A 57,192-nucleotide genomic window follows, 5' to 3' on the forward strand; every position below is an offset into this window, starting at 1 on the left:
TTAGCTGCAGTCTCGTGGGCTCGGAGATGTGTATAAGAGACACCCCACTCGACCGTCTGGTGGCCTACGGACGGGACCGATTGGCGTTCGTCCACAAACATCACGCGCTGCTGTCGGACGCCAACAGGGACCCGCAGACACGGTTCAACGCGCCGGCCCGGCTGCACCATCGCCACGTGCGGGTGCTGTTGGAGGCCGCGGATACGACGGGTGACCTCGACGCGCAGGCCGCCGCGCTGCTGGCGCTGCTCGACGCTGACTACGTGCAGCACCAACTCACCGAGCGTGGGGCGACGCTGGAATCGCTCGGCGATGCATGGGAAACGGTGGCCCGCAAGCTGTGTGGGCACTAGCGAAGAGCACACGGATCCGATGACACGCTGGATCCTGCACGTGGATCTCGACCAGTTCCAGGCCGCCGTCGAGATCCGTCGCCACCCGGGACTCGCCGGCCTGCCGATCATCGTCGGCGGCAACGGCGACCCGAACGAACCCCGCAAGGTCGTCACGTGCGCGTCGTATCCGGCCCGCGCCTACGGCGTGCGAGCCGGCATGCCGTTGCGCACCGCAGCGCGCAAGTGTCCGGATGCGATGTTCCTGCCGCTGGACACCGACGCCTACGACGAGGCCTCCGCGGAGGTCATGGGCCTGCTGCGGGACTTCGGGCATCCCGTGGAAGTGTGGGGCTGGGACGAGGCTTACGTCGGGGCCGGGCTCGACGACTCGCAGAGCCCGTTCGAGTTCGCCCAGCGGATCCGCGAGGTGATCGCCGCCGAGACGAGTCTGTCGTGTTCGGTCGGCATCAGCGACAACAAGCAGCGGGCCAAGGTCGCGACCGGCTTCGGCAAGCCGAGCCGCGAATCCGGCTCGGGCGTGTACCAACTCACCGACGAGAACTGGATGACGGTGATGGGTGACCGCGACGTCGACGCCCTGTGGGGAATCGGCCCGAAGACGACGAAAAAGCTTGCGGCCATGGGCATCGCCACCGTCGCCGATCTCGCCCGTACCGACGCGACCGTGCTCACCGAAGCCTTCGGCCCGACGACGGGGCTGTGGATTCTGCTGCTCGCCAAGGGCGGCGGCGACACGACCGTCAGCGCAGAACCCTGGGTACCTCGGTCACGCAGTCACGTCACGACCTTTTCGCGCGACCTCACCGAACGCGACGAGATGAACTCCGCCGTCATCGATCTGGCGCACCAGACGCTCGCCGACGTCGTCGCACAAAACCGTGTCGCCACCCGCGTCGCGGTGACGGTCCGCACGAAGACCTTCTACACCAGGACCAAGATCCGCAAGCTGCCCGAACCGACCGTCGAGGCCGATCTCATCACCCGGACGGCCCTTGAGATACTCGGCCAGTTCGAACTCGATCGCCCGGTCCGGCTGCTGGGCGTGCGGCTCGAACTCGCCCCACCGGAAGGCGGGTACTGAGGTGTTGCACACCGTCGCCATCCGCGGATACCGCTCGCTGCGCCAGATCGTGCTGCCGCTGGCCCAACTCACCGTCGTGACCGGCGCCAACGGGACGGGTAAGTCGTCGCTGTACCGGGCACTGCGGCTGCTGGCCGATTGCGGGCGCGGTGAGGTGATCGGGTCGCTGGCCCGCGAGGGCGGACTCGAGTCGGTGCTGTGGGCGGGTCCCGAGCAGCTCGCCGGGGCGCGCCGCACCGGGCGGGTGGAGGGCACGACGCGCACCGGGCCGGTGTCGCTCGAAATGGGTTTCACCGCCGATGATTTCGGCTACCTCGTCGATCTGGGCCTGCCCCAGATGGCGGGCCACGGTTCGCTGTTCGCCCTCGATCCGGAGATCAAGCGCGAGGCCGTCTTCGTCGGCCCGGTCATGCGCAACAGCTCGACCCTGGTGCGCCGGACCCGTGATTACGTCGAAGCCAGCGCCGAGTCCGGACGGGGATTCGACAAGGTGACACAGGCGCTTCCGGCCTACCGCAGCGTGCTCGCCGAATTCGCCCATCCCGGTGCGCACCCGGAGCTTGCGGCGGTTCGGGACCGGTTGCGCAACTGGCGGTTCTACGACGGCTTCCGCGTCGACGCGGCCGCACCTTCGCGGCAGCGCACTGTCGGCACGCGCACGCCCGTGCTCTCCGACGACGGCAGCGACCTGGCCGCCGCGATTCAGACCATCATCGAGGCCGGTCACGACGATCTCCAGCGGGCCATCGCCGACGCCTTCGACGGTGCGACGGTCTCGGTTACAGTGCACGACGGCCTGTTCGACCTCCAACTGCATCAGCCCGGCATGCTGCGCCCGCTGCGGGCCGCCGAATTATCGGACGGCACACTGCGATTCCTGCTGTGGGCCGCCGCGCTGCTGAGCCCGCGTCCGCCGTCTCTGATGGTGCTCAACGAACCGGAGACATCGCTGCACCCGGACTTGGTGGGCCCGCTGGCGTCGTTGATCCGCGCGGCGGCAGACACCACCCAGGTCGTCGTCGTCACCCACTCCAAGGCGCTGCTCGAGCATCTCGACACCGTTACCGTCGAAAATGCCGCCGAGGCGGAAGCCACCGCGGTGGAGATCCCGCTGTACAAGGACCTCGGCGAGACGCGGGTCGAGGGCATTGGCATGCTCACCGCGCCGCCGTGGGACTGGGGTAAGCGCTAGCCGCGTTGCGCCGCAGGCCGCAGCGCCTTGGTGAAGAGCACGTTCGCCTGGCGCATCGCGACGCTGTAGGGCCACCACAAGGTGCGCTTGAACAAGTACAGCGCCCGGATGTCGGGCGAGGTGTAGATGAGGAAGCGGTTGCGCCGCACGCCCTTGAGGATGCATTCGGCGACATGTTCGGGGGAGACCGCGTGACCGCTGAAACGGTCGGTCCACTTCTTCACCCGCGGGTCCTCACGGTCGACTCCGGCGATCTGAACCGTCTGCACCAGAGGCGTTTTCACCGCACCCGGAACCACCACGGAGACCCCGATCCGGTGGCGTGCGAGATCGAAGCGCAACACCTCCGACATGCCGCGCAGCCCGAACTTGCTCGCGCTGTATGCCGAATGCCAGGGCAGTGCGACGAGCCCGGCCGCCGACGACACGTTGACGATGTGCCCGCCGGTGCCGGCCGCGACCATCCGGGGCACGAACGCCTCGATGACGTGGATCGGTCCCATCAGGTTGATGTCGACCATCGACTTCCAGTGCTGGTGGGTCAGCGTCGAGACGGTGCCCCACGCCGACACGCCCGCGATGTTCATCACGATGTCCATCGCCGGGTGGCGGGAGTGAATGTCGTCGGCGAACGCGACCACCGCGTCGTAGTCGGAGACGTCGAGCGCTCGGTACTCGGCGACTTCGGCGCCCAGTGAACGCGCGTCGGCGACCGTCTTCTCCAGTCCCTCGGCGTCGCGGTCGGTCAGATAGAGTTCGGCGCCCTCGGCAGCCAGTTTCAGCGCGGTCGCGCGGCCGATGCCGCTGGCGGCCCCGGTCAGAAAGCAACGCTTGTTCGCAAACCCGGTGTGCGCCATGGCGGTCAGGATACTGACCCTAGGCGTCGCGCTGTCGGGACGGCTTCATGTGGCCCCAGAACGCCGCCACCCACAGGCGCTCGAGGGTGTCGACGGCGCGGCCGGGGTCGATGCCGCGGCCGATGAAGGTGCTGTCGTGGGTCAGCGTCATCGTTGTTGTCGCTGCCAGCGTGCGAACCAGCGCGGGAAGATCGTCGGAGATCGGGCGCGCGTCGGCGTCGCTCTCGAGCAGCGCGATCAGCTTGTCGATGATGCCGTCATAGAAGTCGTCCATCATCTCGCGGATCTTCGCGTCGGTGTTGCGCGCCACCGCGCAGGCCGTGAGCACCGGGTCGTCGTTGGCGTACACCGCCGCGGCACTGCCCACCATCCGTTTGGCGAACGCCTCCGGCGTCTCCCCCGGCTCGCGGGGCGCGAAATGGTGGGTGAGGCTGTCGAGCATCTCGCCGGCGCCGGCGAGGATCTCCGCGAGGACGGCGTATTTGGAGTCGAAGTAGAAGTAGAAGCCCGAGCGTGCGACGCCGGCGCGTTCGCTGATGGCGCTGACGGACAGGTCGGCGAACGGCTGTTCCTGCACCAGGTCGCGCACCGCGTTGATGATCGCGTCGCGCTGCCGGTCACCGCGGCTGCGACGCGTTTGCGATGCTGGTTGGGCGCTCATCGCCCTAGACCTTCGCACCGCGACGCGCCAGAACAAAACTTGACATGCGTCAAGTCTGCCATCCAGGATGGGGATGAGAGTGACAACGGCCACATTCCTTTGCACCAGGAGCGTGTGAATGACCGCGACCATCAGTACCACCGACTACCTGCTGGATCAGGCGAAGCGGCGGTTCACCCCGTCGTTCAACAACTTCCCCGGCATGGGAATTGTGGAACGCAAGCTGCTCGACACCGACTTTCCGCAGAAGCCGATGGCGACGCCGCCCGCAGGCAGCGGCCTCAAGCCGGTGATCGGCGACGCGGGTTTGCCGGTTCTGGGCCACATGATCGAGATGTTCCGCGGCGGGCCCGACTACCTGCTGCACGTCTACCGCAAGTACGGCCCGCTCTACTACGCAGACTCCCCGGCGCTGCCCGCCGTCGCGGCACTCGGGCCCGACGCCGCACAGGCCGTCTACTCGAACCGCAACAAGGACTTCTCCCAGCAGGGCTGGGTGCCGGTGATCGGCCCGTTCTTCCACCGCGGCCTGATGCTCCTGGACTTCGAGGAGCACATGTTCCACCGCCGGATCATGCAGGAGGCGTTCGTCCGCTCCCGGCTGGTCGGCTACACCGAGCAGGTCGACAAGGTGGTCTCGCAGGTCATCGCCAACGACTGGGTCCCCAACGACGGCCGTTTCCTGATGTATCCGGCGATGAAAGAGCTGACCCTCGACATCGCGTCCATGGTGTTCATGGGTCACGAGCCCGGCTCCGACAAGGAGCTGGTCACCAAGGTGAACAAGGCCTTCACCACGACGACCCGCGCCGGCAACGCGATCATCCGCACGCCGGTGCCGCCGTTCACCTGGTGGCGCGGCATGCAGGCCCGCAAGTTGCTGGAGAACTACTTCGAGGAGCGGGTCCGGGAACGCCGCACCAAAGAGGGCAACGACCTGCTGACCGTGCTGTGCCACACCGAGGACGAGGACGGCAACAAGTTCTCCGATGCGGACATCGTCAACCACATGATCTTCTTGATGATGGCCGCGCACGACACGTCGACCTCGACGGCGACGACCATGATCTACCACCTGGCCAAGCATCCCGAGTGGCAGGACCGCTGCCGCGACGAGTCCGACCGCCTCGGCGACGGGCCGGTCGACATCGAGTCGCTGGAGAAGCTGGAGTCGCTGGATCTGGTGATGAACGAGTCGATTCGCCTCGTCACGCCGGTGCAGTGGGCCATGCGCCAGACCGTCCGCGACACCGAGCTGCTCGGTTACTACCTGCCGAAGGGCACCAACGTCATCGCCTACCCGGGGATGAACCACCGCCTCGAGGAGCTCTACCCCGAGCCGATGAAGTTCGACCCGCTGCGGTTCACGGAGCCGCGCAACGAGCACAAGCAGCACCGCTACGCGTTCAGCCCGTTCGGCGGCGGCGCGCACAAGTGCATCGGCATGACCTTCGGCCAGCTGGAGGTCAAGACGATCCTGCACCGGCTGCTGCGCAAGTACCGGCTCGAACTGCCCCGCCCGGACTACACCACCGAGTGGGACTACGGCGGCATGCCGGTGCCCAAGGACGGCATGCACATCGTGCTGCGCCCGCTGCACTGACGGCTGGGTTTCAGGACGCGGCCAGCAGCCGGTTCGCGCATGCGATGACCGCGCTCAACGCCGACTGCGTCGCGTCCTCGGACAGCCCCATCGCCCACTCCGAGCGCAGGCCGTCGGAGCCCTGGATGAAGGTTGCGGTGCGTTGCCCCGCGCGCATCTGGTGAAAAGCGGTCATCTCCAACGAGATCCCGCGGTCGTAGAGCATCGAGGTCAACGCGGCCACCGGACCCGGCGCCGCGGCCGACGTCGTGCAGATGCGGTCGCCGATCGCGAGCGTCGCCTGATAGTTGCGCGCCTGGGGGCCCAGCCGGGTCGCCGGGCGGTCGCCGTCCACGCAGCTCCAGTTCCCGAGGCGCAACGGTCCCGAACTGGGCGCGTACTCAGCGAGGAACGTTTCGAAGGACATCGCGTCGGCCTCCTCGCGCAGATCACGGGGCGGCGGAGCGTCGAGATGGGCCGCGAACGCCGACGGTGCTGCGCTGGTCGCGGATTCTGGTGCGAACGAGATGGTCATGTGCCGGTCTTTTCTTCGGAAGAGAAGTGACCGACTACGTAGCGACGACCCACAGCGAGGGGTCGGTCAGGATCAGACCCCGCTGCGGGTTGCTACTACGAGTCGCCTCGGCACGCGTTCGATCGTAGACAACCGCCGACCGGGCCGCAAAGGAAAAACGCTTCGCAAACTGTCCACGGGCCGTTCGCGTTCCGGCTGTTTTTCGGACCGACGTTTTGAAAAGGTGTGTTCCTACTTCTGGAGTCCCGATGACCTGGGGAGATGACTTGCGAAACGAAGTCGGAGGCAACAGTAGGAGGGTGACGTCGGCCGCCACGCTGGCGTCGGTCGGCGAACGGGTTGGCTCGTTCCGCTATTTCCGCGCGCAGGACCGCTGGGAGTGGTCGGACACGGTCGCCCAGATGCACGGCTACCCGCCCGGGGAGGCGCAGCCCAGCACGTCGCTGGTGATGTCGCACAAGCACCCTGATGATGCGGCCAGCGTCGCGCTGCTGATCGAGACGGTGACCGGCCAGGGCCGGCCGTTCAGCAGCCGCCACCGCATCATCGACACCCACGGCAACGTCCACCCCGTTCTCGTCATCGGCGAACGGATGCGTGACGACGACGGCGAGATCATCGGCACCCAGGGCCTCTACGTGGACCTGAGCAACGTCGACGACAGCGGCACCGTCGAGGCCGCCGTCGCCGACTTCACCGAGCACCGCGCGATCATCGAGCAGGCCAAGGGCGTGCTGATGATGATCTACGGCATCTCCGCCGAGCGGGCCTTCGACATCCTGGTGTGGCGATCGCAGGAGACCAACACGAAACTGCGCCTGCTGGCGTCGCAACTCGTCGACGACGCCACCGGCGATCTGAAGGTTCCCGAGGAGGTTCGCGAGCGGGCCGACCACCTGCTGCTCACGGCCCATCGGCGCATCGGGCGTCCGGGCGGGGAGCACAGCAACGCCTGCTGAGCGACGTATCCCACAGCGTCTCGAGTCTTCGATCGGCATGCCCTGGCCGTAACGTGAGGCCCGATGACGTGGGCCCTGTTGTTCGCCGCCGGCGTACTCGGCGGGCTCACCGGGAGCATCGCCGGGCTCGCATCGGTGGCCACCTATCCCGCGCTGCTGCTCTTCGGTCTACCTCCCGTGACGGCCAACGTGACCAACACCGTCGCGCTGGTGTTCAACGGCATCGGATCGGTGCTGGGCTCCCGACCCGAACTCACCGGCCAAGGCCGCTGGATCCGCCGCACCGTGCCGGTCGCGGTGCTCGGCGGCGTGGCCGGCGCCGTGCTGCTGCTCACCACGCCCGCCGAGGGTTTCGAAAGGTCGGTGCCGATCCTTCTCGGTGTCGCCTCGGTCGCGATCCTGTTGCCGCGAAGAGCTCCCGTCGACGGCCAGAGCGCGGGGCGCCGTCGCGCGACACTGGTCCTCGAGACCACCGCAGTCCTCCTGATCTGCGTCTACGGCGGCTATTTCGGCGCAGCGGCGGGTGTGCTGCTCCTCGCGCTCCTCCTGCGCACCGGCCATGCCTCGCTCGCCGAAGCCAATGCGGGCAAGAACGTGATCCTGGGTGTGGCGAACTCGGTGGCCGCCATCGTCTTCGCCCTACTGGCGCCGGTGCAGTGGGGGGCGATGCTGGTGCTGGGCCTTGGCTGCCTGATCGGCTCGCGACTGGGCCCCGTCGTCGTGCGGCATGCGCCGTCGGGACCGCTGCGCGTGGCGATTGGGGCGGCCGGGGTGGCGCTGGCCGTGAAGCTGGCCATCGACACCTACGCCTAGAGCTGAAAGGGGCTGTCGCCCTTACTCACCCGGGTACCGAGGTCGATGAGGTTCTGGGCGTTGGCGTGCAACCGCTCCCCCGCGTCGCGGCTGGCCTGTCCAATCAGGAAGCGCGACCAGGTGCCCTCGATGACGATGCCGAGCTTGAAGCAGGCCATCGCGATATACCAATCGAGGCTTGGGGTTTCGCGACCACCCGCGGCCAGATAGGCGTCGAGCAGCTCGCGGCGGCTGGCGAGCCCGCCGAGCGCGGCGAGTTCGGAACCCGCGGTGATCGTATTGGTCTCCAGCGGCCAGCAGATCAGCATCCAACCCAGGTCGAGCAGCGGGTCGCCGATCGTGCACATCTCCCAGTCGACGAACGCCGCCACCTCGGGTTTGTCGCGGCGCAGCAGCACATTGCTCAGATGCGGGTCGCCGTGCAGGACACCGGGCTTGCCCTCCTGAGGCAGATTCGACGCCAACCACTCGGCGAGTTCCGTCACGCCCAGCGATGCGGGGTCGTATCGGTCGTGCCGATAACTCTCGAGGAGCCGGAGGAACTGCGGAACCTGACGCTCCAGGAACGAGCCGGGACGTTTGAGTTCGGCGAGCGGACTGCCTTCCCACTCGACCTGTCCCAGCGCGGCCAGGCTCGCCGCGTACGACAGCCCGACCTGGTGGCGCATCGCCGGATCGCGCACGTACGCCTCGGCCATGTCGTCGCCGGGGTTGAACCCGTCGATCTCTTCCATCAGATAGAAGACCACGCCGAGGACGCTGAGATCCTCGCAGCCGGCGATGAATCCGGGATGCGGGACCGGTGTGCCCGCCAGCGTTCGCAACGCCGCGATCTCACGCAACATCGTCTTGTCGCTCGTCGGCCGCGGATGCACGGGCGGCCGACGCAACACCATCGACCGGTCGTCGATCCGCAGTCGCACCACGATGTTCTGCGTCCCGCCGGTCAGCGGTTCGACGTCGCTGACCGTGGTCCCCAGGCCTTGCGCGCGCACCCACTGCTGCAGCGCGGCCTGGTCGTCCCTATTCAGTGTCGGAAGCTGATGCGCGTCGTCGGGCATGCAGTCATCGTAGGATCTGCGCGTTCAGTCCAGGATGCGACGGGCGACGTTGGTGGTCACCAGGTCCAGCAACTCATCTGCCCGGCCCGCGAGGATGGTCCGGATCGCGTACAGCGAGAAGCCCTTCGCCTGCTCGGCGGTGATCGTCGGCGGTATCGACAGTTCCTGGCGCGCGGTCACCACATCCACGAGTGCGGGCCCGTCGTGGGCGAATGCGTCGGTCAGGGCCTTCTCCAGATCCGCCGGCTGCTCGACGCGTCGACCGAAGATGCCCATCGCCGTTGCGACGGCGGCGAAGTCGGGGTTGACCAGATCGGTGCCGAAGTTGACGATCCCGGCCGCCTTCATCTCCAGTTCGACGAAGTTGAGCGACGAGTTGTTGAACACCACCAGCTTGACCGGCAGCCTGTTCTGGATCAATGTGACGAGTTCGCCGAAGAGCATCGTCAGCCCGCCATCGCCGGCGAGCGCGACGATCTGGCGGTCGCGGTTCGCGGTCTGCGCACCGATGGCCAGTGGCAGTGCGCACGCCATCGTGCCGTGGTTGAACGACCCGATGAGCCGGCGGTGGCCGTTCATCGTCAGGTAGCGCGCCGCCCACACCACCGGCGAGCCGACGTCGACGGTGAACACCGCATCGTCGGCGGACAGCCGATCGACAAGCCCCGCAACGTATTCCGGGCGGATAGGTGAGCGATCGCGATCGTTGACGGCCAGTTCGTCCAAACGCCGGCGGGTCTTGCGGTAGTGCTTGAGCGACCGGTCGAGGTGATCGCGGTCGGTTTTGTTGTGCAACAACGGTTGCAGCGCGTCTAGGGTGTCGGCGACGGTGCCGACGAGGCCGAGGTCGATCGGCACGCGGCGGCCGAGGTGGCGACCGCGAATGTCGACCTGGATGACCTTCGCGTTGTCGGGATAGAACTGCTGGTACGGAAAGTCGGTACCCAGCATCAGCAGAACGTCGGCCTCTTTGATGGCCTTGTAGCCGGACGCGAAACCGAGCAGCCCGGTCATACCGACGTCGAACGGATTGTCGTACTCGACGAACTCCTTGCCGCGCAGGGCGTGCACCACCGGTGCGTTGAGCGTGTCCGCCGCCCGGATGAGCGCGTGATGGGCGCCGGCGACACCCGCCCCGCCGAGGATGGTCACGGCGCGCGCGTCGTTGAGGATCGCCGCCGCCTGGCGCAGCGACTCGTCATCGGGCCGGACGACGGACTTGCTCGCGGTCACGGCTCGCGCGTTCCAGACCGACGCGTCGGCGCGGTGGCCGAAGATCTCGCCGGGGATCACGACCACCGCGACGCCGTTCTCCTCGACCGCCGCCCGCATCGCCATCTCGATGATGCGCGGCGCCATCTCCGGCGTGCTGACCAGTTCGCAGTAGACGCTGCACTCGCGGAAAAGGTCCTGGGGATGCGTCTCCTGGAAGTAGTCCGAGCCGATCTCGGTGCGCGGGATGTGCGCGGCGATCGCGAGGACGGGCACGCGGCTGCGATGGGCGTCGAACAGCCCGTTGATGAGGTGCAGGTTTCCCGGCCCGCAGCTGCCCGCGCAGACCGCCAGCTCGCCGGTGATGGCGGCGTCGGCGGCCGCAGCGAACCCGGCGGTCTCCTCGTGGCGGACGTGTTCCCAGCTGATTTCGCCGGAGCGGCGGATCGCGTCGGTGAAGCCGTTGAGGCTGTCGCCGGGCAGGCCGTAGACGCGGCGCACACCGCTGAGCCTCAGGGTGTCGATGAGGTGATCGGCGAAGGTCGCCACGCGCTCAACCTTATAGGCGATTTCGGTGCGCTACCGGTCGCTGGGCGATCGGTAGCGCACCGAAACCACACCGCTTACTTGGGGGCGAAGCGCTGTCCGGCGTCGAGGCGCAGGCACTGGCCGTTGAGCATCGGGTTCTCGACGATCGCGGCGACCAGCTTCGCGTACTCCTCCGGCTTGCCGAGCCGCTTGGGGAACGCCGCATCCTTGGTCAGCGCCTTGGCGAACTCGTCGGGGATGCCCTCGGTCAGGCCGGTGGCGAACAGGCTCGGCGCGATCGCGAGCGCCCGGATGCCCAGGCTGCCCATATCGCGGGCCATGGTCAGGCACATCCCGGCGATGGCGGCCTTCGACGCGGTGTAGGCGACCTGACCGATCTGGCCCTCGAACGCCGCGATCGAGGCGGTGTTGATGATGACGCCGCGCTCTTCCTGCTCGTCGTCGACGAGGTCCTGCTGGCTCATCTGCCAACCGGCCAACCTGCTGATGTTGAACGTGCCGATGAGGTTGAGGTCGACGCACTTGCGGAAGGTGTCGAGGCTGTGCGGTCCGTCCTTCTTGACCGTGCGCTCGGCGGCGCCGCCGCCGGCCGTCGTCACGATGATGTGCAGCCCGCCGAGCTTGTCGATCGCCTGCTTCAGCACCTTCTCGGTGCCCTCGAAGTCGGTGACGTCCACCTCGAAGAAGGAGCCGCCGATCGCGTCGGCCACTTCCTTGCCCTTCGACTGCGGACGGTCCAGAACCGCCACGTCCGCGCCTCGCTGAGCCAGCAACTCGGCCGTCGCCTTGCCGAAGCCCGACGCTCCGCCGACGACGACGGCCTTCTTGCCAGAAATCTCCACCTGGGTCTCCCCTTTCCAAAAAGAGCTCGATTCGTAAAGCAACCTAGCTGACGTCATCGTTCGGTAAGCCCGTCGGGTCGCCAACGTGAGTACTTTGAGCGGCATGACGTCGCGCAGCACGAAGGCGATGGGCGGAATCGCCGCGGCGGCCGCCGCGCTGGGCGTGACCCAACTTCTCGCGGTCGTGGTCGGGCCGCGGGCCGACTCCCGCACCGCGGTGGGGTCGGCGGTCATCGACATGACGCCGGGCCCGGTCAAGGAGTGGGCCATCCAGACGTTCGGCATGGCCGACAAACTCGTGCTGTCGATGCTCGTGCTCGCGGTGATCGCCGTCGTGGCCGCCGCCACCGCGGCACTGGAGACGCGGCGAGTTCCGATCGGTAGCGCCGCGATCGTCGCGGCCGGTGTCGTGGGTTGCGCGGCGGTCCTCTCACGCGCGGGGGCGACCTTCGTCGACATCCTGCCGACGGTAGTGGGCACCGTGTGCGGCGTGGCGGTGCTGCGACTGCTGACCTCGGGGCGGTTCACCGACGCTGCGAACGTGGGCGCCGCGCACGTCGACGACGGACCGGATCCCGGCCGACGACTGTCGTTGATCACGCTGGGCTTCCTCGGGGCCGGTGCGCTGGCCGGTGTCGGCGGCGTCGTGCTCTCTCGCCTGACCACCTCGGTATCGGGCGACCGCAACGCCTTCGCGCTGCCGCCCATCGACGTCGCCGCTCCCCCGGTCCCGTCGGCGGTGCAACCGAAAGGCGTTGCGCTGCCGTCGTTCGTCACCAGCAACGCCGACTTCTACCGGATCGACACCGCGCTGAGCGTGCCGCAGTTGAGCCGGGAGAGCTGGCAGCTGCGCATCCACGGCATGGTCGACCGCGAAATCACCTTGCGCTTCGACGATCTCGACCGCTTCGATGTGGTCGAGAAGCTGGTGACGATCACCTGCGTGTCGAACCCGGTCGGTGGCGATCTCGTCGGCAACGCGGCGTGGACAGGCTATCGCGTGCGAGACCTGTTGGCAGAGGCGGGGGTTCACCCCGATGCCGACATGGTGCTGTCCATGTCAATCGACGGGTTCACCGCGGGCACCCCGGTCGAGGCGCTCACCGACGACCGCGGCGCGCTGCTGGCCGTCGGCATGAACGGCGAACCGCTTCCGACGAACCATGGCTATCCGGCCCGCCTCGTCGTGCCGGGGTTGTACGGGTATGTGTCGGCGACGAAATGGGTTGTCGACCTCGAAGTCACGCGCTTCGGCCGCGCCGAGGCCTACTGGACGCGGCTGGGGTGGTCCCCGCGCGGCCCGATCAAGACCGAGTCCCGCATCGATGTGCCGCGCAGCGGTCAGGACGTGCCCCGCGGGCCGGTGACGTTCGGCGGTGTCGCGTGGGCGCAGATCCGCGGGGTCCGCAACGTCGAGGTGCGCATCGACGGGCCCGACGGGCAGGGCGACTGGCAGCTCGCCGAACTCGGCGCCGCCTACTCCAACGACACCTGGCGACTGTGGAGCTTCCCGTGGCAGGCCACCCAGCCGGGACGGCACACCATCACGGTGCGGGCCACCGACAACTCCGGTGCGACGCAGACCGCCGACCTCGCCGATCCCATTCCCGACGGCGCCACGGGCTGGCACAGCGTCGACTTCCAAGTCACCTAGTTTTTCTCTGCGCCGCGAGCGTGCGTGTTTGTTCACGACACGCCGCAGATTTACATCATTTCCTGCACTCTCGCGCCGTGGCGAGCGTGCACAGGAGCGCGATGCCCCGCGAGTCTCCGGGTTGCGCTGCGCGCTCAGCACGATCGACGACGCCGAGATCCGCGCCCTGCTCGACACCGAGGTTTCCGAACGGCTGATGGTCGCGGCGGATCTGGCCGTCGGCCACCCGGAGCGGGCCGCGGTGCTGCGCGCCGAAGCCGATGCGATCACGGCCGTGATGGGAGATGTCTGACCCGCGTGCCAGGCTGGACCCGTGCAGTTACTCGACGTGGCCACCGCGTCCATCGAGGTCGGCGCTTCCTCGTCGCGGCTGGCCAAGACGGCCCGCATCGCCGATCTGCTGGCCCGTGCGGGTGAGGAGGGCGACGCCGACCAGGTGGCGGTCGTCGTGTCGTGGCTCTCCGGCGAACTGCCGCAACGGCAGATCGGCGTCGGGTGGGCCGCGTTGCGCTCGCTGCCGCCCCCGGCGGAGTCCGCGTCGCTGACGGTTCCGGACGTCCACGCGCGGTTCACCGAGATCGGGCAGGTCGCGGGCAAGGGTTCGCAGGCTCGGCGCGCCGAACTGCTCGCCGGGCTGTTCGGCGCCGCCACCGCCGCGGAGCAGACGTTCCTGCGGCGATTGCTCGGCGGGGAACTGCGTCAGGGCGCACTCGTCGGCGTCATGGCCGACGCGGTGGCGAAGGCCGCAGACCTGCCGGCCGCCGCGGTGCGCCGCGCCGCGATGCTCGGCGGCGACCTGCCCGCCGTCGCGGCGGCCGCCCTGACCGTCGGCGAAGCCGCGCTCGAACAGTTCACGCTGACGGTGGGGCGTCCGGTCGGACCGATGCTGGCGCAAACGGCCGCCGGCGTGGCCGAGGCGCTCGAACGGCTCGGTGGCACAGCCGTTTTCGAGGCCAAGCTGGACGGCGCCCGGGTACAGGTGCACCGCCGGGGCGACGAGGTGTCGATCTACACCAGAAGCCTCGACGATGTGACCGCACGCCTGCCGGAGGTCGTCGACGCCGCGTTGGCGTTGCCCGTCACGACGTTGATCGCCGACGCCGAGGCGATCGCCCTGCGCCCCGACGGGCGGCCGCACCGTTTCCAGGTCACGGCGTCGCGCTTCGGCCGCTCCGCCGACATCGCCGCCGCTGCGGCGGCCCAGCCGTTGTCGGTCTTCGTGTTCGACGTGCTGCACGTCGACGGCGTCGATCTGCTCGACAAGCCGGCCAGTGAACGCATCGAGGTGCTCGACGCGCTCGTCCCGAAGCTGCATCGCGTCGACCGCCTCGTCACCGGCGACACCGAGCAGGCGCGAGAGTTCCTGGACGTGACGCTCGCCGCGGGCCACGAGGGCGTGATGGCGAAGTCGTTGACCGCGCCGTATGAGGCGGGGCGCCGGGGAGCCGGCTGGCTCAAGGTCAAACCCGTGCACACCCTCGATCTGGTGGTCCTCGCGGTCGAATGGGGGTCGGGACGGCGCAGCGGCAAGCTGTCGAACATCCATCTCGGCGCCCGCGATCCCCGGACGGGCGAATTCGTCATGCTCGGAAAGACTTTCAAAGGGATGACCGACGCGATGCTCGAATGGCAGACCGCGCGCTTCCTCGAGCTGGCCGACGGACCGACCGACAATTACGTGGTTCGGGTCCGGCCCGAGCAGGTCGTCGAGATCGCGTTCGACGGCGTACAGACCTCGTCGCGCTACCCCGGCGGCATGGCCCTGCGATTCGCCAGGGTGCTGCGGTACCGCGACGACAAGAGCCCCGCCGAAGCCGACACCATCGACATGGTCCGAGCGTTCTACCAGCGCGGAAGCTAAAGCCCGTGGTTTTGACACGTCGTCGGCGCCGCCGATGAAAAGATCGCTCCATGGCATCTCCCACCGCTCCCGCCGAGCGCACAGAGGAAACCAGAGGTGACCTCACCTACATCCGCACCGTGAAGGATCTGCCACCGGTCGCGATCGTCGACCGTTCGCCGATCACCGTCCGGCACCGGATCATCTTCGGGATCATCGCCCTGCTCGGCGCGGTCGCCTGGGCGGTCATCGCCTTCTTCCGCGGCGAGACCGTCAACGCCGTGTGGTTCGTAATCGCCGCGATCTGCACCTACGTGATCGGCTTCCGGTTCTACGCGCGCCTCATCGAGATGAAGATCGTGCGTCCGCGCGACGACAACGCCACTCCCGCCGAACTATTCGAGAACGGCACGGACTACATGCCCACCGACCGGCGGGTGTTGTTCGGGCACCACTTCGCCGCGATCGCCGGCGCAGGCCCGCTCGTCGGGCCCGTCCTCGCCATGCAGATGGGATACCTGCCGGGCACCATCTGGATCATCATCGGCGCGGTCCTCGCGGGTTGTGTCCAGGACTATCTGGTGTTGGCGATCTCGACCCGGCGGCGGGGCCGCTCACTCGGACAGATGGCCCGCGACGAACTGGGGACGATCGGCGGTGTGGCCGCGATCGTCGGTGTGCTCGTCATCATGGTGATCCTGCTCGCGGTGCTGGCACTGGTGGTCGTCGGCGCCCTGGCCGAGAGCCCGTGGGGCGTCTTCTCGATCGCGATGACGATCCCGATCGCGATCTTCATGGGCCTGTACCTGAGGTTCCTCCGGCCCGGCCGGGTCTCGGAGGTCTCGGTGATCGGCGTCGTCCTGCTGCTGCTCGCCGTCGTCGCCGGCGGCTGGGTCGCCGAAACCTCTTGGGGCGCCGATTGGTTCACGCTGTCGAAGGTGAGCCTGTCGTGGGCCATCATCATCTACGGTTTCGCGGCGTCCGTGCTGCCGGTGTGGCTGCTGCTCGCGCCGCGCGACTATCTGTCGACGTTCATGAAGGTCGGCACGATCGCGCTTCTGGCGGTCGGCATCCTGCTCGCCCGCCCGATCATGGAGGCGCCCGCGATCTCGGGGTTCGCGACCCAGGGCACCGGTCCGGTGTTCGCGGGATCCCTGTTCCCGTTCCTGTTCATCACGATCGCCTGTGGCGCCCTGTCCGGGTTCCATGCGTTGATCTCGTCGGGCACGACGCCCAAGCTGCTGGAGAAGGAAGGGCAGATGCGGCTGATCGGCTACGGCGGCATGTTGACCGAATCGTTCGTCGCGATCATGGCGCTCATCACCGCCGCTATCCTCAATCAGCACCTGTACTTCGCGATCAACGCGCCCGCGGCCTCGACCGGCGCTACGGCGGAGACCGCCGCGGCCTACGTCAACAGCCTGCCGATCGACAGCCCGCCGGTCAGCGCCGAGCAGATCGCGCAGGCCGCGGAAAGCGTTGGCGAGGAGTCGATCGTGTCGAGGACCGGCGGTGCGCCCACGCTGGCGTTCGGCATGTCCGAGGTGCTGAGCAAGGTCTTCGGCGGTGATGCGCTCAAGGCGTTCTGGTATCACTTCGCGATCATGTTCGAGGCGCTGTTCATCCTCACCACCGTCGACGCGGGTACCCGGGTCGCGCGGTTCATGCTCTCGGACGGGCTGAGCAACCTCGGCGGCCCGCTGCGCAAGCTGAAGGATCCGAGTTGGCGTGTGGGAGCGTGGATCTGCAGCCTGGTCGTGGTGGCGGCATGGGGCAGCATTCTGCTGATGGGCGTCACCGATCCGCTCGGCGGCATCAACACGCTGTTCCCGCTGTTCGGCATCGCCAATCAGTTGTTGGCCGCCATCGCCCTGACTGTTGTGACCGTGGTGGTGGTGAAGAAGGGCCTGCTGAAATGGGCGTGGATACCGGCGGTTCCGCTGTTGTGGGATCTGACGGTGACGATGACGGCGTCGTGGCAGAAGATCTTCTCCGGCGATCCGAAGGTCGGCTACTGGACGCAGCACTTCCAGTACCGCAACGCCAAGGACGCGGGCGAGACGACGTTCGGGGCCGCCAAGAACGCCGGTGAACTCGATGCGGTCATCCGCAACACGTTCATTCAGGGCACGCTGTCGATCATCTTCGCGCTGCTGGTGCTGATCGTGTTCGTCGCCGGGGTGATCATGGTGATCCGGACGCTGCGCGGCTACGCCTCGCCGACGACCGAGGATGAACCGGTCCCCTCGCGGATCTTCGGACCGTCGGGCCTGATCATGACCAAGCCGGAGAAGGAGGTGCAGAAGCAATGGGACGAGCTCGCGAAATCGCACGCGAAATCGGTTCGAGCTGGCGCACATTCGTCGGCGACCTGATGGGCGACACCCACTACCGGCGCTACGTCGAGCACCGTATACGCACCCATCCGGGTGAACCGGTCCTCTCCGAACGGGACTACTGGCGGATGCGGCATGCCGCGACCGAGGCGGACCCGGGCGCGCGCTGCTGCTGAAGGCTCGTTTCTGCACCCAGGGCTGTGATTTCGCCGCGGCGACGACCCTGGGCGCAATCTTCGCGTCGAGCGCCGCCGCCTTAGTCGGTCAGCGTGTAGCGGATAGGCAGGTGCTTGGGCCCGCCGACGAAGGTCGTGGCCACATACCCGGGTCGGCCGGCCAACTCGACGGACTTCAGCCGGGGCAACAGTTCGGTGAAGAAGCTGTTGACCTCCATGCGCGCCAGCGCCGCCCCCAGGCAGAAGTGCACGCCGTAGCCGAAGGCGACGTGCTTGTTCGGGTCGCGGCCGATGTCGAAGCGGAACGGGTCGTCGAACACGTCTTCGTCGCGATTGCCCGAAACATACGACAGCAGAACGGATTCACCTGCCGCGATCGGTACCCCGCGGACGGTGGTGTCCTCGGTGGCCGTGCGCATGAACGCCTTCACTGGCGTGACCCACCGGATCATCTCCTCGGTCGCCAGGGGCATCAAGCCGAGATCGCCGCTCAGCTTCTCGCGCTGGTCGGGATGCTCGATGAGTGCGTGCAGACCGCCGGAGATCACCGCACTGGTTGTGTCGTGTCCGGCCGTGGCGATGATGAGGTAGTAGGAGACGGTGTCGATATCCGACAGCGGTTCGCCGTTGATCGTGGCGTTGGCGATCGCCGACGCGAGGTCCTCGGTCGGGTTGGCGCGACGCGCCGCGGTCAATTCGTTGAAATAGCCGAACATCTCGAGCAGCACCGCCATCGACTCCTCGAGTGAGTCGCTGCGCTGCAGTTCGGTGTCATCAGTGCCGAACAGTTCCTGCGTGTACTTCAACATCCGCGGGAAATCGGACTCGGGAATCCCGAGCATCGACATGATCACGTATAGCGGGTAATTCACCGCGACCTCCTGCACGAAGTCGCACTCAGGCGCCCGCTCGACCATCCCGTCGACGAACCGCTTGGCCAGCTCGTCGATGCGCACCTTCAAATCTCGCATAGCCTTCGGGCGGAACCAGTTCGCGCCGATTGCGCGGAAGTCGCGGTGTTGCGGATCGTCCATGTGGATCAGCGTTTTGACGCCGATCGCGGCCTGTTGCTCGTCGCCCTGCGCGGTCGTCAGCACCGGCCGCGGTGAGTTGGTGAACACATCGTTGGCACGCTCGATCTCCATGATGTCGGCGTGCTTGGTGATGGCCCAGAACGGATTGTAGTTCGGCACCTCCACCCACGAGACGGGTGCGTTGGCGCGCAGATGCGCTAGCGACGCATGCAGTTTCGCCTCATCGGTGTAGGCCAGCGGCGTGGCGAAGACCTTGGCCGCCTCGTCCATTATCGGTGTGCTCACAAGCAACTCCTTTGTGAAATCTCATGTGACGCGCAGGTCCTGCAGCACGGCGATAACCGTCGCTTCTTCGACCGAGTGCGGGAAGCCGATCATCACCCGGTCGATCACGCCGTCACATCGGTCCCGAATCCTGGCGGCCAGCTTGTCGATCGGCGCGACGACCGCGAACGCCTCGAGAATCTCGTCGTCGATCAGCGTCCCCATCGCATCCCACTCACCGGCCAGGCTGAGCCGGTGCAGTTCGTCGTGCAGGTCACCCCAGCCGTGCAGCGCCAGAACTTTGCGGTAGGCCGGGGTCGACCCATAGAAGGCGATCTGTTTGCGGGTGGCGACGGACGCCTCGGCCACCTCACTGTCGTCGGCGCCGGTCACCACGAAGATCGGACACGACACCTGAAAGTCGCTGCGCTGGCGGCCCGATCGGGCCATCCCGCGCTCGAGCGCCGGAATGGTGATTTCCTCGAAGTAGCGCTTGGTGGTGAAGGCGTGGGCCAGCACACCGTCGGCGACCTCGCCTGCCATCTCGGTCATCGCTTCGCCGACCGCGGCGAGGAACACCTTCGGGAACCCGTAGTCGTGGGGTTCGGGGGTGAACATCGGCGTCATCAACTTGTGCGTGTAGAAGTCGCCTTCGAACCGCAAGCGTGTGCCGTCGCGCCAGCATGTCCAGATCTCGCGCATCGCGTGCACGAATTCGCCCATGCGGCGCACGGGTTGGCTCCACGGCATGCTGAACCGCTTCTCGATATGCGGCCGGACCTGTGACCCCAGCCCCACGATGAGCCGGCCGCGCGAGTATTCCTGCAGATCCCAGCCGATGTTGGCCACGTTCATGGGGTTTCGCGCGAAGGCCACTGCGATGCTGGTGCCGAGGTCGAGGGTTTCGGTGTGCTCAGCCGCCAGCGTCAGCGGCAGAAACGGATCGTGGGCCACCTCCGCCGTCCAGCACCCGTCATACCCGCGCCGCTGCAGCGTGCTCGCCGTTCCCACCACGTTGGCGAGCTGACTCGAAACCGCCCCGTCCACCTTCAGGCCGGCGCCGCTAACCATGGTCGTAGACGCTACAGTAAGCAATTCAGTATGGTCAACGAGGCCGTGCCGGTGCGACGATCGCCTATCCATGGACAGGAGTTGAGATGACCAACGCCGAGGATTGGCACGCGACGCTCGACGAGCTGACGCGCCGGCGCCAGACCGCATACGACATGGGCGGCGCCGACCGGCTCGCCAAACACCACGGCAAGGGCAAGCTCGACGCCCGAGCGCGCATCGAGTACCTCCTCGACAAGGGCACCTTCCGCGAGTTCGGCACGCTGGTCGGCGGTGACATCGCCGCCGACGGCATCGTGGCGGGCTCCGGATACCTGGACGGCCGGCCGGTGATGATCGGCGCAGAGGATTTCACCACCCTCGCCGGCAGCATCGGCCCCGGCGGCAACGCCAAGCGTTATCGGTTGGCGGAGTTGGCGTTGCGCGACAAGGTGCCGCTGGTGATGCTGCTCGAGGGCGCGGGTTTCCGGCCCAGCGGCGAGCACTACGGCCGCACCCCGACCGATCTGCTCGCACAGGCGCAGTGCTCGGGGAAGGTGCCGATGGTCGCGGGTCTGCTCGGCCCGTCCGCGGGGCACGGTGCGCTCGTGGCTCCGGTGTGCGACTGGACGATCATGAGCCGCCAGGGCGCCATCTTCACCGCGGGACCTCCGGTGGTGAAAGAGTCGACGGGCGAGGATATTTCGAAGGAAGACCTCGGCGGCCCATCGGTGGCGCTCGCCAGCGGTGTGATCCACAACCTCGCCGAGGACGACGAGGCCGTGCTCGACGACATCCGCCGCTACCTGTCCTACTTCCCCTCGAGCGCATGGTCGTATCCGGAGCCGCTGGCCGCCGACGAGACGTCCGCACCGCGGACCACCCCGGAACTGCTCGAATTGGTGCCCCGGGGCAACCGGCGCGTCTACGACATGCGGCGCGTGCTCGACGTCGTCTTCGACCGCCGGGACTGGTTCGAGGTGCAGCCGAAATTCGGGCCCGCGATCATCTGCGCGCTGGCCCATCTCGGGGGTCACCCGGTCGCAGTGGTGGCCAACCAGCCGCAGGTGATCGCCGGATCGATCGACGCCGACGCCGCGGACAAGGCTGCTCACTTCATCGCGGTCGCCGACTCTTTCCACCTGCCGATCGTGTTCCTCGCCGACAACCCGGGCATGCTGCCCGGCAGCCGGTCGGAGAAGGCGGGCGTGCTGCGCAGTGGTGCGCGGATGTTCGCCGCGCAGACCGCCGCGACGACGATCAAGCTGCACGTCACGCTGCGCAAGGCGTACGGTTTCGGCTCGATGGTGATGTCGCTGTTGGGGTTTGACAACCAGAGCGCGACGTTCGCCTATCCGGGCGCGACGATGGGCGCGATGAGCGCAGCCGCACTGAGCAAGGCCTCACACGCCGCGGAGGATGTGGAGGCGCGGCTTCGCCAGATGGAGGTCGAGGCGTCGTTCCGGTCGGCGGGCCACCTCGGCTTCGACGACCTGATCCATCCCGAGGAGACCCGCAACGCCCTGCTGTGGGGTCTGCAGCGGGCGGTCTACAGCCGCCAGTCGGCCGCCGAACCCGTCCCCCGCACGACCATCACCCCCTAGCTCTCCTCCGCGAGCGTGCGTGTTTGCACACGACACGCCGCAGTTTCTCGGCACTTTGCGCACGCTGGCGGCACAGTGAACGTGCGCATACTGCGCGCTTCTCGCGGCGTGTCGTCGGCAGACACGCACGCTCGCGATGATGGGGTCAGCTCACGCGGGCGCGCGATAGGCGGCGACGATCGGTTCGAGTTCGTCGGGCGTCGCGCCGTGCATGATCAGCGCGTCGGCGCCGTAGTCGAACTCCTTGCGGACCCGGTCGACGCACTGCTGCGGCGATCCGGTCGCGGCGGGCTCCAACCACTCGTCGGGAATCAACGTCGCGATGTGTTCGATCTGTTCGGCCGACGCCTTGTGGTCGATACCGCCTGGAATCGACTGCACGACCTTGTCGTCGCGGAAGCGTTGCAGCACAGCCGGATCCCAGCCGTTCGTCTTGACCAGAAGATCGCCGTAACCCTGCAGGTAGGTCGCAAGCCGGGCCACGGTCTTCTTCAACCGCAGCTCCTCGGGCAGATGGTCGCCGACCGTGGCGAAGCACGACCACACCCGCACACTGGCCGGATCGCGGCCCGCCTGTTCGGCGGCGTCCTTGACCGTCTTGACCGCGCGCTGCAGCGTCTCCGGCGTGAAATAGGTGTGCAGGATGACGTCGTCGAACGCTCGACCGCCCAGCGCCAGCGTCTGCGGGCCGAATGCCACGACCGCCAGCCGGATGTCCTCGCGGAAGTCCGGATCGAGGAACAGCACCTGATACTTGCCGATCGGTCCGTCGTGGTTGAAGATCACCTCGCCGTTCCACAACCGCCGCATGACCTGCGCGAAGTCCTCCATCTGCGCGGTCGTGACCGACGGGATGCCGAACGCCGCATACATCGCGGCCACCCCGCGACCGATGCCCAGCGTGAACCGACCCCCCGAGAGCCGGTGCATCGTCGTCGCCCACGATCCGGTGATCAGCGGGTGGCGAGTGTTGTGATTCGTTGCCGCCGTGGCGATCTGCATGCGCGACGTGACCGCGCACGCCGCACCCACGAGCGACGACGCCTCCTTGACGTTCCACCGCTCGGAGATGAACGCGGTGCCGAACCCGAACTCCTCGCCGCGACGTGCCTCGTCCATCAGCGTCGACGGCCCCTCACCCCCGGCGCCTGCCAACAGGTAGTAGCCCAGCTCGTCGAGCACTCGTTCGGTCACGCCCAGACTCCTTGTTTGTAGCCGCAGTTCCACACCTCGACGATCCTGCCGTCGACCACCCGGAAGACTTCCATACTGCCGATCGTGGTCTGCGTGCCGTCCTTCATCTTGATCGGTGACTGGTAGACGATCGCGACGTGTTCCCCGTCGTCACCGGCGACCACGAGGTTCAGATCGAACCGGATGCTCTCCGAAACCTCCCACATGTCGACCACCCGGCGCACCGCCTGTTCGTGAGTCAGGACGTGCGCCGGCTCCCCCACCTCATGGCGGACCACCGTGTCGCCCAACAGTTCGTCGGCCAGCGCGAAATCCGCCTTGTTCCACGCCACCAGGTTGTACAACTCGACCACCTCGCGGGCGGACCGGGTCATCCGAACACCTCCAGGGCGTCGATCGCGTCGATCGCCGCCACCGCACGGTCGGTGAGCGTCAGGCACAGGCGCCGCGACCGTTCCGGCATCGCGTCCCACCCGTTGAGCGTGATGACCGGCAGCACCATCAGGTAGACGGCCGCGAACCGGTAGTGCCGCCACGCCTCGTCGAATCCGTAGTCCGCAACGCCGTGCGCGGCGAGACGGTCGAGATACTCACGCAACAGTGCCTCGTCGTGTCCGTCGCGCACCGCGGTCGGCAGGCCCTGGGTGACGAGGTACGCCACGTCGGCCGCGCCGGCGCCGCGGGCGGTGAACTGGAAGTCCACCACCTTCATTCGGTCGCCGGAGAAGAAGAGGTTGTCGGCACGAATGTCGCCGTGCAGCAACATGTCCCGTTCGGTGAGAACGGGCAACGCTTCCACCGCACGCTCAGTGAATCGTTCGGCGAACGTGGCCACCGCCGGCGGCACGCTCGCCGAGGTGTGCGCGCGGTAGATCGCCCACCCCGGCCCGAACGCCGGCAACAGCAGATCCCGTGCGATCGGGGTGTCGATGCTCGGGAACTGCACCGACACGGCGGGTCCGGGCGACCACGCGTGCAGGCCCGCGAGCTGTCCGATGCAGATACGGGCGCGGTCCATGGACAGCCCAGCCAGATGGTCGGCGTTGTCCCAATCCGAGAGGTCTTCGAGCAGGAGCACGAAATCCACTCCGTCGCCGGCCATCCGGGCGGCATACACCCGCGGTGTATCCATCGGGGCACGCCCGGCCACCTCGCGGTAGAAGGACAACTCGCGCCGGTACCCACCCAGCAGTTCCATCGCACCGCGTGCCTCCGAGACCGCGGGCAGCTTGGCGATCAGGGTCGGCGGCACACCGGTGCCGGTCAGGTGCAGCCGGTACAGCAGCGACGAGAAGCCGCTGTCGATCGCGATCTGCTCGGCGCGGACGTCGTCGACCGTCGCCCCCTCCAGCCCCGCATCGAGGCGCAGCGCCAGGGTCAACCAGCCGGCGTCGACCTCGTCGATGCCACCCGGCACCGCCGCCGTACTCGCCGTCATCGCGCACCCTTCCCGCCGACCGCCGCCAGGAATCGCTCCGATGAGCGCTGCACGCCGCCCGCGAACAGGTGGCCGACGTGACTTCCGCGGTGCCAGTACAGTTCGCCGCCCCACCGCTCGTGCAGACGTTCGGCCGGTTCCCGTCGCGCCATCTGGTCGTGCCAGGCGCCGACGATCAGCCGATGCTCGGGTGGCGCGCTGGGCTCGACGGCCTGATAGTCGACGACCGACATGACCCGCTCGACGGGGTCCGACCGCAACAACTCGATCGTGTCGTGCACCGACGGACCCCACCGTCCCAGATGCGCGGCGATCATCGCGTTGAGCCCGAAGATCGGGGTGTAGACCGCGACGGCGTCGACGTCTTCGAGGTGCGAAACCAGGCCCGCCACCGGACTGCCCATCGAAACCCCCGACACCGCAAGCGCGCTCGCCTGCGGCCGCAGCCATCGAAGCACCGCACGCACCTCGGAGACCACCCGGATCATGCCCGCGAGGTTGTTCAGCGGGTCCATGTTCGGGTACGTCGGCCATCGGTCGCGGCGGACCCCGCATCCGGGCTGCACCGGTAACGCGATGTTGTAACCGAGTTGCTCCTGTAGCCGTCGGGCCCGCGAGAACACCAGGTCGATCGGCAACCCCTGCCCGGCCCCGTGCACCCACACCAGCCATGGCCTCGCCTCGTCGCCGGTTCGGCACAGGTGCACCACCGCCGTCGCGGGCCCGCCGAATTCGGCCAGCGCCGCGGGCAGGTGGGGATCGTGCTCGAAGGTCAGCTGCTCGTATCGGGTCCTGCCGAACCGGCGCTGCCGAATCGTCTTCGGCTGCAACTCATCCGGTGCGATGTGCACGCCTGCCATACCTAGCCCGGTCAACGCGTCGGCCGCTGCAGCGCAGGACTCGACCGTGCGCTCGACTTTCGGCGGCGGTGCGGTCAACGTCATCCCCGACAGGGCCAGTTCGTCAAGGACGACCTCACCGAATTGCCGGGCACCCCGGCGCGACAGCGGCTTCCAGTCACCGGGGGCGGCCACCGCCGCACGCGCCCGCGGCACCACACCCGCGAAGTCACGACCGATGCGGTAGGCGCGCTCCGTGGTTTTCATGCCAGCTTGAACCCGGTGTAGCCGGTGTCGGCGACCTCGTCGCAGCGACGCCGGTACTCCGGGATGCCCGCGGTGTAGCCCATGTACATCCGTTTTTTGCCCGGCACGTTGCCGCCGTTGTACCAGGAGTTACAACTGGGATGGACGAGCACGGTCGGCGCGACGAGCGACGCCGTGTGCTCGATCCATTCGCGTTGAGCCTCGGGCAGCGCTTCGATGGTGCGGTAACCGTTGCGCCTCAGATACTCGATGCAGTCACCGATCCACTCGACGTGCTGCTCGAGGGCGGTTACGAAATTGCTTGCCGGAGCCGGGCTTCCGGGCGCCTGAACGATGAACAGATTCGGGAAGCCCGCGACCGCGAGCCCGAGGTAGGCGTACGGCCCCTCGTTCGTCCAGTAGTCACCGAGGTATTGCCGGTCACGACCGGTGACGGCGATCCGGGTCATCGCCCCGGTCATCGCGTCGAAGCCGGTGGCGTAGATGATCACATCGAGTTCGTGGTCACCCTGTTCGGTGCGGATGCCCGTCGGGGTGACCTCCACGATCGGCCCCTTGCGCAGGTCGACCAGCGTCACGTTGTCCCGGTTGAACGTCTCGTAGTAGCCCTGGTCGATGATCGGGCGCTTACATCCGAACGGGTGCGAGGGGGTCAATGCCGCGGCGGTCTGGGGATCCTTGACGATGCGCGCCACCGCCTCGCCGTAGAGCTTGGCCGCCATCTGGTTGGCCTCGATGTCGAAGAAGACGTCGCCCCAGCTGAGCGCACCGATGACGCCGCCCTCTTCGACGGCACGCAGTTGCTCCTCGCGCGATGCGGACTTCAGCGGCGGCTTGGTCATCATCTCGAACATCACCGAGAAGGCGCTGAGTCGGGCCGCACCCACCGCGTGTTCTCGTTGCGCCGCACGGATCTCGGCGTAGTTCGCCTTGAGCTCGTCGAGCTCACCGTCATCGAACGGGCGGACTCGCCAGGGCAGGGTGTAGGCGGGTGACCGCTGGAACACGGTCAGGTGGCCGGCCTGCTCGGCCACGACCGGGATGAGTTGCACGCCGGTCGAACCCGTCCCGATCACGCCGACCCGCTTGCCGGTCAGGTCCACCTCCTGCTTGGGCCACCGGCTGGTGAACAGCGAAAGCCCGCGGAAGGAATTCATGGCCGCGATCTCCGGCTCCTTCGGGACCGACAGGATGCCCGTGGCCGCGACGACGAACGGTGCGATCAGGGTCTGCCCGTCGGCGGTCCGGATCTCCCACTCGGCGCCGGCCTCGTCGAAGGTCATCGCGGTGACCTCGGTGTGGAATCGGATGTCGCGCCGTAGATCGAGTCGGTCGGCGACGAAGTTCAGGTACGCCTCGATCTCGGGCTGGCGAGGCATCGTCTCGGTCCACACCCACTCCTGCTGGATCTCCTCGGAGAAGCTGTAGGAGTACTCGATGCTCTCGATGTCGCAGCGCGCACCGGGATACCGGTTGAACAGCCATGTGCCGCCGACGTTCTCGGCCTTCTCCAGGACAACGGTGCGCAACCCCTGGTCTCGGAGTCGATGCAGCGCGTACAGGCCGGAGAATCCGGCGCCGACGATGATCGCGTCGAAACGGGTGGAGTCGGATGTCGTCACAGGTAGGCCCTCACGTCCAGAAGCGGAGATACTGTAACTATTACAGTATTGCGCCGCACGGCTGGCCGATTTCGAGAAACACCGCACCGGGATCGTGCGAAATGACATCTCCTGAAACTGCTACTGTAAGCTATTCCATTAGCTCACGGACATGGGAGGCTGTGCGGCATGAAAGTACCGTTCACCTGGAAGGTCACCGGCTGGTTCATGATCGGCTGGTCCGCGGAGTTTCCCACGGGAGAGACGAGGCCGCTGCGGTACTTCGGCGAGGATCTGGTCGCCTATCGCGACGAGGCAGGCGAGCTGCACGTGCTCTCCGCGCACTGCCGGCATCTCGGCGCGCACATCGGCCACGGCGGCAAGGTCGTCGGCGACTGCGTCGAATGCCCCTTCCACGGCTGGCGATGGGGACCGGACGGCACCAACCGCTACATCCCCTACCAGCCCGACAAACCGAACAAGGCGCTGCGGCTGCGCGTCTTCCCGGTGCGCGAACAATACGGCTGCGTGTTCGCCTGGCACCACCCCGAGGGTGAACCGCCGCGGTGGGAGCTGCCGGACCTGTTCCACAAGTTCCCGCAGTTCCCGACCGATGAGGACGCGTATTACCGCCCCTTCCCGGAGTTTTCGAGCCGCGCCGAACGCGAGCCGGTGCATCCGCAGATCGTCGCGGAGAACGGCCCCGACAGCGCGCACTTCCACTACGTGCACCACGCGACCGTCACCCCGAAGTGCCTCAACTGGGAGATCGTCGACGAAGAATGGCGGTTCCTGACCGGCTGGCCCGACGCCTCCAGCGACGACCCGGACAAGATGGCCCTCTACATCCACAGCCACCTGTCCGGCCTCGGATTCGCGATAAGCGCGTTCGAGGGTTCGTCGAACCACCGGCTGATCTTCGCGTGCACGCCGGTCGAGGATGGCCACTCGGACATGTTTTATTCGATCTGGTGGCCACGGCTGCCCGGTGACACCTCCGACGTCCCGCCGGAGGAGGTGCGCAAGAAGGTCGAGCGTCAGTTCATGGGGACCGTGTGGGACGACCTGAACATCTGGCGCTACCAGGAGTACATCGAGAATCCCGCGCTGTCCCGCGTGGACGCGAAACCGTATATGGCGCTGAGGAAGTGGGCCAAGCAGTTTTACGAAGTTCCCGCCACTCCGCCCGGTGAAGTTCCGGCATCGGTGTGAAAGCCGACCTCGCCGAGGTCGCGGCGCCCGGCCACACCGCGATCGTGACGCAGGAGTGCCAGGGTGCGGTGGTCGGTCCCGATGCCGGGCTCAAGGCGCTGGCCGAGCAGGCCCGGCGAGAGGCGGTCCCGAACATCGCGAGGCTGCTGCCGGTCGCCCGCGACGCTGGTGTGGCGGTGGTGCACTGTCTGGTTCAGCGACGGCCGGACGGGCGGGGCGCCAACCACAACGCGAAGATCTTCCGGATCAGCGGCGCCACCGGGAACGCCATCGCGCCCGGCACCCCGGGCGCCGAACTGCTGCCCGAACTGGGGCCGGAGCCGTCCGACGTCGTGCTGCGCCGCTGGCACGGCATCGGCCCGATGGGCGGCACCGACCTGGACGCCGTGCTGCGCAATCTCGGCGTCTCGACGATCGTCGCCGTCGGAGTGTCGGTCAATGTCGCGATCACCAACCTGGTGATGGACGCCGTCAACGCGGCGTATCGCGTCGTCGTGCCGCGTGACGCGGTGGCAGGAATTCCCCGCGACTACGCCGATGCGATCATCGACAACACGTTGTCGCTGCTGGCGACGATCACCACCACCGACGAATTGATCGACACATGGAAGTAGCCCCGCATTGACCGACACCGAGGACCACATCCGCGAATTCGCCAGGGTCAAACCGGCTCTGGGGTCCCCGGAGATGGGTCGTTTCATCGCGGCACTGCGCCGGCTGCAGAACATCACGGTCTCCAGCGATCCCGACGCCGCGCTGTGGAACGACTCCGCCGCGCTGCTCGAGAACGTGTGCGAGCGCCTGGAGGAACACCAGGCAGCGGCGGGCGTCGCCCCTGCGGGCCGGGCGCCCAATCTGCCCGGCAACGGCCACCCGTTGATGCCGCCGTGGCAGGTGGTGACGTCCGGATCAGACGAGGTCACAATGCGCGGCCACTTCAGCCGCTTCCACGTGGGCGGCAACGACGCCGTGCATGGCGGCGTCATCCCGCTGTTCTACGACTGGCACTTCGGCATGGTGGTGTCGGCCGCCGGGCGCCCCGACAGCCGAACCGCGTATCTGCACGTGGATTACCGGCAGGTGACGCCCATCGATGTACCACTCGAGGCGCGGGCGTGGATCGATTCGGTCGACGGGCGCAAACTCTTCGTGAGGGCGGAGATGACGGACGGGGACGGCAACGTACTATCCGAGGCCAATGGTCTGATGATCAAACTGCTTGCCCACCAGCCTTGAAAGGCACGATGTCTGTGACCACACAGTTCACGGTTCCAGCCGCCGCCGACACCGTCGCCGCCGTCATCGGCGACCGCGAGTTCATCGTCCAGGGCGATCGCCGCTTCACCTATGCCCAGGTCGTCGAGCGCGCCAACCGTCTGGCCGCGTTCCTGCACAGCCGCGGCCTGGGGTGTCACGTCGAGCGCTCGGAACTCGCCGGTCACGAGGTGGGCCAGGACCTGTTGGGCATCTACGCCTACAACGGCCCCGAATACATCGAGGGCATGCTCGGCTCGTGGCGGGCTCGGGTCGCGCCGTTCAACGTCAACTACCGCTACGTCAAGAACGAATTGCAGTATCTGCTCAACGATTCCGGCGCCAGCGCGCTGCTGTACCACGCGACGTTCGCGCCGCGGGTCGCGGAGGTGCTGCCGGATCTGCCCAATCTCCGCGTGCTCATCCAGATCGCCGACGACTCCGGTAACGATCTGCTCGACGATGCCGTCGACTACGAGTCGATCGTCGGCTCGGGCACCCCGGTGCTGCCGCCGATCGAGCCGTCGCCCGACGACCTCTACGTCCTCTACACCGGCGGCACGACGGGCATGCCGAAGGGCGTGCTGTGGCGCCAGCACGACATCTTCATGACCTCGTTCGGCGGCCGGAACATGGCCACCGGCGAGCTCATCACCTCGCTCGACGACATCGCCAAGCGGGTGGTGGAGGGACCCGGTACCAAGATCCTCACCCTCCCGCCGCTCATGCACGGTGCCGCACAGTGGGCCGCGATGACGGCGATGACCACAGGCCAGACCATCGTGTTCACCGCCAATCCCGGCAGCCTCGACGCCGATGAAGTGGTCGCGACCATCGAGCGCGAGAAGGCGCTCGTGGTACAGGTGGTCGGCGACGCGGTCGCACGCCCGCTCGCCGACGCGATCGAGCGCAGCTCGGCCGACCTGTCGTCGCTCGCGGTGGTCGCCAACGGCGGAGCGTTACTCACCCCGACCGCCAAACAGCGGCTCATCGACGTCAAACCCGGGCTGATCGTCATGGACGGTGTCGGCTCCTCGGAGACCGGCATTCAGATGAACCACATGTCGGCACCCGGCGCGGTGTCGACCGGCAAGTTCAACGCGGGTCCTGATACCTTCGTCGCCGCAGAGGACTTCAGCGCAATCCTCGAACCCGGCCACGACGGCATCGGGTGGTTGGCGCAGCGGGGCTATGTGCCGCTGGGATACAAGGGGGATGCGGACAAGACCGCCAAGACCTTCCCGGTGATCGACGGTGTGCGGTACTCGATTCCTGGCGACCGTGCCCGCCATCAGGCGGACGGATCCATCGAACTGTTGGGCCGCGATTCGGTGACCATCAACTCCGGCGGCGAGAAGATCTTCGTCGAGGAGGTCGAGACCGCGCTGCTGTCGCATCCTGCGGTGGCGGACGTCGTGGTCGCGGGCCGGCCCAGCGAACGGTGGGGCCAGGAGGTGGTCGCGGTGGTCGCGCTCGTCGACGGCGCCAGCGCCGAGGCCCAGGAACTCATCGATCATGCCGCCAATTCGATTGCCCGCTACAAGCTTCCGAAGGCGATCGTGTTCCGCTCGGCGATCGAGCGCAGCCCTGCCGGCAAGGCCGACTACCGGTGGGCCCGCGAACAGGCGATCAGCGCGAACGCCTGAGCCGACGCTTGGTTCGGTTGCGCGCCATCCACAGTCCGAGTGCGGTCGTCGCCCGCATCGACGGCGTGAACGGTGGCGCCGCGCGTCCGGTGATCGTGAATGGCAGGTCGGTGCCGACGATCGTGCGGTGATGGCTGAACGCGTCGAAACCCGCCTTGCCGTGGTAGGCGCCCATCCCGCTGCGACCCACTCCCCCGAATGGCGCCGCCGAAGGAATCATCTGCGCGGCGAAGTCGTTGCGTGCCACTCCACCGCTGCGCGTGCTGCGGACGAAGCGCCGAAAGTCGTTGCCGTCGGGCCCATACCAGTAGGCGACGAGCGGCGATGGCCGCTGATTGACGTAGTCGATGGCCTCATCGAGGTCGCGGTAGGGCCGCACCGCGAGCACGGGACCGAAGACCTCCTCGGCGGCGATTCTCATCCGGTCGTCGACATCACGCACGAGGGTCGGGGCGATCTTGCGGGTCCCGCGGTCGGGCAGCGCTTCACCGCCCGGCGCGACAGTCTCGACGCGCGCACCCCTCGCTCGCGCGTCGTCGACGAGGCCGACCACTCGATCGAAGTTCGCCTCGTTCACCGACGAGCAGTAGTCCTCGTTGTCGATGATCGTCGGAAACATCTGCCGCCACGTCTCTTTCACGATCTCTACGAAGGCGTCCTCGCGGTCGTCGGGCACGAAGACGTAGTCGGGGCAGACACAGACTTGTCCTCCGTTGATCATCCGCGATCGGGCAACCCGCGCGGCCGACCGGGACAGGTCCGCATCCCGCGCGATCACCACCGGATTCTTGCCGCCGAGTTCGAGCGTGACGGGCACCAGGTTCTCCGAGGCCGCCCGCTGCACGAGTGCGCCGACCGAGGGTGAACCGGTGAAGAACAGGTGGTCGAACGGAAGTGACGAGAACTCCGCCGCCACCTCCGGTCCGCCGGTGACCACGTCGAGCTCGGCCACGTCGAAGTACCTGTGCGCCAATGTCTTCAGCAGTTCGGCGGTGCGCGGCGTGATCTCCGACATCTTGATCATCACCCGGTTGCCCGCGGCGAAGGCCGCCGCGGCCGGTAGCGCGACGAGGTTCAGCGGAAAGTTCCACGGACCGATGATTCCGACGACACCGAGCGGTGACGGCTCGACCTCGGCCCGCATACCGAACATCCGACCGCCGCGCATCAACTTCGTCGCCCGCATCCACTGCGCCACATGTGATCTGGTGTGCTCGATGACCGAGATCATGCCGAGGATCTCGGTGAACAATGACCCGGCCTTGGGCCGGGTTCCGTAGTCGACCGCCATCGCGTCGACGAACTCGTCGGCATTGTCCAGCACGAGGGACAGCAACCGATCGATACGATGGCGCCGTTCGGCAACGCTCGGCGGGCCGTCGGCCAGGAACGCACGCCGCTGCCCTTCGAGAACGGCCAGCATCGCCGCCCGCACCGTGCCGTCGGCCGCGCTCACCTGAATCGTGCTCTCGCTCATCGCACCACCATCTCCGGAAGTGATTGTCTGCGGCACCCGAATTGTTTACTGTCGTGCTTACAGTCGACCATTCGAATGGTACGCCGACTGCGCACAGGCGCGAAGGGAATGGACGAGATGACCGGTAAGCGCAAGATCGTGGTCGTCGGTGCGGGATCGGGCATCGGGGCCGCCGTCGCGGCACATTTCCACACGCACGGCGATCACGTCCTCGCGGTCGATGTGCGCGACCACCTAACGCCCGCTTCGGAATACGCCCGATGCGATCTGCGTGACGCCGATTCCATCAAGAGTCTGCTCGAATCGATCGGGCCGGGCTGGGACATGCTGGCGCATGTCGCGGGCGTTCCGGGAACCGCAGCACCCGCCGACGTACTGAAGGTCAACTACCTCGGCGTGCGACTGGTCGCCGAGGGCATGCTGCCCCGGTTGCGCGAGGGCGGATCGATCGTCGCCGTCGCCTCCACCGCCGCCCTCGGCTGGGACCAGCGCATCGACACCCTGAACGGGCTGCTCGAGCTCACCGATGCCAACGCCGTCGAGCGCTGGCAGTCCGAGCAGGACCCCGACTATCCCGTGTACAGCACGTCCAAGCAGGCGGTGATCCTGTACGCGAAACGCCTCGCCGGCCCGGCATGGACCAAGTACGGGGTGCGCGTCAACACCGTCAGCCCCGGCCCGGTCGAGACGCCGATCCTCACCGACTTCGAACAGACCATGGGCAAGGACGTCCTGGACATGTGCAAGGCCACCGTCGGGCGGCATGCCTCAGTCGACGACATCGCGCCGGTGATCTCGTTCCTCGGGTCCCCGGAGGCGCGTTGGATCACCGGCCAGGACATTCAGGTCGACGCCGGCTTCATCAACTCGATGCTGGCGGGCACACCCGTCCAGCTCTGAACACCGGCATCTATCGTTACGTAGACCTATACTGTAAGCTTTACAGTACCAATGCGGGTACGTGTCCGGACCAGACGAGGGAGATCAGCCGTGGATAGCCCCGTACAGGATGTCACGGTCGACGAGACCTTCGACCTGCTGCGCGACCCCTATCCCCTGTTCGCACAGAAGCGCCGCGAAACCAGCGGCGTGTTTCGCGGCAGCGTCATGGACTGGTCCCAAGCCCCCGAAGCCATGCCGGAGAACCTTTATGCGGCAGTGTCTTTCGACGCCGTCAACCGTATTTTCCGCGACGGCAGGGTGTTCAACTCGCACATCTACGACAACACCATCGGCCTGTTCATCGGTCCGACCATCCTGGCGATGGAGGGCAAGAAGCACTGGGACCACCGCAACCTGGTGTCCGCGGCGTTCAAGTCGAAGTCGTTGGCGCGCTGGGAACCCGAGGTCGTCCGCCCGGTGGTCACCGCGTTGATCGACGAGTTTGTCGAGGACGGGCACGCCGATCTGGTGCGCGATTTCACGTTCGAGTTCCCGACCCGCGTCATCTCCAAGCTGCTGGGTCTGCCCGAGGAGGACCTGCCCTGGTTCCGCAAGCGGGCGGTCGAGTTGATCAGCTATCACGTCAGGTACAAGCGTGCGTTCGAGGCGTCCGCGGCCCTGAAGGATTACTTCATGACGCAGATCGACAGGCGCAGGTCCAAGCCGACCGAGGACATCATCGGTGATTTGGTCAGCGCTGAGATCGACGGTGAGAAACTCAGCGACGAGTCGATCTACTCGTTCCTGCGGCTGTTGCTCCCCGCCGGCCTGGAAACCACCTACCGATCATCGGGAAACTTGCTCTATCTGCTGCTCACCCATCCCGAACAGTTCGCCGCCGTCCAGGCCGACCGGGACCTCATCGCCTCGGCCATCGAAGAAGGCCTGCGGTATGAGACACCGTTGACAACCGTGCAGCGTTATGCGACCGAGGAGACCGAACTCGAAGGGGTCTCGCTGCCCAAGGGCGCGGTGATCGACGTGTGCATCGGATCGGCCAACCGCGATGAGAACCGGTGGGAGCGTTCCGAGGAGTTCGACATCTTCCGCAAGCGCGTGCCGCACATCTCCTTTGCAGCCGGTGAGCACACCTGCATGGGCCTACATCTCGCGCGCATGGAGACGCGGGTCGCGCTGGAATGCCTGCTCGACCGGCTGACCGACATCAAGCTCCTCACCGACGACAACCCGCACATCGTCGGCCAACCGTTCCGCTCACCCACGGCGCTGCCGGTGACGTTCCAACCGGCCGGCTGATCCGTGGCCAGGGCCGGAAGCGGACGCACCCGTCGCGACCGCGGCTCGATCAGCGCCGAGGAGATACTCGAAGGCGCACTGCAAGTCGCGGAAAAGGTCTCGATCGAGAACCTGAGCATGCCGCAACTCGCCAAGCATCTCGGCGTCGGCGTCACCAGCATCTACTGGTATTTCCGCCGCAAAGACGATTTGCTCGACGCGATGACTGACCGTGCCTTGGAGCGGTTCGAGTTCACGGTGCCGACCATCTCAGCGTCCAATTGGCGAGAATCGTTGCGCGACCACGCGTTGACCATGCGGAAGCGATTCCGCGCGGATCCGATCCTCTGCGATCTGGTGTTGATCCGCGGCCAGTACGGTCACCGCGCGATGCACAATGCGCTGCAGAAGCTGGGCCAGCCGATCGGGGCGCTGGTCGAAGCGGGACTCACGGTGGACCAGGCCGCCGAGACGTACGGCGCGATCTCGGTGCACATCCGGGGTTCGGTGGTTCTCGAGCGACTCCAGGAACGCACCGAGGGCTTTCCCGCCCAACGCGACGACGGCGGTCGCTACATCGGGTTCGCCGACGACATCGACTTCGGTTACATCCTCGACAGCATCCTCGACCACGCCGAGGCGATCATCGAGGCGGCGTAACGCCCGTCTTCGGCGCGCGGTACGCCACCGTCTTCGTCTCGAGGTACTGCTCGAAACCCTCGACACCGCACTGCCGTCCGACACCGCTGCTCTTGAAGCCGCCGAACGGCGCGTCCGCACCGTAGAACATGCCGCCGTTGACCCCGAACGAGCCGGTTCGGATGCGGCGGGCGATCGCCATCCCCCGCTCCAGGGAGCGCGACGAAACCGCGCCCGCCAAACCGTATGCGCTGTCGTTGGCGATCCGCACCGCTTCGTCATCATCGTCGAACGGCAGCACGACCAGCACGGGGCCGAACACCTCCTGCTGTGCGATCGCCGCGTCGTTGTCGACGCCGGCGACGACCGTCGGCGCCACAAAGTGTCCGCCGGCCAGATGTTCGGGAAGGCCGGCGACGGGCCCACCGCCGGTGATGATCTCGGCACCGGCGGCGCGAGCCTGGTCGATCGCATCGAGAACCCACTGCTTCTGCGCGGCGCTGATCACCGGACCCACAAGGGTGTCGGGGTTGACCGGATCACCCACCGGCACAGCCTGATAGGCGGCGGTGATGCCGGCGACGGCGTCGTCATAGAGCGACCGGTGCACGAGCATGCGCGTCGTGGCCGCACACGCCTGCCCCGCGTGAACGCACACCCCGACCGCCGATCCGGTGATCGCCGCGGGAGGGGCGTCATCGAGCACGATCGACACGGATTTGCCGCCCAATTCCAGGAACATCCGCTTCATGGTGTCTGCGCCCTGGCGCATCAGCAGCTTGCCCACCCCGGTCGAACCGGTGAACGAGATCATGTCGACGCGCGGGTCGGTGCCGAGCAGGCCGGCCACGTCGTTGGACGGTGTGGGCACCACGTTGACGACGCCGGGCGGGATGTCGGTGTGCTCGGCGATGAGCCGGCCGAGCCGGGTGGCGTTCCACGGTGTGTTCGGATCGGGTTTGAGCACGACGGTGTTTCCGGTCGCGAGCGCGGGTCCGAGCTTGTTGAGGATCACCTCGATCGGAAAGTTTGACGGCGTGATCGCGGCGACGACGCCGACCGGATCCTTGACCACGGTGCGCACATTGCGATCACCGAACAGCCCGCCGCCGTCCAGCGTGCGCTCCCATGCGAAGTCGAGCATCAGCCGCGCGGGATAGCGAAGACCGTCCGCCAGCGGCCAATCGAGTTGTGCCGATTGCGTTGTCATCACCGGGCAGCCGACCTCGGCGATCAGCTCCTCGCGCAGTTCCTCCTGCTCGCCTTCGATCGCGGCCTGCAACTGGTCGAGGCAATGCGCACGCAGCCGTCGATTGGTGGCCCAATCGGTCTCGTCGAACGCGCGGCGGGCGGCCGCGATCGCGCGATCCATGTCCTCGGCTTCGGCAGCCGCGGTGGATCCCAGCAGTCGTCCGGTGGCCGGGCTCAGGTTGTCGAACTGCGCACCAGAGGCTGCCGACACGAGTTGTCCGTCAATGAGCATTCGCGTTTCGGCGCGACCCGCCGCTCGCTCGCCGATGTCGATGCTGGTCTCGATCCGTTCTGCTGAATTCATGGCGGAGCTCACCCAGCTACCTCGTAGACTCTCATTGCGGGACGACTAACTGTAATGTTTACAGTAAGTTTATTCAACAGCCGGAGCGCCGGTACGAGGGAGCCGATTTGGTCAAGGTCATGGAGGGCGTGCGCGTCCTCGAGGTCGCACAATTCACGTTCGTTCCGGCGGCGGGAGCGATCCTCGCCGATTGGGGGGCCGACGTCATCAAGGTCGAGCATCCGGTGCGCGGTGACACCCAGCGCGGTTTCATCAACATGGGCGGCTTCCAACTCGACCCGAACCGCCATCCCCTGATCGAGCACCCCAATCGCGGAAAGCGCAGCGTCGGTATCGACGTCTCGACGCCGGAAGGTCAGGAGGTGCTCTACGAGATCGCCAAGACCTCGGACGTTTTTCTCACCAATTACCTCCCCGCGCAACGGCAGAAGAACAAGTTCGACATCGAGCACATCCGCGCGGCGAACCCGGACATCATCTATGCGCGCGGCAGTGCGTACGGCGACAAGGGGCCCGAGCGTGACACCGGCGGTTTCGACGGCACCGCATTCTGGACGCGCAGCGGGGTCGGGCACGCCTTGACTCCCGAGGAGATCGGCGGCGCACTGTCGCAGGGCATCCCGGCCTTCGGCGACTCGATCGGCGGAATGAACATCGCGGGCGGGATCTCGGCCGCGCTGTTTCACCGGTTGCGCACCGGTGAGGCGATCGAACTCGACGTCTCTCTGCTGAGCACAGCGTGGTGGGCCGGCGGGGCCAGCATGACACAGGGTATGGAGACCGGCGAGACCATGCGTTCGCTGATGCCGGATGCGGCGGGTCCGAGCGTGAACCCGTTCATGGCCAACTACCTGACCTCCGACGGCGGCACGATCAACCTGTGCATCGTGAGCCCGACGGGGTACATCCGTGACGCGTTCGAGCACTTGGAACTGCCGGAGCTCGCCGACGATCCGCGCTTCTGCGACGTGATGCCTTTGATCGAGAACGCCGCGGCGGCAGTCGAATTGATCCGGGAGAAGATCGGCAGCAAGCCGTTCGAGTACTGGCGTCAGCGCTTGAAGACGATGAAGGGCCAGTGGGCGCCCGTCCAGAGCTTCCTCGATCTGGCCACCGACGAGCAGGCGCTCGCCAACGACATGGTCGTCGAGGTGGAGGCGGCCGACGGGGGTGAGCCGTTCAAGGTCGTCCGCGGCCCGGTGCAGTTCAACCACGAGCCGCTGGAGACGACGCGCGCGCCGCAGGCCAGCGAGCACACCGAGCTGGTGCTGATGGACATCGGAATGGACTGGGACCGCATCGAGGCGCTCAAGGAAAAGGGCGCCATCGCATAACCGACCTCAATTCCGCGAGCGTGCGTGTTTGCACACGACACGCCAGTCTTTCTGGCCACTTTACGCACGGTCGCTGGACGCCGACGGTGCACAAGGTGCTGCTATTGCGCGGTGTGTCGTGTGCAAACACGCACGCTCGCGCTTACTAGTTAGCCCGCTCGACGCGGATCGGCACACCCGTCAGCCACGCCATACCCGACAGCGCCTCGACGTCGTCGGGGTCGCTGGACGTCAGCTGGTTGACGTTCGCGCCGCCGGCGCGGTTGGCCAGCCGCCAACTGCCGGTTCCCTTGTGCCCCCAGCCGTGTGGCACCGCGACGACGCCGGGCACGAGGTCCTTCGTCGTCGACACCGGAACCGTGATGGCACCGTACGGCGACGAGATCCGCGCCTCGTCGCCGTCGAGGATGTTGCGCTCGGCCGCGTCATCGACATGCATCAGCGCATGCTGGCGACGGTCGCCGCGCATCAACAACGGCGAATTGTGCATCCAGGAATTCTCCGACCGCGGCTCGCGCAGGCCGATCATCCGCAGCGAGAAGCCGTCGGGCAGTTTCCGCTGTGACAGCTTGTCGACCTCGGCGGCGATCCCCGGGTGTGCCAGCCGAACCCGGCGCGACAGGTAACCGATGGCATCGCGCAGCACGCCCGTTCGGATGTTGGGTGCGACCACGACGCCGTGCGGATGCTCCTCGGTCAGCCGTCGCAGCGACAACCCGCCACGACGCAACCCGAACCTGTCGCCGCCCTCGGACATTCGCACCAGCGCATCGATCATCGCGCGCGGCGACGCGTCGAAACCAAACAGCCCCAGAACCTTTCGCACACCGGCGAACGCCGCGAAGGCGGGCACGCGTCGGGCCAGCCGTCGGGCCAGGTCCTCGGCGATGTCCCACTCCCCTCGCGCCTCACCCACCGGCGCGAGGACGGCTTCGGTCGCTTGACGGAAGGGCGTGGCCTGAAAACCCTGGAATGTGTACGGGAAATCGTCGCGTTCGTACATCGTCGTGACGGGCAGGATGTAGTCGCACTGCGCGCTGGTCTCGGTGACGTAGAAGTCGAGCGCGACGGAGAGCTCCAGTTCACCGAACGCCGCCTCGAGTTCCTCACCGTTGGGTACCGACAGCACTGGATTGCCTGCCGAGACGAACAACGCGCGGATCCGGCGGTCGCCGGGTGTCGTGATCTCCTTGGCCATCAGCGCTGCGGGCTCCGAACCGATCGCACTGGGGGTTCCGCTGATGCGCGAGCGCTTGCGCCGATACGAGCGCCGCATGACCGCGCCCATCGCGACGTTCTGCCATCTCTGGCCGACGGTGTGCATCGAGCTGAACACCGATCCGCCCGGCACATCGAGGTTGCCCGCCATCAGGTTCACCGCATCGATCAGGTACGTCGTCAGCGTGCCGTGGCTGCCGACGCAGGTGCCGAGCCGGCCGTAGACCGCCGCCCGCGGCGTGTTCACCAGGTCGCGCGCCAACGCCCGCACGCTGTCCGCATCTATCCCGGTCGAAGCGGACGTCGACTCCGGGCCGAACGGTCGGCACAGCGACGTCAGCCAGTCGACGCCGTCGGCCTTGCGTTTCACCGCGGCGACGTCGACCAGTCCTTCGGCGAACATCACGTTCAGCAGCGAGAGCAGCAGCAGGGAGTCGGTATCCGGCACGATGCCGAGCCATTCGAACGCCACGGCGGTCTCGCTGCGTCGCGGGTCGACGATCACCACGCGCCCACCACGTTTGACGATGTCGTGCATGCGGTCCTTGATCCGTGGCGCCGTCAGGAAGCTCCCGTGCGACACAACGGGATTCGCGCCCATCATGACCAGAAGGTCAGTGCGCGTCAGGTCCGGTATCGGGACCGACGTCGGCACCCCGTAGAGCAGCTGGCTGGCGATGAGCCTGCTGTTGGTGTCCTGCGAAGACGCGGTGAAGTAGTGGCCGTGGCGGCCGAGGCCCTTCATGAACAGCAGCGCCGCGAAGGTGTGGGCATAGCTGAACGCGCCCGGGTTGCCCATGTACCAGCCAACCGCGCCGGAACCGTCACGGCGCAGGATCGTCGAAAGCCGGCCCGCGATGTCGTCCATCGCCTCGTCCCACGTCACCTCTTCGAAGCCCGACGGCCCGCGGCGCAGCGGCCGCGTCACCCGATCCGGATCGTTGACGACCTCGGTGAACGCGATGCCCTTCTGACAGGCGAAACCGGCCGAGAGCGGGTGGTCCTTGTCGGGCCGCAGCGCCACCAGGCGGCCATCCTCGACCGTCGCGATCATTCCGCACAACGGCTCGCAGATCCGGCAGAAGGTCGGCTTGTTCTCGATGACCGGGGCCACGCCGATTACGATACTGTAAGAGTTACAGTTACACGTCGGATCGGCGTTGACCAGAGAGGCTCAGGCATGCACGACGTGGCGATCATCGGTGTCGGACTGCACCCCTTCGGCCGCTTCGAAGGCAAGTCCGCTATGGAGATGGGCGTCGACGCGATCTTCGCCGCCGTCGCCGACGCCGGTGTGGAGTGGAAAGACATTCAGTTCGCCACCGGAGGCAGCTGGACGGTCGCCAACCCGGACGCGATCGTCGGCATGGTCGGCCTGTCCGGTATCCCGTTCACCAACGTGTTCAACGCCTGCGCCACCGCCGCCAGTGCCGCCAAGGCGTGTGCCGACGGAATCCGCTTGGGCGACTACGACATCGGCATCGCGATCGGACTGGACAAGCATCCACGCGGTGCCTTCACCGAAGATCCCGCCCTGGTCGGCATGCCGCGGTGGTACGCCGAGAACGGCCAGTACCTGACGACCCAGTTCTTCGGGATGAAGGCCAACCGCTACCTGCATCAGCACGGCATCTCTGCGCAGACGCTGGCCAAGGTGGCGGCCAAGAACTTCCGCAACGGCGCGCTGAACCCCAACGCGTTCCGGCGCAAGCCCATCCCCGAGGACCAGATCCTCAACTCCACGATGCTCAACTATCCGCTCACGCAGTACATGTTCTGCGCACCCGACGAGGGCGCAGCGGCCGTCGTGATGTGCCGTGCCGACATCGCCGAGCGCTACACGTCCAAGCCGGTGTACCTGAGGGCCGTCGAGGTCCGCACCCGCAAATACGGTGCTTACGAGGTCAACACGACGTTCGCGCCCGTCGAGGAGGATGTCGCACCGACCGTCTACGCCGCGAAGGCGGCCTTCGAGAAGGCCGGGGTGGCACCACAGGACGTCGACGTCATCCAGTTGCAGGACACGGACGCCGGCGCCGAGATCATCCACATGGCCGAGTGCGGCTTCTGCGCCGACGGGGACCAGGAGAAATTGCTCGCCGACGGGGCCACCGAGATCACCGGCTCTCTGCCGATCAACACCGACGGCGGCCTGATCGCCAACGGCGAGCCGATCGGCGCGTCGGGTCTGCGTCAGATTCACGAGTTGGTGCGTCAGCTCCGCGGCGAGGCCGGCGACCGCCAGGTGCCCGGCGAACCGAAGGTGGGCTTCGCCCAGCTCTACGGCGCACCCGGTACCGCCGCCGCGACGATCCTCACGCGGTGACCCTGAGTCGGGCACCCGAGTAGTACTCGCGCGAAAGGAGTGCGGGCGTGGCAGAGTGCGCATAGCGTGACGTTCCACGAACAGGAGCCAGCATGCCCACGATCACCACGAGCGACGGCGTCGAAATCTTCTTCAAGGACTGGGGTTCGGGCCAGCCGATCGTGTTCAGTCACGGATGGCCGCTGTCGGCCGACGACTGGGACACGCAGATGCTGTTCTTCCTGCAGCACGGGTACCGCGTCGTTGCGCATGACCGCCGCGGGCACGGCAGGTCGGCGCAGGTTGCCGACGGTCACGACATGGACCACTACGCAGACGATCTCGCGGCCGTCGTCGAGCACCTCGACCTGCATGACGCGGTGCACATCGGCCATTCGACCGGCGGCGGTGAGGTGGCGCGCTACCTCGCGCGACACGGTCAGGAGCGAGCGGCCAAGGCGGTCCTGATCAGCTCCGTGCCGCCGATCATGGTCAAGACCGACGCCAACCCCGGCGGGCTGCCGAAGGAGGTGTTCGACGATCTGCAGGCGCAGCTTGCGGCGAACCGGTCGGAGTTTTACCGCTCGCTGGCCGCGGGCCCGTTCTACGGATTCAACCGCCCCGGCGTGGAGCCGTCGGAGGCGATCATCGAGAACTGGTGGCGCCAGGGCATGATGGGCGGCGCCAAGGCGCATTACGACGGTATCGTCGCGTTCTCGCAGACCGATTTCACCGAGGACCTGAAGAAGATCACGATCCCCGTTCTGGTGATGCACGGCGACGACGACCAGATCGTCCCGTACGAGGATTCGGGACCGCTGTCGGCGAAGCTACTGCCGAACGGCACCTTGAAGACGTATCCGGGGTATCCGCACGGGGCGTTCGTCACCCACCACGACGTCATCAATCCCGACCTGCTCGAGTTCATCCGGTCCTGATCGGGCTCACTTCAGCGCGCGACGCGAGGCCTTCATGATGAGCTTGCGCACGCGATCCGAGATGTAGACGGCGACAACTCCGTTGAAGACGTCCTCGCGCAGACGTGTCAGCGTCGAGCTCGTGAAGCGCCACTGGCCGTCGAGCTTCTCGTAGGTCTCGTGGTAATGGCCATAGCCGCGCAGGTTGACGCCGGGCCCGAACCGGACCACGTCCTCGAGCGCCCACACGCCGCGGGCCGTCGTCGGCGAAGTCAGTTCGATCTCGGGAGCGTGCACCTGGTGCACGGTGGCCTGGTTGCGCAGGCTCTTGCGGGTGAACGCGACGAACTCGTCGGCGCCTTGGATCTTCTTGCCGCCGGCGGGCGAAGTGTCGCTGAGGAAGTCGTCGGCGAACAGCGATCGCCACGCCGCCCAGTCCTTGGTGTCGAGGAGGCGGCAGTAGCGCGCCTTCAACTGTTTGATCGCCTCGATCTCGACGAGGTCGGCTTCGGTCATTCGCCAGCCGTCTTTCTTGCCTGTTCGACGTGGAATCGCGCGGCCCGTTCGAGCGACTCGGCGGTGGGCCGCGGGTGCCAGCCGAGTTCGCGTGTCGCCTTACCGTGGTCCGCGGGCGCCATGATGTGCAACAGGCGAACGCCATTGGTGTTCATCTGGAACTCGCGGCCGACCAGCCGGGAGAGCTTGTCGCCCAACCAGGCCGACGCATACACCACCGACAGCGGGATCCCGAACCGCGGCGGCTTCGCACCGACCGCCCTGGCGGCCGTCGTCAGCAAGTCTCGCATCGGCATGTAGCTCTCGGAGATGATGTAGCGCTCCCCCACCCTGCCGTGTTCGGCGGCGAGCAGGAAGGCCTCGGCGACGTCTTCGATGCCGACCACCTCGGTGGACACACCTTTGATGTAGGCGGGGATCTTGCCCAACGCGGCGTACCGCACCATCAGTCCCTGGTGCGGCTGAAAGTCTCGCGGCCCGTACGGATTCGACACGCACATCGCCACCGCGGGCAGACCACGGTCGCGGGCATAGGACAGCACCAGTTCCTCGGCCTGCCGACGCGACTCGATGTACGCGCCACCCTTGTCGCCCCAGTCGAACGGCATGTCCTCGGTCACCGGCCGACGTCCGTCGCCGAGCGCGATCGTTCCGATGGTGCTGCAGAACACGAATCGGTGCAGGCCGGCCTTCGCCGCGACGTCGAGCACCCGGCGCAGGCAGTTGACGTTGGTCTCGAACAGCGGTGCCGGGTCACGCAGATGGAATCGGGTGTCGACGATGCAGTAGTAGACGACGTCGCGGTCGGCCATCGCCGCGCGGAGGGCTTCGTCGTCGTACAGGTCGCCGTAGCACCGTTCGACGTCGAGGTCGTCGATGGCCACGGTGGAACTCGTCTTGCGCAGATACACGCGCACGTCGTCGCCGCGCTCGACGAGTTTGCGTGTGACGTGTGAACCGACGAAGCCGCTCGGACCCATCACCAGTGCGCGACGGACGGACGGCGTTGCTGTCGGTTCAGGCATATGTGCACCTTCCTCGGGCGCGAGCGTGCGGAAAATGTCGAGGTTACGCGGTGTGTCGTGGGCAAACACGCTCGCTCGCCGAAACTCGGCGTTAGGAAGCTTTCTTGACGGGCGGGGCGTACGCCGGCTTGCCCAGGCCGAGAACGTACTGGGCGATCATGTTGCGGAACACCTCCAGCGTGCCGCCGTAGATGCCGACCAGCGGCGCGAACCGGTACACGTACTCGGCGGCGCCGTCGTCGATCGCCCCGTCGGTGCCGAGCGGCAGCGAGGACGCCGTGCCGAGCAGGTCCATCAGATCCGGCGAGATGTCGCGCATCGTCTGCGCCAGCGCCACCCGGCCGAAGATGCTGGTGGCCGAGAAGGACGCCTCCATGCGGGCGACGCTGCGGCCCAACCGGTAAGCCACCGACCCGTCGTCGATGGGCCTGCGGCCGTTGGGATCCGGCTGGGCGACCAGCGCGGCTGCCCTGTCGACCGCGATGGCCATCGTGTTGGCCTGGTGCATCATGATCGAGACGTCCTGCAGGCCGTCGACGGCCGCCTCCACGGCGCCGTGTTCGACGTTGAGCGGTTCGCGCACCACCGTCCAGCCGTCGTTCACCTCACCGAGGCGGTACTTGTCGTCGACGCGGACATCGCTGTAGTACACGATGTTCGTCCGGTCGCCGTCGACGGTGCGGATGCCCCGGATCTCGATGCCCGGCGAGTCGAGCGGCACCAGGAACATGGTGAGGCTCTTGTGTTTCGGCGCGTCGGGGTCGGTGTTGGTGATCAGGAAGACGTACTGGCAGTTGTGGGCGCCGGTGGTGAACATCTTGGAGCCATTGATGATCCACCCGTCGCCGTCCCGCACGGCCCTGGTCTTGCAGGTGGCGACGTCGGATCCGCCCTCGGGCTCGGTGTAACCGAGGCAGAGCCGGACCTCGCCGGTGTACACCCGCGGCATCACCTCGGCCTTCAGTTCGGGTGAGCCGAACTTGTCCACCGACCGGGCGATCATCGCCGTGGTGCCGAACGTCACCCATGGCACGTGCGCGCGACGCTTCTCCAGTTCCCAGATGCGCCGACGGATCCGGTTGAACCCGCCCTCCGATTCCGGCTTCCATTCGCGGGCAAGGTATCCGGCCTTGCCGAGCGCCAGGTGCACGCCCTCGTCGAAGTTGTCGCCGGTCTCGCGGTCACGGCGGATGACGTCGTCGGTGACGATCTCCTTCAGGAACGCGCGTGATTCCTCGAGGAAGGCCCGATCCTCTTCGGAGAGTTCGACCCGTGAGAAATCCATTACTTGCCCTCTCCGCTCTCGCGAGCCGCGACGATGCCGGCGATGTACTTGGCGGCGGCGGCCGGGTCTCCCCCGGCGAGCGCCCACCCGCGGGCGCGCAGGAGGTACGCGCTGGCCGCAGCCTCCGCCGACACCCCGAGCCCGCCTTGGACCTGCACCGCCATCGTGGCGGCCTTCGACGCCTCTTCGGCCATGAACACGAAGGCCGACGGCGCCAGTTCGGGCCGCTCGTGTGGTTCGTTGTCGAGGAACCAAGCGGCGCGGCGTGCCAGGTTGCGTCCGCCCTGCACCGTGATCGCGATGTTGGCCAGCGGATGCGAGATCGCCTGCAGGGTCGAGATGGGCACGCCCAGGGTGTACCGGGTCTTGGAGAACTCGGCGGCGATGGTCATCGTCTCCTCGACGAGGCCGACCAGCGCCGCTCCCGTCAACACCCGCCATTCATCCAGGGCGCGTTGGTATTCCGCGAGCGCCTCGGGTCCGCTCGCCACGACGCTGCGGCTGTCGGCGGCGGCCGGGTCGATCCACGCCATCGGCAGCCGGCCGATGTTGTCGACCTTCGTCGGCCGGGTGGCGAACGTCAGCTTGACGATGTCGTCCCCGTCGCGCAGGACGATATGGTCGGCGATCGATCCGCTCGGCAACAGGCGCACCCCCGAGACGCTGTCCTGCTGCGGGTCGAGCCCGACGATCTGCTTGCCGCTCACGATGTCGGTGTCGACGGCGCCCAGCCGACCGAGCAGTCGGGCCGCGCTGACGTGGTCGATCCACGGCACGGGTGCCAGCGAGCGGCCGATCTCCTCGGCCACCAGCGTCAGGTCCACCAACGTGGCGCCGTCACCGCCGACGTCTTCGGGCAGCGCCATCGTGGTCGCGCCCATCGTGCACAGCCGTTCCCAGAGGCTCTTGTCGAATCCGGTCGGCTCCGCGGCGCGGACGGTCTCGATCGAACAGTGCGTCTTGAAGAAGTCCTTGTACGCGGCCTGCAGCGCCTGGTGGTCCTCGGACAGGCTGTAGTCGAGCCTGCGCAGTTCGTAACGGTCCATCACTGCTCCTTGTCGGCGCCGAAGAAAAACTCCTGCGCGTTGTTGTACAAGTAGTTGTCCAGCACCTCGGCGGGCAGGTCAAGGGCCATCGCCTCGGGAACGACTCGGCGCATTTTGAGCACCGGCCAGTCCGAGGCGTAGATCACCTTGTTCTGGCCTCGCGTGCGCATGTAGTGAAGCAGGCTCTCGGGCAACCGCTTCGGCGACCACGCCGACGTCATCAAGCGCAGGTTCTGGTACTTGATCAGCAGGCGGATCGCGACGTCCCACCACGGATCGGCCCCGTGGATCATGCAGAGCTTGAGTTCCGGGAACCGTACGCAGACCCGGTCGAGGTAAATCGGGTTTTGCACCTCACCGGGAATCGGCGGTCCGGGGATACCGGTGTTGATGCACAGCGGCAGCTCGAGCTCGGCGCACTTGGTGTAGAGCGGATAGTAGACGGCGTCACTGGGCGGATACTGGCCGTCGCCCCAAAAGCTGGGCCCCACAGCGGCATACGCGACCGGCAGGTCATTGACGACGGATGCCAGCTCCCGCAGCGACGGAATGGGCCGCAACAGGTTGACACCGCCGATCGCCAACGCGAAGCGATCCGGCCGGGCGTCGACGAATTTGCGCGCCGTCGTCGACGGTTTGGCGATGCTGTCCATCAGGATCGCCTTCTGCACCCCCTGCTCGTCCATCTCCTCGAGCAGCTCGCCGAGGTCGACGGGCGCGAACGTCGACTTCGGACCCTTGAAGTAGTCGTCTCGGACCTTGAGCATCCACGTCGGCTGCTGTTCGGTCTCGCCGAAGTGGACATTGACCAGGCAATCAATGGCGCGGGCGGTCATGCGTTCACCTGTTGTGTCGCAGCGGCTTTGGCCCAGCGGTAGTCGGGCTTACCGTTTCCGAGGCGGCGGACCTGGTCGACGACGATGAACTCCTTCGGCGCCTTGAACCGAGCCAGGCTCGCTGTGCAGTGGGCGTGCAGCGGTTCGTGTGCGATGTCCGTGCCGTCCTTCAGCGCCACCAGTGCCACGATCTCCTCACCCCACCGCTCGCTCGGCCGTCCCACCACCAACGCGTCGAATATGGCCGGGTGCGCGCGCAGCACCTCTTCGACCTCCTCGACGAACACCTTTTCGCCTCCCGTGTTGACGACCAGCGAGTCACGTCCGAACAACCGCAACGTGCCGTCGGCGGCCAAGGAGCCACGGTCGCCCGAGATCACCACGCGCTGCCCGTCGACCACCGGGAAGGTTCGCCGCGTCGCCGCCTCATCGTCGAAGTAGCCGAGCGGAATTCGGCCGCCGCGGGCGACGAAGCCGACCTCGTCCTGGCCGGGTTCGAGGAAACGACGGTAGTCCTCGGAGAGCACGAGGGCCCCTTCGCGCAATTCGAAGGTGTCCTTCTGCTCACCGCGCTGGCTGCGGCCGAATCCGACGTTGCCGGTCTCCGACGATCCGTAGCCGTTGATGAGCGTGATCTGAGGCAGCAGGTCCAACAACGCGCGTTGGTGTTTCGGATTGGTGGCCGCCCCGCCGGTCCCGATCGCGAACAGCGATGACAGGTCATAGGAGCCACAACGCAACTCTTCGACCAACGGCGCGGCGTAGGCATCGCCGACCATCGTCATCAGGCCGACCTTCTCGCGCTGCGCGGTCTCCAGCACCGCGCGCGGCTCGAATCGCGTCTGGTCGTAGAGGATCACCGGCAGACCGTTGAGCAGGGCCGCGAACGCCGTCCACATTCCCGCCGCGTGCATCAGCGGCGAAACCGCGAACCACGGCTGTCCGCCGTGCGCGACCTTGCCGTGGATCTCCTCGACCGACTCGTGGTCGGCGCCGTTCATCGAGATGACATAGGTGTCGCTCTGGCGCCACATCACACCCTTGGGCCTGCCGGTGGTCCCGCCGGTGCACACCATCATCACGTCATCGGGCGAGGCGCTGATGTCGACGTCGGTATCGCCCTGCGCGAGAGCGTCTTCGAGGTTTATTGCGCCGGCGAGCTCGCGAACCGACACGTCGTCATCGATCGAGATCATCAGGTCAGCCGTGGCGGGCGGCAGCACATCGGCGAATTTCGGTCCGAACGACCGGTGGTAGATGACCGCACGCGGACGCAGGTAGTCGAGCAGTTCGGCGACCTCGCGCGGGGTGTAGTTGTAGTTGACGTTGACCGGGACGGTGCGCGCCTTCAGGCATCCGATCACCATGTCGGGGTACAGATCGTTGTGCATGAGCAGCGCGACGCGATCCTGTCCGCACTCCCAGTTCTGCAGTTCGTCGCGTTCGCGGTGTGCGCCGAGACCCTGTGCGGCCAGATAGTTCGCGAGGCGGCGGGTGCGATCCGCCGACTGCGCGAACGTGCTGCGGCGGTCGCCGCACACCGTCATCAACCGATCAGGTACCGCCTGGGCGATCGCGTCGAGAACCGCCCCGATCGTCCATTCGCTCATCTGCCGGCGCCGGCCGTGACGTTCGCGCCGAGTAATTCGAGGGCGTTGTCGCGCATCACCTTTCGAGTGTCTTCGTGGCTGAACTCTGGGAACTGTGGGATGTCCGCGGTGAACGATGTGGGATCGGCCAACCCCTCTCCGTGCGGCCAGTCCGACCCGAACAGGATCTTGTCCACCCCGATGGTGTCGGCCAGCAGCTTCACGTCATCCTCGTAGTACGGCGCGATCCAGACGTTGTTGCGCAACTGCTCGACCGGATCCTCTTTGTAGTGGTATGGGGCGTTGTTGGCAGACTTCTTGAGCCGCTTGATGAGCCGGTAGACGAAGTAGGAACCGTTCTCGATGCTCACGACGCGGAGTTTGGGGTGCCGGGTGAACACCTGGTGGACGATCATCGAGGCGATGGTGTCGTGGATGGCTCGGTCGTCCATGATCACCATGTCGAGCGGGTCGCGCTTACCGAAACCCTTGAACACGCCGCTGCCGCCCCACAGTGCGGGGATCGCCATGTAGCCGGAGTCGGACAGGTGAAAGACCACCGGGACACCGGCCTCGGCCAGGCGCGCCCACACCGGGTCGTGCACCGGGTCGCCGAGCGAGCGAGGCCTCACCTCACCCGGCACCGGCGCCGGGCGCACACACACCAGCTTCGCGTCCCGCTCCAGAACGAACTCGACCTCCTCGACCGCCTTCTCCGGGTCGGCCAGCGAGATGATCGGCGCGGCGATGATGCGGTGGTCGGGCCGGTCGAAACCCCAGTCCTCGTCGAGCCACAGGTTGAACGCGTGGACCGAGGCCATGGTGGCCGGAATGTCGTGCTTGAGGCCCTCCTCGACGCCGCACGCGAAAGTCGGCAGCATGAACACGGTTTCGAGGTTCTGCTTGTCCAGGATCTTCACCCGGGCGTCGCGATTCTGATACTCGGGATGGTCGGCCAGCCGGTCGACCTTCATCAGCGACGCCGGATCGACACCGTCGGGAATCTCCCCGCGAAACAACAGGTCCAGGCAGCCGGGCTCAATGATCGGGTCGAACGTCGGGTTCGGGATGAAGTGGTTGATCACCCCACCGAACACGGCGTACGTGCGCTTCCCGTCGGTGAGCATCTGCACGCCGCGGCTACGGAACTCCTTGGGCAGGTGCCGAGTGAGGGCGTCCAGCGGCTCGTAGTAGTGGTTGTCGACGTCGATGGCCATGTAGTCCAGTGGCTGTGGCGAAGTCATGGCGTGTCCTCCTGCTCGGTTTTGAGGGGCGGAAAGTTCGGCGGGCGCTTCTCGAAGAAACTCGTGATGCCCTCGAGGAAATCGGGACGCGTCATCGACTCGTGCATCAGCTTCTCGGCGTGGTCGCTGGCATCGAAGACATCGCGCATGGTGTCTGCGTACACCTGTTGTTTGATCACCGCCAGCGAACTGGGCGCACAGTTGGCGGCGATGTCTTCGGCGTATCCGACCGCGCGGGGCAGCAATTCGTCCGGTGCCACCACGTCGTTGACGACGCCCAGTCGCGCGGCCTCGTCGGCGAAGAACACCCGGCCCGACAGCAGCAGGTCCATGGCGACGCCGGTGCCGACGATGCGCGGCAGGATCCACGAGATGCCGTACTCGGCGATCAACCCGCGCCTGGCGAACGACGTAGTGAACTTGGCGCCCTCGGCGGCGAAGCGCACATCGCACGCCAGCGCCAGCGTCAACCCCATGCCCGCGCAGGCGCCGTTGATCGCGGCGATGACGGGTTTGCGCACACCCATCAGGAAATGCGGATGCCGCGCGCCGACGAGCTTGCCCACGTCGGTGTCGGAGGCGGCGTCGACCGTCGTCGCGCTGATCGTCGTGAGGTCACCCATGTCGGCACCCGCGCAGAACGCGCGGCCGCTGCCGATGACGACGATCGCCCGCACCTCGGGATCGGCCTCCGCGTCGTCCATGCGTACGTAGAACGTGTCGGCGAGTTCCCCGCCCCAGCCGTTCATCCGATCCGGCCGGTTCAGGGTCAGGACCGCTACCCCGGTGTCGAGCACCTCGTAACGGACCGGCGCGGCATCGGAGTCGAATCGGGCGTCGGCGACTTGGTCAGGAGCGCTCACCCAGCAGTCCTCCTCCAGCGGCGCGAGCTTTGTGAATGCTCATACTGTACACCTATCGGTAGTGCCTTCCGCAACAGCCGTCAGGGCCGTTCGGACGCCACAAACGGCTCACGCCTCGACCAGTCCGAACCGTCGATACGCGTTCTCGATCTGCGCTTTCGCGTCGGCAGGGAGTTGCGCCTGCGGCGGACGGGAGTGCGGGTACTCCCCGATCGGCAGGCCGAGCACCGACGCCGCATACTTGAACGCCCCACCCCAATGGGTGAAGTAGTCCGGCCGCCCCGGATAGCAGATGAACCACGAACCCATATCGAGGTCGAACTGGTCGAGCCCTGATTCGCGCGCGTAGTCCATCGCCTCGACGAGTTTGTCGTTGACGATGAGCTCCCAGTACTCGCTGAACACCCGCCGCTCAGGGGTTTCGAAGAGGTAGCCCGACGTCCCGAGTTGCGCGGGGCAGACGATGCCGTCGCGCAGCCACCCGGCGCGGTACACGGTCTTGTCGCACTCCCACACCGCGAGACCCGGAGCCAACTCGTGCAGTCTCCTGCTGGCCATCGGCCGGAACGCGCCTTCCTTCGTCGCGCAGACCGCGGGGATCTCGTCGTAGATCGCGGCGCTCTCGGCGGGCGTCAACACGTAACCCGAGGACGGGGAGTTGAACATGCCCAGTGCGATGTCGGTGCGATCGGCGATGTAGCGGAAGAAGTTCAGCACGCCCTGCCCGCCATGCGCCTCCATCATCGGCGTCTGGATGTAGACGATGTCGGCGCCGGCCTCCTGGGCGTGGCGCGTGAGTTCGAGGCAGTCCTTGGCCGCGGTCGCCGCGGTGCACGCCTGTATGACGACGTCGGGGTTGGCGGCGCGGCCCTCCTCGATGGCCACCTCCAGCAACCGCTTTCGCTCGTCGAGGGTCAACGCCCAGAATTCCGCGATACCGCTCGTGCACCACAACAGTGGATGACCGAGCGCCCCCACGCAGTGCCGCACCAGAGTCCGATAGGCGTCCCAATCGATGTCGTCGCCGTCGACGCCGCAGAAGGGTGTGTAGAGGGAGTCACCGATCCCGCGCAGATGGTTACGGGCCCACTCGCGGGCGTCCTTCGCCGAAGCCATGATGACCTCCTCAGCCGATGGTTGCGATGAAGCCTCAGGTGAAGTCTGAGCCTCCGTCGACGTTGACGTTGGCGCCGGTCATATAGGAATTCCGGCGGGATGCGAGAAACGCGACCACAGGCCCGATTTCGTCGGGCAGACCCGCACGGGGTAGATGCGCCGGATGACCGAAGTGCTCATCGATCGCGGTCATCAGCGCGTACGGGTCGGTGCCGTCGACGCCCACCGACTCGGCCCAGCCGATCAGCGCTTCCGACGCGATACTGCCCGGGGAGACCACGTTGACCATGATCTCGTCCTTGGCCAACAGCAGCGACAGGTTCTTCGAAATGCTCGTCAACGCTGCCTTGGCCGCGGTGTAGGCGGGCAGGATGACGCTCTGGCGCTGCGTCGAATGGGCCGAGAAGTTCACGATGCGCGCCCACTCCGCCGCACGCAGCAGCGGCAGCGCCGAGCGCACGCAGTGCACCATGCCCATTACGCCGCCGTCGAAGGCGATGCGCCACTGCTCGTCGGTCAGGTCCTCGAATGTGCCGACGGCGTCCGGTCCGACAGCGTTGATGAGGATGTTGAGTCGTCCGTCCCAGCGCTCGCCGACTTCGTCGAAGGCGCGTTGCACCTGATCGGCGTCCGTGGTGTCGGCGGCCAGCGCGAGCGTGTCGGGGCTGCCGATCTCGGCGAGGGCCGTTGCTGCGTCCGCGAGGACGTCGGGTGTCCGTCCAATGAGCGCCACTCTGGCCCCGTCCTCAGCCAGGCAGCGCGCCGTCGCCAAACCCATTCCGCGCCCGCCGCCGACCACGACGGCGGTAGCGTCCTTCAGCCCGAGGTCCATGCGGCCTTTCGCTCACTCGATTGCGTAGAAAAGCTTACTATAGGACTTACAGTAGAAGAGCGGAATCACCGTGGAGGCCGGTGGCGGAACGGCCCCCGGTATGGTTGACGGTAACGGCGCAGCCGCGACACACCTGCATTGGCGCAGATCAGAGGCGGCTGACGGTACATTCGAGTCCACCACCCCGTTTTTCGGGGGGCTGCGCGCGCGGCTTATTCGATGGAGGTGCCCTACGTGGCAAGGCAGGCGACCGCGGAGAAGCGTCAACGACGCGAGCGTGGGTCCATCAATCCCGACGACATCATCAAAGGCGCCTTCGAACTCGCCGAAGAGGTGGGCATCGACAACCTGTCCATGCCGCTACTCGGCAAGCACCTCGGCGTCGGGGTGACGAGCATCTACTGGTACTTCCGCAAGAAGGACGACCTCCTCAATGCGATGACCGACCGCGCGCTGCGCCAGTATGTCTTCGCCACGCCCTATGTCGAAGCCAAGGATTGGCGCGAGACGTTGCGCAACCATGCGCGCACCATGCGGAAGACGTTCATGGGCAACCCGATTCTGTGCGACCTGATCCTCATCCGGTCGGCGCTCAGCCCGCGGGTGGCCAAGCTGGGCGTGCAGGAGGTTGAGAAGGCGATCGCGGGCCTGGTCGAGGCGGGCCTGTCCCCCGAGGATGCGTTCGACACCTACTCCGCGGTGTCGGTGCATGTTCGCGGATCCGTTGTGCTGCATCGTCTTCGGGAGAAGAACCGTGCGGCCAACGAGGGCCCGAGCGACCTCGAGGAATCGATGAGCATCGACGCCGACAGCACGCCCCTGCTGGCGCTGGTCACCGAGAAGGGCCATCACATCGGTGCGGCCGACGACAAGAACTTCGAGTTCGGCCTCGACTGCATCCTCGACCGGGCGAGCAGCCTCATCGAGGAGAACAAGGCCAAGCCGGCGAAGAAATCCGCCGCGCGTAAGCGTTAGCCCCCGGTTCGGGCATCGAACCCGGACCGATCGGCGGTCGACGGAATTTTCCGCCCCGTCCCGTTGTCGCACCCTTGAGTGAATCGACGGCGGGATGACTCATGACGACAACACTGATGCGGCGCTGGGAACTCGACGAGATCGGGCGAGCGGCGCTGACTCTGAGGGACGTCCCACCGCCGGACCCGGGGCCCGGCGAGGTCCTCGTGAAGGTGGCGGCGGTTTCTCTCAATCATCGCGACAAGATGGTGATCGAGTCGGGTCGCGGTCTCCCGCTGGCGTTTCCGTTCACGCCCGGTTCGGATCTCGCTGGAACGGTGGTCTCCCTCGGTGCCGGGGTAACCCGATTCGCCCGCGGCGAGACGGTGATATCGACTTTCGCTCCCGACTGGCTCGACGGCCGACGTGGGGGTGACGCACGCACGCCGTCGTACCGAACGCTCGGAGGATACTACCCCGGCGTCCTGTCCGAATATGTTGCGTTCGACGAGGATTGGTTCGTCCACGCACCCGCGACGTTGTCACTTGCTGAGGCGTCCACGCTGCCCTGCGCGGGGCTCACGGCATGGTTCGCACTGGTCGAGCGCGGTCGCGTACACGCCGGTGATGTCGTGCTGGTCGAAGGCACGGGAGGCGTGTCGCTGTTCGGTGTCCAGATCGCCAAGATGCACGGAGCGGAGGTGATCGTCTCCGGCAGCGCGGGCAAGCGAGATCAGGTTATTTCGCTCGGCGCAGACCACTTCGTGGACCGCCGCGCGGACGGCTGGGCCGAGGCCATCCTCCAACTGACCCGCGATCGCGGCGCAGACCACATCCTCGAGATCGTCGGTGGCCCGCACCTGGGAGCAGCCGTCGAGGTGGCGGCGGTGGGTGGCCACATTCATCAGATCGGCGCTCTTGCGGGCTTTGACGCGTCGACCCCCGTCATGCCGTTGATGTTGAAAGACGTGACCATCCACGGCATCAGCACGGGGCATCGACGGGCCTTGGAACACCTTGTCGCCGCGGTGGATCGCACCGGTATGAAGCCCGCGATCGACACCCGATACCCATTAAGCGATCTTCCGGCCGCCTTGGATCATCTGGACCGGGGCCCGTTCGGCAAGATCGTCGTGGTGTTCGAGTAGTCGGGGACGGAAGCGACCGTCAGGCTGCGGCGAGCGCGACGCACAGCGCGAGCAGGGCAACTGTCTGCACCACGACGCGCACGTCGATGACTGACTCCCAGCGGTTTTGGAGCCGGCGAGCATCGGCCGGCACCTCCCCCGCGACCGCGGCGGCGGTCAGCACCGCGTTCACCGGCTTGCTGATCCGCGTGTAGACCACCAGGAACCCGATCAGGGCGAGGGTGGCCACCGCTGCGGAAGCGGCGCTGGCCCAGCGCCCGCTCACCGCCGCCGCCACTGCGGTCGCCACGGCGGCGATCAGGCCGACCGCACCGATCACCGAGAAACGGCGATCGGCGATTCGGTGAATGTGACCGAGCAATTGAGTGAGGGTGCGATCGTCGACCGCCGCGACCGCGGGGCGCAGCACGATCGCGCCGAACACGTCGGTGCCGTAGACGATGCCGTTCGCGAGAATCGCGGCGCCGGCGAGGATTTCGATCAGGATGTTCACGAGCCGTTCTCCTGGGTGAGCATTTGGTGGGCCAGGTCCAGCCGCTGCTGCACCTGTGCGGGTCGCAGGCGCGCCCCGGCCTGAAGGGTCGCCAGTCCGTGCAGTACCGACCACGCCACCTCGGCCCGGGTGCCGTCGGCGTCGGGAAACGCGTCGCGCAAGGGCGCGAATGCCCGCCGGAGTGGTTCGGGCGTGTCGTCGGCCGCGAAGGACAGACCTGAGGGCATCGAGAACATCGCCTCGTAGACCCTCGGGTTCGCGGCGGCGAAGTCGAGATAAGCACGCATCCGAGCCATCGGGTTGGCCTCGACCGCCTCCAGTGCCGCGGCGAGGTCGGCGAACCCGTTGAGAGCCACCGCGTCGACCAACGCCTGGCGGTTGGCGAATGCCGAGTAGAGAACCGGTTGGCTGACGCCGAGTTCTCCGGCGAGGCGGCGCATCGTGACCGCGGCCCAGCCGTCCGACTCTGCGAGCGCACGGGCGGTGCGGACCACCTGGTCACGCCGAAAATCCAGGTCGGGAGCGGGTCGCGGGGACATAAATTGTAGTCTAGCATTGTTATCTAACATTGCTAGACAAAATCGCATATCAACCAGAAAGTCGGATCGTCATGCACATCTCCGCACTCGCCATTGCGCTCATCGCCAGCATCGGAATCATCGCGATCGGCGGCCGCTTCCTCCTCCAGCCTCGGCAGGCCACGCTCGCCTTCGGTATCGCGGCCGACGACATCCGCGGTCTCACCGCGATCAAGGGTGTCCGCGACATCACGTCGGGGGTGGTGCTGCTGGTGGTGTGGGCGGCCGCCGGCCCCGGACCGCTCGGCTGGGTGCTGATCGCGGCGTCGCTCACCCCGATCGCGGACGCCGCGATCGTGCTCGCCAACGGCGGCAAGCTCTCAGCCGCGCTGGGAATTCACGGGCTGACCGCGGCGCTGCTCATCGCCGCGGGTCTCGTGTTGGCGCTGGGAATTTCGGCGTAGTCGCCGCGGGTCAGACCTCGACGACGACCGCGCCGCCCTGGCCGCCACCAGCGCACATCGCGGCGACACCGATGCCGCCGCCACGCCGCTGCAGTTCGTAGACCAGCGTGGTGACCATCCGCGCACCCGATGCGGCGATGGGATGGCCGAGGCTGCAACCACTTCCGGAGAAGTTCACGAGCTCCTCGTCGATGCCGTACTCGCGGCAAGCGGCGATCGGCACCGATGCGAACGCCTCGTTGATCTCCCACAGCGCGACGTCGGACGGCTTGAGGCCGGCGCGGTCGAGCACCTTGCCGATCACCTTCACCGCGCCGAGCCCGCAGTCACGCGGCGGCACACCCGCGGCGGCCCACGCCTTCACCGTGGCCAGCTTGGTCAGGTTGTTGGACTCGGCGTAGTCGTTGTCGACAAGCGCCACCGCGGCCGCTGCGTCGTTGGTGCCGCTGCTGTTGCCCGCGGTGATCGAGAAGCCCTCGATCTCGGGGTGCAGCGGTTTGAGGCCGGCCAGCTTCTCGACGGTGGTGTCGC

Annotated in this window: 53 protein-coding genes and 1 pseudogene (1 of these 54 only partly in view); 25 read left to right on the plus strand and 29 right to left on the minus strand. The window is 66.9% G+C overall.

Annotated elements, in window-relative coordinates:
- The 3 genes and pseudogenes from A5752_RS19425 to A5752_RS19435 all read left to right on the plus strand — a co-directional run.
- Positions 1-353 (plus strand): annotated as a pseudogene (locus A5752_RS19425) (hypothetical protein); the annotation flags it as partial.
- Between the two features lie 19 nt (positions 354-372).
- Positions 373-1,437 carry a DNA polymerase IV gene (locus A5752_RS19430; protein ID WP_067088850.1) on the plus strand — a complete coding sequence of 355 codons (1,065 nt, stop codon included), beginning with the start codon at positions 373-375 and terminating at the stop codon, positions 1,435-1,437.
- A 1-nt stretch (position 1,438) separates the two neighbouring features.
- The gene (locus tag A5752_RS19435; RefSeq protein WP_067088852.1) at positions 1,439-2,629 is read left to right on the plus strand and encodes an AAA family ATPase; all 1,191 of its coding nucleotides are present in this window, start codon (positions 1,439-1,441) and stop codon (positions 2,627-2,629) included.
- Here the strand turns inward: A5752_RS19435 and A5752_RS19440 are convergent.
- Together A5752_RS19440 and A5752_RS19445 are read right to left on the minus strand one after the other, a co-directional pair.
- A complete protein-coding gene (locus A5752_RS19440; protein WP_067088855.1) occupies positions 2,626-3,486 on the minus strand; it encodes an SDR family oxidoreductase in 861 nt (286 codons plus the stop codon). The two genes, A5752_RS19435 and A5752_RS19440, sit on opposite strands and share 4 nt — an antisense overlap.
- A gap of 19 nt (positions 3,487-3,505) precedes the next feature.
- Positions 3,506-4,147 (minus strand): TetR/AcrR family transcriptional regulator, encoded by a 642-nt coding sequence (locus A5752_RS19445; protein WP_067088857.1) that lies wholly within the window; start codon positions 4,145-4,147, stop codon positions 3,506-3,508.
- 118 nt (positions 4,148-4,265) lie between these two features.
- On the opposite strand from A5752_RS19445, the gene A5752_RS19450 reads away from it, so the two are divergent.
- Complete coding sequence (locus tag A5752_RS19450; protein ID WP_067088860.1) at positions 4,266-5,750, plus strand: cytochrome P450; 1,485 nt, start codon at positions 4,266-4,268, stop codon at positions 5,748-5,750.
- Positions 5,751-5,760: 10 nt separating this feature from the next.
- On the opposite strand, the gene A5752_RS19455 is transcribed toward A5752_RS19450, so the two are convergent.
- Complete coding sequence (locus A5752_RS19455; protein WP_067088861.1) at positions 5,761-6,264, minus strand: 2-isopropylmalate synthase; 504 nt, start codon at positions 6,262-6,264, stop codon at positions 5,761-5,763.
- 299 nt (positions 6,265-6,563) lie between these two features.
- Here A5752_RS19455 and A5752_RS19460 point away from each other — a divergent pair, with 299 nt between their 5' ends.
- Together A5752_RS19460 and A5752_RS19465 are read left to right on the plus strand one after the other, a co-directional pair.
- A complete protein-coding gene (locus A5752_RS19460) occupies positions 6,564-7,223 on the plus strand; it encodes a PAS and ANTAR domain-containing protein (RefSeq protein WP_067088862.1) in 660 nt (219 codons plus the stop codon).
- A gap of 63 nt (positions 7,224-7,286) precedes the next feature.
- Positions 7,287-8,036 carry a sulfite exporter TauE/SafE family protein gene (locus A5752_RS19465; protein WP_197500686.1) on the plus strand — a complete coding sequence of 250 codons (750 nt, stop codon included), beginning with the start codon at positions 7,287-7,289 and terminating at the stop codon, positions 8,034-8,036.
- On the opposite strand, the gene A5752_RS19470 is transcribed toward A5752_RS19465, so the two are convergent.
- From A5752_RS19470 to A5752_RS19480, 3 genes are all read right to left on the minus strand, one after another.
- Positions 8,033-9,097, minus strand: coding sequence for a phosphotransferase family protein (locus tag A5752_RS19470; RefSeq protein ID WP_067088865.1), 1,065 nt, complete (start codon positions 9,095-9,097; stop codon positions 8,033-8,035). The genes A5752_RS19465 and A5752_RS19470 overlap by 4 nt on opposite strands.
- Positions 9,098-9,121: 24 nt before the next feature.
- Complete coding sequence (gene poxB / locus A5752_RS19475) at positions 9,122-10,858, minus strand: ubiquinone-dependent pyruvate dehydrogenase (protein WP_067088867.1); 1,737 nt, start codon at positions 10,856-10,858, stop codon at positions 9,122-9,124.
- A 74-nt stretch (positions 10,859-10,932) separates the two neighbouring features.
- Positions 10,933-11,700: an SDR family NAD(P)-dependent oxidoreductase gene (locus A5752_RS19480; protein ID WP_067088870.1), complete on the minus strand. Its 768-nt coding sequence runs from the start codon at positions 11,698-11,700 to the stop codon at positions 10,933-10,935.
- Positions 11,701-11,803: 103 nt separating this feature from the next.
- On the opposite strand from A5752_RS19480, the gene A5752_RS19485 reads away from it, so the two are divergent.
- The 5 genes from A5752_RS19485 to A5752_RS27215 all read left to right on the plus strand — a co-directional run bounded on the left by A5752_RS19485 (position 11,804) and on the right by A5752_RS27215 (position 17,706).
- Positions 11,804-13,354: a molybdopterin-dependent oxidoreductase gene (locus tag A5752_RS19485; RefSeq protein WP_067088872.1), complete on the plus strand. Its 1,551-nt coding sequence runs from the start codon at positions 11,804-11,806 to the stop codon at positions 13,352-13,354.
- 121 nt (positions 13,355-13,475) lie between these two features.
- The gene (locus A5752_RS27560; protein WP_156614012.1) at positions 13,476-13,646 is read left to right on the plus strand and encodes a hypothetical protein; all 171 of its coding nucleotides are present in this window, start codon (positions 13,476-13,478) and stop codon (positions 13,644-13,646) included.
- A gap of 21 nt (positions 13,647-13,667) precedes the next feature.
- The gene (locus A5752_RS19490) at positions 13,668-15,215 is read left to right on the plus strand and encodes an ATP-dependent DNA ligase (protein WP_067088877.1); all 1,548 of its coding nucleotides are present in this window, start codon (positions 13,668-13,670) and stop codon (positions 15,213-15,215) included.
- Between the two features lie 50 nt (positions 15,216-15,265).
- Positions 15,266-17,569 (plus strand): carbon starvation CstA family protein, encoded by a 2,304-nt coding sequence (locus tag A5752_RS19495; protein ID WP_067088881.1) that lies wholly within the window; start codon positions 15,266-15,268, stop codon positions 17,567-17,569.
- Positions 17,503-17,706, plus strand: coding sequence for a YbdD/YjiX family protein (locus A5752_RS27215; protein WP_082963975.1), 204 nt, complete (start codon positions 17,503-17,505; stop codon positions 17,704-17,706). The genes A5752_RS19495 and A5752_RS27215 overlap by 67 nt, the downstream gene beginning before the upstream one ends.
- A gap of 80 nt (positions 17,707-17,786) precedes the next feature.
- Here the strand turns inward: A5752_RS27215 and A5752_RS19500 are convergent, their stop codons facing one another.
- Positions 17,787-19,010 carry a cytochrome P450 gene (locus A5752_RS19500; RefSeq protein ID WP_082963976.1) on the minus strand — a complete coding sequence of 408 codons (1,224 nt, stop codon included), beginning with the start codon at positions 19,008-19,010 and terminating at the stop codon, positions 17,787-17,789.
- A 36-nt stretch (positions 19,011-19,046) separates the two neighbouring features.
- Positions 19,047-20,075 carry an LLM class F420-dependent oxidoreductase gene (locus tag A5752_RS19505; RefSeq protein ID WP_067088886.1) on the minus strand — a complete coding sequence of 343 codons (1,029 nt, stop codon included), beginning with the start codon at positions 20,073-20,075 and terminating at the stop codon, positions 19,047-19,049.
- 86 nt (positions 20,076-20,161) lie between these two features.
- Here A5752_RS19505 and A5752_RS19510 point away from each other — a divergent pair, with 86 nt between their 5' ends.
- Positions 20,162-21,658, plus strand: coding sequence for an acyl-CoA carboxylase subunit beta (locus A5752_RS19510; RefSeq protein WP_067088889.1), 1,497 nt, complete (start codon positions 20,162-20,164; stop codon positions 21,656-21,658).
- Positions 21,659-21,808: 150 nt separating this feature from the next.
- On the opposite strand, the gene A5752_RS19515 is transcribed toward A5752_RS19510, so the two are convergent.
- Genes A5752_RS19515 through A5752_RS19535 form a run of 5 tightly spaced genes read right to left on the minus strand, consistent with a single transcriptional unit; the run spans position 21,809 to position 27,018 of the window.
- Entirely contained in the window at positions 21,809-22,852 is a 1,044-nt protein-coding gene (locus A5752_RS19515) for a TIGR03857 family LLM class F420-dependent oxidoreductase (protein WP_067088892.1), read from the minus strand.
- Positions 22,849-23,226, minus strand: a complete 378-nt coding sequence (locus A5752_RS19520) for a nuclear transport factor 2 family protein (RefSeq protein ID WP_067088894.1) — start codon at positions 23,224-23,226, stop codon at positions 22,849-22,851. Before A5752_RS19520 ends, A5752_RS19515 begins: the two co-directional genes overlap by 4 nt.
- Complete coding sequence (locus tag A5752_RS19525) at positions 23,223-24,290, minus strand: phosphotransferase (RefSeq protein WP_067088897.1); 1,068 nt, start codon at positions 24,288-24,290, stop codon at positions 23,223-23,225. Before A5752_RS19525 ends, A5752_RS19520 begins: the two co-directional genes overlap by 4 nt.
- A complete protein-coding gene (locus A5752_RS19530) occupies positions 24,287-25,396 on the minus strand; it encodes an esterase (protein WP_067088900.1) in 1,110 nt (369 codons plus the stop codon). Before A5752_RS19530 ends, A5752_RS19525 begins: the two co-directional genes overlap by 4 nt.
- Positions 25,393-27,018 (minus strand): flavin-containing monooxygenase, encoded by a 1,626-nt coding sequence (locus A5752_RS19535; protein WP_067088903.1) that lies wholly within the window; start codon positions 27,016-27,018, stop codon positions 25,393-25,395. The genes A5752_RS19530 and A5752_RS19535 overlap by 4 nt, the downstream gene beginning before the upstream one ends.
- Positions 27,019-27,186: 168 nt before the next feature.
- On the opposite strand from A5752_RS19535, the gene A5752_RS19540 reads away from it, so the two are divergent.
- The 4 genes from A5752_RS19540 to A5752_RS19555 are packed head-to-tail and all read left to right on the plus strand — an operon-like array spanning position 27,187 to position 31,109.
- On the plus strand, positions 27,187-28,209 hold the full coding sequence (locus A5752_RS19540; protein ID WP_067088905.1) for an aromatic ring-hydroxylating oxygenase subunit alpha: 1,023 nt from the start codon (positions 27,187-27,189) through the stop codon (positions 28,207-28,209).
- Entirely contained in the window at positions 28,206-28,823 is a 618-nt protein-coding gene (locus A5752_RS19545) for a cysteine hydrolase family protein (protein WP_067088908.1), read from the plus strand. Before A5752_RS19540 ends, A5752_RS19545 begins: the two co-directional genes overlap by 4 nt.
- 7 nt (positions 28,824-28,830) lie before the next feature.
- Positions 28,831-29,445 carry a PaaI family thioesterase gene (locus A5752_RS19550; protein WP_067088911.1) on the plus strand — a complete coding sequence of 205 codons (615 nt, stop codon included), beginning with the start codon at positions 28,831-28,833 and terminating at the stop codon, positions 29,443-29,445.
- An 8-nt stretch (positions 29,446-29,453) separates the two neighbouring features.
- Complete coding sequence (locus A5752_RS19555; RefSeq protein ID WP_067088914.1) at positions 29,454-31,109, plus strand: acyl-CoA synthetase; 1,656 nt, start codon at positions 29,454-29,456, stop codon at positions 31,107-31,109.
- On the opposite strand, the gene A5752_RS19560 is transcribed toward A5752_RS19555, so the two are convergent.
- Positions 31,093-32,532, minus strand: a complete 1,440-nt coding sequence (locus A5752_RS19560; protein ID WP_231983459.1) for a coniferyl aldehyde dehydrogenase — start codon at positions 32,530-32,532, stop codon at positions 31,093-31,095. The genes A5752_RS19555 and A5752_RS19560 overlap by 17 nt on opposite strands.
- Before the next feature lie 171 nt (positions 32,533-32,703).
- On the opposite strand from A5752_RS19560, the gene A5752_RS19565 reads away from it, so the two are divergent.
- From A5752_RS19565 to A5752_RS19575, 3 genes are all read left to right on the plus strand, one after another.
- Positions 32,704-33,486 (plus strand): coniferyl-alcohol dehydrogenase, encoded by a 783-nt coding sequence (locus A5752_RS19565; RefSeq protein ID WP_067088996.1) that lies wholly within the window; start codon positions 32,704-32,706, stop codon positions 33,484-33,486.
- Between the two features lie 90 nt (positions 33,487-33,576).
- A complete protein-coding gene (locus tag A5752_RS19570) occupies positions 33,577-34,785 on the plus strand; it encodes a cytochrome P450 (protein ID WP_067088917.1) in 1,209 nt (402 codons plus the stop codon).
- 3 nt (positions 34,786-34,788) lie between these two features.
- Entirely contained in the window at positions 34,789-35,424 is a 636-nt protein-coding gene (locus tag A5752_RS19575) for a TetR/AcrR family transcriptional regulator (protein ID WP_067088919.1), read from the plus strand.
- On the opposite strand, the gene A5752_RS19580 is transcribed toward A5752_RS19575, so the two are convergent.
- A complete protein-coding gene (locus A5752_RS19580; RefSeq protein ID WP_067088998.1) occupies positions 35,408-36,958 on the minus strand; it encodes an aldehyde dehydrogenase family protein in 1,551 nt (516 codons plus the stop codon). The two genes, A5752_RS19575 and A5752_RS19580, sit on opposite strands and share 17 nt — an antisense overlap.
- A 119-nt stretch (positions 36,959-37,077) precedes the next feature.
- Between A5752_RS19580 and A5752_RS19585 the strand changes: the two genes are divergently transcribed.
- On the plus strand, positions 37,078-38,292 hold the full coding sequence (locus A5752_RS19585; protein WP_067088922.1) for a CaiB/BaiF CoA transferase family protein: 1,215 nt from the start codon (positions 37,078-37,080) through the stop codon (positions 38,290-38,292).
- A gap of 145 nt (positions 38,293-38,437) precedes the next feature.
- On the opposite strand, the gene A5752_RS19590 is transcribed toward A5752_RS19585, so the two are convergent.
- Positions 38,438-40,624, minus strand: a complete 2,187-nt coding sequence (locus A5752_RS19590) for a molybdopterin-containing oxidoreductase family protein (protein WP_082963978.1) — start codon at positions 40,622-40,624, stop codon at positions 38,438-38,440.
- A gap of 66 nt (positions 40,625-40,690) precedes the next feature.
- Here A5752_RS19590 and A5752_RS19595 point away from each other — a divergent pair, with 66 nt between their 5' ends.
- Together A5752_RS19595 and A5752_RS19600 are read left to right on the plus strand one after the other, a co-directional pair.
- A complete protein-coding gene (locus A5752_RS19595) occupies positions 40,691-41,836 on the plus strand; it encodes a thiolase family protein (protein ID WP_067088925.1) in 1,146 nt (381 codons plus the stop codon).
- 92 nt (positions 41,837-41,928) lie between these two features.
- Positions 41,929-42,753, plus strand: a complete 825-nt coding sequence (locus A5752_RS19600; RefSeq protein WP_067088928.1) for an alpha/beta fold hydrolase — start codon at positions 41,929-41,931, stop codon at positions 42,751-42,753.
- Between the two features lie 6 nt (positions 42,754-42,759).
- Here A5752_RS19600 and A5752_RS19605 read toward each other — a convergent pair whose 3' ends face one another.
- From A5752_RS19605 to A5752_RS19650, 10 genes are all read right to left on the minus strand, one after another.
- Positions 42,760-43,248, minus strand: coding sequence for a nuclear transport factor 2 family protein (locus A5752_RS19605; RefSeq protein ID WP_067088931.1), 489 nt, complete (start codon positions 43,246-43,248; stop codon positions 42,760-42,762).
- Complete coding sequence (locus A5752_RS19610; protein ID WP_067089003.1) at positions 43,245-44,273, minus strand: NAD-dependent epimerase/dehydratase family protein; 1,029 nt, start codon at positions 44,271-44,273, stop codon at positions 43,245-43,247. The genes A5752_RS19605 and A5752_RS19610 overlap by 4 nt, the downstream gene beginning before the upstream one ends.
- Before the next feature lie 91 nt (positions 44,274-44,364).
- Positions 44,365-45,558: an acyl-CoA dehydrogenase family protein gene (locus A5752_RS19615; RefSeq protein ID WP_067088933.1), complete on the minus strand. Its 1,194-nt coding sequence runs from the start codon at positions 45,556-45,558 to the stop codon at positions 44,365-44,367.
- Positions 45,558-46,604, minus strand: coding sequence for an acyl-CoA dehydrogenase family protein (locus tag A5752_RS19620; protein ID WP_067088936.1), 1,047 nt, complete (start codon positions 46,602-46,604; stop codon positions 45,558-45,560). The genes A5752_RS19615 and A5752_RS19620 overlap by 1 nt, the downstream gene beginning before the upstream one ends.
- The gene (locus tag A5752_RS19625; protein ID WP_067088939.1) at positions 46,604-47,440 is read right to left on the minus strand and encodes an amidohydrolase family protein; all 837 of its coding nucleotides are present in this window, start codon (positions 47,438-47,440) and stop codon (positions 46,604-46,606) included. The genes A5752_RS19620 and A5752_RS19625 overlap by 1 nt, the downstream gene beginning before the upstream one ends.
- Positions 47,437-49,050: an acyl-CoA synthetase gene (locus tag A5752_RS19630; RefSeq protein ID WP_067088942.1), complete on the minus strand. Its 1,614-nt coding sequence runs from the start codon at positions 49,048-49,050 to the stop codon at positions 47,437-47,439. The genes A5752_RS19625 and A5752_RS19630 overlap by 4 nt, the downstream gene beginning before the upstream one ends.
- The gene (locus A5752_RS19635) at positions 49,047-50,273 is read right to left on the minus strand and encodes an amidohydrolase family protein (RefSeq protein WP_067088944.1); all 1,227 of its coding nucleotides are present in this window, start codon (positions 50,271-50,273) and stop codon (positions 49,047-49,049) included. The genes A5752_RS19630 and A5752_RS19635 overlap by 4 nt, the downstream gene beginning before the upstream one ends.
- The gene (locus A5752_RS19640; RefSeq protein ID WP_067088947.1) at positions 50,270-51,136 is read right to left on the minus strand and encodes an enoyl-CoA hydratase; all 867 of its coding nucleotides are present in this window, start codon (positions 51,134-51,136) and stop codon (positions 50,270-50,272) included. Before A5752_RS19640 ends, A5752_RS19635 begins: the two co-directional genes overlap by 4 nt.
- A 108-nt stretch (positions 51,137-51,244) precedes the next feature.
- The gene (locus A5752_RS19645) at positions 51,245-52,252 is read right to left on the minus strand and encodes a dihydrodipicolinate synthase family protein (protein WP_067088949.1); all 1,008 of its coding nucleotides are present in this window, start codon (positions 52,250-52,252) and stop codon (positions 51,245-51,247) included.
- 34 nt (positions 52,253-52,286) lie between these two features.
- Positions 52,287-53,084, minus strand: a complete 798-nt coding sequence (locus tag A5752_RS19650; protein ID WP_067088952.1) for an SDR family NAD(P)-dependent oxidoreductase — start codon at positions 53,082-53,084, stop codon at positions 52,287-52,289.
- Between the two features lie 234 nt (positions 53,085-53,318).
- On the opposite strand from A5752_RS19650, the gene A5752_RS19655 reads away from it, so the two are divergent.
- Positions 53,319-54,059: a TetR/AcrR family transcriptional regulator gene (locus A5752_RS19655; protein WP_067089005.1), complete on the plus strand. Its 741-nt coding sequence runs from the start codon at positions 53,319-53,321 to the stop codon at positions 54,057-54,059.
- Between the two features lie 101 nt (positions 54,060-54,160).
- Positions 54,161-55,186: a zinc-dependent alcohol dehydrogenase family protein gene (locus tag A5752_RS19660; RefSeq protein ID WP_067088955.1), complete on the plus strand. Its 1,026-nt coding sequence runs from the start codon at positions 54,161-54,163 to the stop codon at positions 55,184-55,186.
- A gap of 19 nt (positions 55,187-55,205) precedes the next feature.
- Here the strand turns inward: A5752_RS19660 and A5752_RS19665 are convergent, their stop codons facing one another.
- Both A5752_RS19665 and A5752_RS19670 read right to left on the minus strand, forming a co-directional pair.
- Positions 55,206-55,679, minus strand: a complete 474-nt coding sequence (locus A5752_RS19665; protein WP_067088957.1) for a DUF1772 domain-containing protein — start codon at positions 55,677-55,679, stop codon at positions 55,206-55,208.
- Complete coding sequence (locus A5752_RS19670) at positions 55,676-56,218, minus strand: TetR/AcrR family transcriptional regulator (RefSeq protein WP_067088960.1); 543 nt, start codon at positions 56,216-56,218, stop codon at positions 55,676-55,678. Before A5752_RS19670 ends, A5752_RS19665 begins: the two co-directional genes overlap by 4 nt.
- A 71-nt stretch (positions 56,219-56,289) precedes the next feature.
- Here A5752_RS19670 and A5752_RS19675 point away from each other — a divergent pair, with 71 nt between their 5' ends.
- Positions 56,290-56,661, plus strand: a complete 372-nt coding sequence (locus tag A5752_RS19675) for a DUF4267 domain-containing protein (RefSeq protein WP_067088962.1) — start codon at positions 56,290-56,292, stop codon at positions 56,659-56,661.
- 10 nt (positions 56,662-56,671) lie between these two features.
- On the opposite strand, the gene A5752_RS19680 is transcribed toward A5752_RS19675, so the two are convergent.
- On the minus strand, positions 56,672-57,192 hold the 3' portion of the coding sequence (locus A5752_RS19680; RefSeq protein ID WP_067088965.1) for a thiolase family protein. It continues 655 nt past the right edge of the window; the window shows 521 of its 1,176 coding nt (coding positions 656-1,176); the start codon falls outside the window, past its right edge — the gene reads right to left on this strand; its stop codon occupies positions 56,672-56,674.

Origin of the sequence: Mycobacterium sp. 852002-51961_SCH5331710, from assembly GCF_001665535.1 — a bacterium.
GTDB lineage: Bacteria > Actinomycetota > Actinomycetes > Mycobacteriales > Mycobacteriaceae > Mycobacterium.

Excerpts from the sequence above, each read along its gene's own strand:
- A5752_RS19430 (WP_067088850.1), top strand. The coding sequence starts at position 373 with ATGACACGCTGGATCCTGCACGTGGATCTCGACCAGTTCCAGGCCGCC.
- A5752_RS19440 (WP_067088855.1), bottom strand. The coding sequence starts at position 3,486 with ATGGCGCACACCGGGTTTGCGAACAAGCGTTGCTTTCTGACCGGGGCC.
- A5752_RS19445 (WP_067088857.1), bottom strand. The coding sequence starts at position 4,147 with ATGAGCGCCCAACCAGCATCGCAAACGCGTCGCAGCCGCGGTGACCGG.
- A5752_RS19450 (WP_067088860.1), top strand. The coding sequence starts at position 4,266 with ATGACCGCGACCATCAGTACCACCGACTACCTGCTGGATCAGGCGAAG.
- A5752_RS19455 (WP_067088861.1), bottom strand. The coding sequence starts at position 6,264 with ATGACCATCTCGTTCGCACCAGAATCCGCGACCAGCGCAGCACCGTCG.
- A5752_RS19465 (WP_197500686.1), top strand. The coding sequence starts at position 7,287 with ATGACGTGGGCCCTGTTGTTCGCCGCCGGCGTACTCGGCGGGCTCACC.
- A5752_RS19470 (WP_067088865.1), bottom strand. The coding sequence starts at position 9,097 with ATGCCCGACGACGCGCATCAGCTTCCGACACTGAATAGGGACGACCAG.
- A5752_RS19485 (WP_067088872.1), top strand. The coding sequence starts at position 11,804 with ATGACGTCGCGCAGCACGAAGGCGATGGGCGGAATCGCCGCGGCGGCC.
- A5752_RS19495 (WP_067088881.1), top strand. The coding sequence starts at position 15,266 with ATGGCATCTCCCACCGCTCCCGCCGAGCGCACAGAGGAAACCAGAGGT.
- A5752_RS27215 (WP_082963975.1), top strand. The coding sequence starts at position 17,503 with ATGGGACGAGCTCGCGAAATCGCACGCGAAATCGGTTCGAGCTGGCGC.
- A5752_RS19500 (WP_082963976.1), bottom strand. The coding sequence starts at position 19,010 with ATGGACGAGGCGGCCAAGGTCTTCGCCACGCCGCTGGCCTACACCGAT.
- A5752_RS19505 (WP_067088886.1), bottom strand. The coding sequence starts at position 20,075 with ATGGTTAGCGGCGCCGGCCTGAAGGTGGACGGGGCGGTTTCGAGTCAG.
- A5752_RS19510 (WP_067088889.1), top strand. The coding sequence starts at position 20,162 with ATGACCAACGCCGAGGATTGGCACGCGACGCTCGACGAGCTGACGCGC.
- A5752_RS19520 (WP_067088894.1), bottom strand. The coding sequence starts at position 23,226 with ATGACCCGGTCCGCCCGCGAGGTGGTCGAGTTGTACAACCTGGTGGCG.
- A5752_RS19525 (WP_067088897.1), bottom strand. The coding sequence starts at position 24,290 with ATGACGGCGAGTACGGCGGCGGTGCCGGGTGGCATCGACGAGGTCGAC.
- A5752_RS19530 (WP_067088900.1), bottom strand. The coding sequence starts at position 25,396 with ATGAAAACCACGGAGCGCGCCTACCGCATCGGTCGTGACTTCGCGGGT.
- A5752_RS19540 (WP_067088905.1), top strand. The coding sequence starts at position 27,187 with ATGAAAGTACCGTTCACCTGGAAGGTCACCGGCTGGTTCATGATCGGC.
- A5752_RS19555 (WP_067088914.1), top strand. The coding sequence starts at position 29,454 with ATGTCTGTGACCACACAGTTCACGGTTCCAGCCGCCGCCGACACCGTC.
- A5752_RS19560 (WP_231983459.1), bottom strand. The coding sequence starts at position 32,532 with ATGCTGGCCGTTCTCGAAGGGCAGCGGCGTGCGTTCCTGGCCGACGGC.
- A5752_RS19565 (WP_067088996.1), top strand. The coding sequence starts at position 32,704 with ATGACCGGTAAGCGCAAGATCGTGGTCGTCGGTGCGGGATCGGGCATC.
- A5752_RS19580 (WP_067088998.1), bottom strand. The coding sequence starts at position 36,958 with ATGAATTCAGCAGAACGGATCGAGACCAGCATCGACATCGGCGAGCGA.
- A5752_RS19585 (WP_067088922.1), top strand. The coding sequence starts at position 37,078 with ATGGAGGGCGTGCGCGTCCTCGAGGTCGCACAATTCACGTTCGTTCCG.
- A5752_RS19595 (WP_067088925.1), top strand. The coding sequence starts at position 40,691 with ATGCACGACGTGGCGATCATCGGTGTCGGACTGCACCCCTTCGGCCGC.
- A5752_RS19600 (WP_067088928.1), top strand. The coding sequence starts at position 41,929 with ATGCCCACGATCACCACGAGCGACGGCGTCGAAATCTTCTTCAAGGAC.
- A5752_RS19605 (WP_067088931.1), bottom strand. The coding sequence starts at position 43,248 with ATGACCGAAGCCGACCTCGTCGAGATCGAGGCGATCAAACAGTTGAAG.
- A5752_RS19610 (WP_067089003.1), bottom strand. The coding sequence starts at position 44,273 with ATGCCTGAACCGACAGCAACGCCGTCCGTCCGTCGCGCACTGGTGATG.
- A5752_RS19615 (WP_067088933.1), bottom strand. The coding sequence starts at position 45,558 with ATGGATTTCTCACGGGTCGAACTCTCCGAAGAGGATCGGGCCTTCCTC.
- A5752_RS19620 (WP_067088936.1), bottom strand. The coding sequence starts at position 46,604 with ATGGACCGTTACGAACTGCGCAGGCTCGACTACAGCCTGTCCGAGGAC.
- A5752_RS19625 (WP_067088939.1), bottom strand. The coding sequence starts at position 47,440 with ATGACCGCCCGCGCCATTGATTGCCTGGTCAATGTCCACTTCGGCGAG.
- A5752_RS19630 (WP_067088942.1), bottom strand. The coding sequence starts at position 49,050 with ATGAGCGAATGGACGATCGGGGCGGTTCTCGACGCGATCGCCCAGGCG.
- A5752_RS19635 (WP_067088944.1), bottom strand. The coding sequence starts at position 50,273 with ATGACTTCGCCACAGCCACTGGACTACATGGCCATCGACGTCGACAAC.
- A5752_RS19645 (WP_067088949.1), bottom strand. The coding sequence starts at position 52,252 with ATGGCTTCGGCGAAGGACGCCCGCGAGTGGGCCCGTAACCATCTGCGC.
- A5752_RS19650 (WP_067088952.1), bottom strand. The coding sequence starts at position 53,084 with ATGGACCTCGGGCTGAAGGACGCTACCGCCGTCGTGGTCGGCGGCGGG.
- A5752_RS19660 (WP_067088955.1), top strand. The coding sequence starts at position 54,161 with ATGACGACAACACTGATGCGGCGCTGGGAACTCGACGAGATCGGGCGA.
- A5752_RS19670 (WP_067088960.1), bottom strand. The coding sequence starts at position 56,218 with ATGTCCCCGCGACCCGCTCCCGACCTGGATTTTCGGCGTGACCAGGTG.
- A5752_RS19675 (WP_067088962.1), top strand. The coding sequence starts at position 56,290 with ATGCACATCTCCGCACTCGCCATTGCGCTCATCGCCAGCATCGGAATC.